This is a genomic window from Blastococcus sp. CT_GayMR19 (assembly GCF_004570385.1).
Lineage (GTDB): Bacteria > Actinomycetota > Actinomycetes > Mycobacteriales > Geodermatophilaceae > Blastococcus_B.
This window is the reverse complement of sequence record NZ_SPQL01000004.1, coordinates 227,370-281,960: the sequence shown is the minus strand read 5'-3', so window position 1 is coordinate 281,960 and position 54,591 is coordinate 227,370. Positions and strand designations below refer to the sequence as shown.

The following is a 54,591-nucleotide window of genomic DNA, read 5'->3' as shown; positions in this document are numbered from 1 at the left end:
TCAGCTCGCCCCAGGCGCCGGTGATGAGCAGCAGCCCGACGAGGATCAGCACGGCCCCGCCGACCCGGGTGACGGTGCCGGCGTGGCGGCGCAGGAAGCCGGTGGCGCCCATCGCCCATCGGGCTCCGAGCGCGACCAGCACGAACGGGATCCCCAGCCCGAGGCAGTAGGCGATGCCGAGCACCGCTCCGCGGGTGGCCGTGGCCTCGGTGAGGGCGAGTGAGTAGACCGCGGCGAGGGTGGGGCCCAGGCACGGCGTCCAGCCCAGCCCGAACACGATGCCGAGCAGCGGCGCCCCGGCCAGCCCGGCGGCGGGCCGGAAGGAGAGCTTCCTGGTGCGCTGCAGCAGCGGGATCCGGCCGAGGAACGCCAGCCCGACCAGCACGGTCACCAGGCCGAAGACGACGTCGACGACCCGCGCGTACTGGAGGACCAACCGGCCGAGGCCGCCGAACGCCGTCGCGAAGGCGACGAACACCACGCTGAAGCCGAGGACGAACAGCAGGGCGCCGAGCACCATGCGCGTCCGCGGGGAGCGTTCGTCGGTGCGCACCGCCGTCGCCGTCCCGCCCGTCCCCGAGGGGATCGGGGCGGCCGCGGGAACCCCCGTGCCGACCAGCCCGGCGACGTAGGAGAGGTAGCCGGGCACCAGCGGCAGCACGCAGGGCGAGGCGAAGCTGATCAGCCCGACCAGCGCCGCGACGGCAGCAGCGACGAGCAGCGGGCCGTCGGCGACCAGGCCGGCGAAGGTCTCCCCCACGTCAGGCCTCCTCGAGCAGCCGCTCGAGGACCCGGCGCAGGTCCTCCTGGGCGACCTCGCCGGTGTACACGGCGGCCACCCGCCCCTCGGGGTCGAGCATGATCGTGGACGGGACGGCGTTCGCCGGGTAGTCGCGGAACGCCAGGGCGATCTCGCCGCGCGGGTCGTACAGCGACGGGAAGGAGATCCCGAAGCGGTCGATGAAGGCCAGCGCGAACTGCTCGCTCGGCTCCTTCACGTTGACGCCGACGAACTGCACGCCGTCGTCGGCGAGGTCGGCGGCCACCTCGCTGAACTCCGGCGTCTCCACCCGGCAGGGCGCACACCAGGAGCCCCAGAAGTTGAGCACGCCGACCTGGCCCACGAGCAGGGACGAGTCCCATTCCCGCCCGGTCTCCAACAGGGTGCCCGAGAACGCCGGGGCCGACGCGCGCTCGTCCTCCGGGATGACCTCCCCGGACGGCGTGCCCTGCACGAAGCGGAACTCGCCGCCGTTGTTGACGTCCACCGCGTCGTCGCCGGTCGTGCAGCCGGCGACCAGGACCGTGCCCAGGAGTGCGGCAGCCAGCTTCCTCATGCGCCGGGCACCGCGTCGGGGTCGGTGGCACCGGCCGGCTCGGCGTACTCCACCCGCACGAAGCGGTCACCGTCGTAGGTCACCGACGTCACGCTGGCCAGGCCGCACTGCCGCCGGCGCGGGTCGTGCGCGTACCGGCGTCCCTCGACGTGCAGGCGCAGCGTCCAGATCGGCAGCTGGTGGCTGACCAGCACGGCCTCGTGCCCCCGCGCGGCGTCGCGGGCGGCCTCGACCGCGGCGAGCATGCGCGCGGCGATCTCGACGTAGGGCTCACCCCAGGAGGGCTGGAACGGGTTCCGCAGCTTCCACCAGTTGCGGGGAGCGCCGAACACACCGGCGCCGCCGCCGACCACCATCCCCTGGAACGCGTTGCCGGCCTCGATCAGCCGGTCGTCCAGGGCGACCGGCAGGCCGAGGGCGTCGGCCAGCGGCCGGGCCGTCTGCTGGGCGCGCTCCAGCGGGCTGGACACCAGGTGGGTGATGTCGCCGCCGGCGAACCAGGCGGCGGCCTTCTCGGCCATCGCCTCGCCGTCGGCCGAGAGGCGGAAGCCGGGCAGCCGGCCGTAGAGGACCTTGGTGGGGTTGTGCACCTCCCCGTGCCGCAGCAGGTGCACGACCGTCCGGGTCACGCGCCCACCTCGGCGGCGGCGCGAGCCGCGGCGGGCAGCGCGGCGAGCACCTGGTCCAGCGCCTCGCCGGAGAGCGCGGCGCTGACGAACCAGGCCTCGAAGGCCGACGGCGGCAGGTAGACCCCGCGGGCCAGCAGCGCGTGGAAGAAGGCCGTGTAGCGGGCGGCGTCCTGGGTGCGGGCGTCGTCGTAGTTCCGCACCTGGCGCTCGTCGGGGACGAAGAAGATCGAGAACATCGAGCCGGCCTGCTGCACACGGTGCGGGACACCCGCGGCGAAGAGCGCCGCGCTGGCGGCGCCACGGAGGAGGGCGGAGACCTCGTCGCAGTGGCTGTAGACCTCGTCCGTGCAGTTGCGCAGCGTGGCCAGCCCGGCGGCCACCGCGACGGGGTTCCCCGACAGCGTGCCCGCCTGGTAGACGGGCCCGGTCGGGGCCAGTTGCTCCATCAGGTCGGCCCGGCCGCCGAAGGCCGCGGCGGGCAGCCCGCCGCCCATGACCTTGCCGAAGGTGAACAGGTCGGCCTCGACGGGATCGAGCCCGTACCAGCCCGAGCGCGAGACCCGGAAGCCGGTCATCACCTCGTCCATGATCAGCAGCGCGCCGTGCTCCGCGGTGATCCGGCGCAGGGCGGCATTGAACCCGGGCTCCGGCGGGACGACACCCATGTTGCCGGGCGCGGCCTCGGTGATGAGGCAGGCGATCTGGCTGCCGCGCTCGGCGAAGACCGCCTCGACCGCCGCGACGTCGTTGTAGGGCAGCACGACGGTGTCGGCGGCCGCGCCGGTGGTGACGCCGGGGGTGTCCGGCAGGCCGAGGGTGGCGACCCCGGAGCCGGCCGAGGCCAGCAGCGCGTCGACGTGGCCGTGGTAGCAGCCGGCGAACTTCACGACGAGGGGGCGGCCGGTGGCGCCGCGGGCCAGCCGCACGGCGGAGAGCACGGCCTCGGTGCCGGAGTTGACCAGGCGCACCCGCTCGACCGGCGTCCGGTCGCGGATCTCCTCGGCCAGGTCGAGCTCGCCCTCGGTCGGGGCGCCGAAGGACAGCCCGCGGCGGGCGGCGGCGGTGACGGCCTCGACCACGGCGGGGTGCGCGTGGCCGAGGATCATCGGCCCCCACGAGCTGACCAGGTCGACGTAGCGCCGTCCGTCGGCGTCGGTGAGCCAAGGCCCCGAGCCCTGCGCCATGAACCGCGGCGTGCCCCCGACGGCGCGGAAGGCACGGACGGGGCTGTTGACCCCGCCGGGCGTCAGCTTCTGGCCGCGGGCGAAGAGGTCGGCCGAGAGGGGCGCCTCGTAGGGGTACGGCGAAGGGTCCGGCGAGGTCACGGGTCCAGTGTCCCTCGCGGGACCGACAGCGCGGCGAGGAGGGCGGACCGCAGGCCGACCGGGTCGCGGGTCGGCACGAGGACCGACCGGCCACCGGCGAGCCGCAGCGGCAGGCCGGTGCGCCCCCGAGGCAGGGACCAGCCCCCGCCGAGCACCTGGGCGCCGGCGTCGGCGCCCGACTCGACCGCCCGGAGGCGCTCGACGTCGACGTCGGACAGCGGCACCCGCTCGAGGCCGACCGAGAGCGCGTGGTCGTCCACACGGACGGTCCACATCCGGCGCGCGGAGCGGCAGCCCGCGGCGACGATGCCGAGCACCGTCATCGGTGCGATCGCCCACATCAGCGGCGGCAGGTCGCCCCCGGGCAGCACCAGGTCGAGCGCCAGGAACGCCCCCATGGCGGCGGCGACGACCCAGAACGGCCGCCAGGACCCGCCGGGCTCGACGTACCGCTCCACCGCTGTCAGCGGGTGAGCAGCCGGGCGGCCTCGACGGCCCAGTACGTGAGGACCGTGCCCGCACCGGCCCGCCGGATCGCGGTGAGCGTCTCGAGGATCGCCCGGTCCCGGTCGATCCAGCCGTTGGCCGCGGCCGCCTCGACCATCGCGTACTCGCCGCTGACCTGGTAGGCGGCAACCGGCACCTGCACGGCGTCGGCCACGCGGGCCACGATGTCGAGGTAGGGCAGGGCCGGCTTCACCATGACGGCGTCGGCGCCCTCGGCGAGGTCCTGGGCGACCTCGCGCAGCGCCTCGTCGGCGTTGGGCGGGTCCATCTGGTACGTCGAGCGGTCGCCGAACTGCGGTGCCCCCTCGGCCGCCTCGCGGAACGGTCCGTAGAAGCCCGAGGCGTACTTGGCCGCGTAGGCCAGGATCGGCAGCTCGGCGAAGCCCGCACCGTCCAGCGCCGTGCGGATGGCCCCGACCTGGCCGTCCATCATCCCGCTGGGCGCGATCAGGTGGGCGCCGGCCTGCGCCTGCGCGATCGCGACGGCCGCGTAGCGGTCCAGCGTCGGGTCGTTGTCCACGACCCCGGCCGGGGTGACCACGCCGCAGTGCCCGTGGTCGGTGTACTCGCACAGGCAGAGGTCGGCCATGAGCACGAGGTCGTTCCCGAGGTCGGCCCGCAGCTGCTGCAGCGCGACGTTGACGATCCCGTCGGCGGCGTCGGCCTGCGAGCCGACCGGGTCCTTCGAACCCGGGATGCCGAAGAGCATCAGCCCGCCGATGCCGGCCTCGGCCGCCTCGTGCGCGGCCTTCCGGAGCGAGTCCAGGGTGTGCTGGACGACGCCGGGCATCGAGCCGATCGCGACCGGCGCGTCGATCCCCTGCTTGACGAACATCGGCAGCACGAAGTCGGCCGGCGACAGCCGCGTCTGCGCGGTGAGCCGGCGCAGCGCGGGCGTCGACCGGAGCCGACGCCCCCGTGCGAACGGAAGAGTCACTGCCCCTCGCCTTCCTCCTCGGCGCGACGGGCCGCGGCGAACTCCGCGAGGGCGTCGACCAGCGGGCCGACGGCGGCCGTCTCGGGCTGCACGTCGACCCGGAGGCCGAACTCGGTGGCGCTGCCGGCGGTGGCGGGGCCGATGACGGCGACGACGGTCTTCGCGTGCGGCTTGCCGGCGATGCCGACGAGGTTGCGCACCGTGCTCGACGAGGTGAAGCACACCGCGTCGAACCCGCCGCCCTTGATCGCCTCGCGCACGGAGGCGGCCGGCGGGGCGGCGCGCACGGTCCGGTAGGCGGTGACGTCGTCGATCTCCCAGCCGCGCTCCTTGAGCCCGGCGGCCAGCGTCTCGGTGGCGATGTCGGCGCGGGGCAGCAGTACCCGGTCGATCGGGTCGAAGACGTCGTCGTACGGCGGGAAGTCGGCCAGCAGGCCCTCGCTCGACTGCTGCCCCGAGGGCACCAGCTCGGGCACGATGCCGAAGGCGCGGATGGCGTCGGCGGTCTGCTCGCCGACGCAGGCGACCTTGACCCCGGCGAAGGCGCGGGCGTCGAGACCCAGCTCGGTGAACTTCTCGCGCACGGCCTTCACCGCGTTGACCGAGGTGAACACGATCCAGCCGTACCGGCCGGTCACCAGGCCCTTGATCGCGCGGTCCATCTGCGCGGGGCTGCGGGGCGGCTCGACGGCGATGGTCGGCACCTCGACCGGCACGGCGCCATAGGCCCGCAGCCGCTCGCTCATCTCGCCGGCCTGGTCCTTGGTGCGCGGCACCAGGACCCGCCAGCCGAAGAGCGGCCGGCTCTCCCACCAGGACAGCCGGGCGCGCTTGTCGACGGCGGTCCCGACCGTGGCGACGACCGGACCGGTGAACGAGTCCAGGCCCGCCGTCTTCTCGGCGACGGCGGCCAGCTTGGCGACGACGCTCTTCTGCGCCGTGCCCGAGCCGCCGGTGGTGACGACGACCGGGGTGCTGCCGGACAGGCCGCCCTCGACCAGCCGGGCGGCCGCGTCGGGGAGCTCCTCGGCGGTGCCCTGCAGGACCAGGGTGCCGCCCGCCGAGGCGGCGGCGCCGGCGAGCGCGGTCAGGTCGACGCCGCTGCGGAGGTCGGCGGTCACCGCGGTGCTGCCCAGCGCCACGCCCGCGTAGGCCGGGACGGCGGTCGCGGTGGCGACGCCCGGGACGACGTCGAACGCCACGGACGTGCGGCCGACGGCCAGCACCTCCTTCACCACGGAGTCGGCGGTGTAGGGGTCGCCGGCGACGAGCCGCACCACGACCGCACCGTTCTTGGCGGCGGCCACGGCGGCCTTGGCCACCTCGGCGGGGTCACCCTCGACCGGGCTCAGCTCGGTGCCGGGGTGCGCGTCGCGGACGGCGTCCTGGACGGCGGGTGAGACGTCGGGGTCGACCAGCACGACGCCGGCCTCGGCCAGCGCCGCGGAGGCGCGGGCGGTGAGCATGCCCGGGTCACCGGGCCCTGCGCCGACGAAGACGATCCTGCCGGCCGTGCCGGAGGTCTTGCGGAAGCGCGTCATCGCGTGCTCCTGATCCTGGCCCGGAGGGCCGTTGTTACGGGGGTCTGGGTGGTCATGCGCGGACCGCCATCAGGGCGGCCGCGCCGCGGTCGAGCAGCTCGGCGGCGAGTTCGCGGCCGAGCGCGACGGCGCCGCTGAGCGGCCCCGTCGCGGAGCCACGGACGGCGTCGCTGCCGTCGATCGAGGTCACGGAGGCGCGGAGGAACAGCTCGGGGCCGTCGTCGCCCTCGGCGACCTCCGCGTAGGCGGCGACCGGCGCACTGCAACCGGCCTCGAGCGCGGCGAGGGTGCTCCGCTCGGCGGCGACGCAGGCGCGGGCCGCGGGGTCCTCGAGCCGGCCGAGCAGCTCGCGGGTGCGGGCGTCGCTGGTCCGGCACTCCAGGGCGAGCGCCCCCTGCGCGGGGGCGGGGAGCACCTGGAGCGGGTCGAGGGTCTCGGTGATCGCGTCGAGCCGGCCGAGCCGGGCCAGCCCGGCCCGCGCCAGGACGACGGCGTCGAGGTCGGCGCCGTCCGTCCCCAGCACCCGCGCCACGCGGGAGTCCACGTTGCCGCGGATGGGGACGACGTCCAGGCCGAGCCCGAGGGCGCGCAGCTGGGCGACCCGGCGGGGCGCGCCGGTGCCGATCCGGGATCCGGGAGGCAGCTCGCCGAGGGTGAGCCCGTCGCGGGCGACGAGCGCATCGCGCGGGTCCTCCCGACCGGGGACGGCGGCCAGGATCAGCCCCGGCTCGGCCGCGGTGGGAAGGTCCTTGTAGCTGTGCACCGCGAGGTCGATGCTGCCCTGCAGCAGGGCGCGGCGGATGGCGGTGACGAAGACGCCGGTGCCGCCGAGCTGCGCGATCGCGGCGGAGGACCGGTCGCCCTCGGTGACGATGTGCACCAGCTCCACCGGGATCCCGGTGACCGCGGTGAGGGCGTCGGCGACGGTCTGGCTCTGGGCGCGCGCGAGCGCGCTCGCCCGGGTGCCCAGCCGGAGCGTGCCCGTCGTGGTGCCCGAAGCTGTCGCGGTCACGAGGCCTCCCCCGTCCGCAGCTCGGGGTCGGCGGTGACCGCCTCGGCGAGCGACCCGGCCACGGCCTCCACCTGCGCGTCGATGCCCAGCCCGAAGAGGGCCCGGAGCGCGCCGGCGTAGTCGGTCTCCCCCTGCGCCGCGGCCAGCTCCTTCACGCGGACGGTCGGCTCGTGCAGCAGCTTGTCGACGACGCGGCGCACGGTTCGCGCGATCTCGGCCCGGGCGCGCGCATCGAGGTCCGGGAGCCGGGTGGACAGCCGCAGGAGCTCGGCGTCGACGACGCCCGCGGCCTGGCTGCGCAGCGCCGAGACCGTGGGGGCCACCTCGGCCGCCTGCCGCTCGGCCCGGAGGAGGGCGGTCTCGGCCTCGATGAGGGTGTGCGCGGCGGTGATGTCGTCTGCCGCGACCGGCCCGGCGGTGGGGCGGCCGGGGGTCGAGGCGCGCTCGCCCTGCAGGAGTGCCAGGTCGACGACGTGCACGCCGGGCAGGCCCGCGACGCCGGGGTCGACGTCCCGCGGCAGCGCCAGGTCGACGACGACCAGCGGCCGGCCGGAGCGGCCGGCCATCGCCGCGGCGACGACGTCGGTGTGGACGACGAGCCCGGTGGCGCCCGTGCAGGTGACCACGACGTCGGCGGCGGCGAGTTCGTCGGCCAGCGCGGACATCCCGGCGGCGCGACCGCCCACTGCCGTGGCCAGCCGTGCCGCGTGCGCCGTCGTCCGGCTGCTCACGACGACGTCCGCGCCGCGCCGCGCCACCGTCGTGGCCGACAGGGCGCCCATGGATCCCGCGCCGACGACGAGCACGCGGTGCCCCTCGAGGCTGCCGATGCGGTCCTCGGCCCGGTCGAGGGCGACAGACACGAGCGAAGCCCCGGCGCGATCGATGCCGGTCTCGGTGTGCACCCGCTTGCCGACGCGCAGGGCGCGCTGGGCCACCGGGTGCAGCGCCCGGCCCACGGTGCCCTCGTCGCGGGCCAGGGCATAGGCGGCGCGCAGCTGGCCGAGCACCTGGGTCTCGCCGACGACCATCGAGTCCAGGCCGGCGGCCACGGTGAACAGGTGGCTGACGGCCTGGTCCTCGTAGTGGACGGTGACGTACGGGGAGAGCTCCTCGACGGTCGCACCCGCCTGGCGGGCCAGGACCCGGCTGACGTCGGTGACGCCGCCGTGGAAGCGCTCGACCTCGGCGAAGACCTCGATCCGGTTGCACGTGGCGAGCACCAGCGCCTCGCTGACGTGATCGCTCCCGACGAGCGCGTGCAGGGTCTTGACCCGGTCTTCGACGCCCATCGCGAACTGCTCCAGCAGCGCCACGGGTGCGGTCTTGTGGCTCACGCCCACCGCCAAGAGGCTCACGCCGGCTCACCCACCAGCCGCTGCTGGCCCAGGAACGCGAGCACCTGCAGCTCCACGGAGAGGTCGACCTTGCGGACGTCGACGCCCGCGGGGGCGGTGAGCGTCACCGGCGCGAAGTTCAGGATGCTGCGGACGCCGGCAGCCGCCATCCGGTCGCACACCGACTGCGCCACGTCGGCCGGTGTCGTGATGACGCCGATGGTCGCGCCCGCAGCGCCGACGACCTGCTCGAGCTCGTCCAGCGGGTGCACCGTGTGGCCGCCGATGCGCTGGCCGATCCGGGCGACGGCGACGTCGAACAGGCCGACGAACTCGAAGCCGCGGGAGCCGAACCCGGCGTAGTCGGCCAGGGCCGACCCCAGGTTGCCGATGCCCACGAGCACGCAGGCCCGGGACCGCTCGACCCCGAGGACGCCGGCGATCCGGTCCCGCAGGGTGCCCACCTCGTAGCCCACGCCGCGCACCCCGCACGGGCCGAGGTGCGAGAGGTCCTTGCGCAGGCCGGCCGGGTTGACCCCGGCGGCCGCGGCGAGCTCGCCGGAGGACACGGTGCCCCGGCCGCCGTCGGCCAGGGAGCTGAGCACCCGGAGGTACACAGCCAGGCGAGCGACGGTGGCCTCCGGGATGGTCCGGGGCCGCGGCTGGATCACATGCTCTCCACAGCGGTCGCGCGCCACAGGCGGGGCGCGGGACAAGGGACTAGGACGCGGGCGGAACTCGCTCGCGTCGGCCACGGTAACCGCTTGTGAACGCAGGAACAAAGTCGCTGGGCACGGCGCAACGCGCTGAGCGGCCCGAACGGGGCCCGCTGTGGTGGACGCCACCCTAGCGACGCCCCGGAGACCCCCCGACGAGGGGGTCCGGGTCAGCGCAGACCGAGATCGGCGCGCAGCCGGCCGACGTCCACCGTGAAGTAGGAGTGCTCACGGCCGTCGAGCAGCACGACCGGGACGCGGTCGCCGTACTCGGCCCGCAGTTCGGGGTCGGTGTCCACGTCGACCTCCTGCGGCACGAGGCCGGCCTCCGCCCCGATCCGCGCCAGCGTCTCCGCGGCCGTGACGCAGAGGTGGCAGCCGGCGCGGGTGAGCAGCTGCAGCCGCGCCTCAGGCACCGATGCCCTCGATCGGCTCGGCGGCCTCCTCCTGCCCGGGAAGGCCGAGCTCGCGCAGCCGCGCACGGCTGACCTTGCCGGTCAGGGAGTGCGGAAGCGCGGGCAGGAAGTGCACCGACGTCGGCACCTTGTACCGGGCGAGCGACCCGGCCGCGTGCGCCTGCAGCTCCTCGAAGGTCAGCGTCTGCCCCGGCACCAGGACCACGACCGCCCGGACGGCGGACCCGGTCCGTGGATCGGGGGCGGCGATGACGGCGCTCTCCGCGACTGCGGGATGGGCGTCCAGCACCCGCTCCACCTCGGCCGGGTAGACGTTGAAGCCGCTGACCAGGATCAGGTCGCTCCGCCGGTCGACGAGGTGCAGGTCGCCGTCGGCGTCGCGGTAGGCGAGGTCGCCGGTGCGCAGCCAGCCGTTGGCGTCCGGGCCGTCCGCGCCGTCGGGCCAGTAGCCGGCGAAGAGGTTGGCGCCGCGCACCCAGATCTCCCCCGGCCCTTCCTCCACCTCGTCGGCGGGGTGGTCGTCGTGCCCGGCGGCTGGCGTCTCGTCGTCCTCGGGCCGGGGCTCGGTGGCGGCGGTGTCCCGCAGCGCGAGCTCGACACCCGGAACCGGGCCGCCGATGCAGTGCGGCTTGGCCCGCCCGGTGGCCAGGGTGCTCGCCACGACCGGCGCGGCCTCGGTGAGGCCGTAGCCCTCCCACACGGTGACGGCGGCGCGGTCGCGCATCGCCGTCCAGACGTCCTCGGGCAGCGGGGCGGCGCCGCAGGAGGCGATGCGCAGCGCCGCGAAGCCGCGGCGCAGCTCGGCGTCGCTGCCCGCGGCGTCCGCGGCGGCGAGCCAGGCCTGGTACATCGGCGGGGCGCCGGGCACCGCGGTCACGTGCTCCTCGGCCATGAGCCGGAGCGAGGCCACCGGGTCGAACGTCTCCTCGAGGACGGCGCAGGCCCCGGTGGCCGCGACGAGCCCGAACCCGGCGTTGAGGCCGTAGACGTGGAACAGCGGGAGGACGAGGAGCACGCGGTCGTCGGCCCGCACCGGTGGCGGCCGCATGGCCAGGCACTGCTCCTGGTTGGCGCGCAGGGCCACCGAGGTCAGGATCGCGCCGCGGGGCCGGCCGGTCGTGCCGCTGGTGTAGCAGAGGAACGCGGGTGCGTCGGGGTCCTCGTCGACGTCGGGGAGCGGCCCGTCGGCCTCCGGCGGGCCGGCGCACACCCGGACACCCGCCACGGGCTCCCGGTCCGCGGGCACGACCAGCAGGGACGAACCCGAGTCCGTCAGCACGTAGTCGAGCTCGGGATCGGTGTAGGCGGTGTTCACCGGGACGACGACGAGACCGGCACGGAGCGCGCCGACGGCCGCCCGCAGCCAGTCCAGCCCGTTGGGCAACTGGACCGCGACGCGATCCCCGGGGGCGAGGCCGTGCGCTGCGAAGCCCGCGGCGGCACGGTCCACCTCGGCGTCCAGCTCCGCCCACGTCAGGCGCTGCTGCCGTTCGACGACGGCCGGGGCGTCCGGCCGCGCACGGGCCGCCGCCCGGACGAGCGACGACAGCGACGAACCTGCCTCGGTCACGAGGATCTCCTCCGGTGGAACTGCTCCACCCCCCTCGGGGAGTGACGGGTGGTGCGTGGGGGCACGCTGACGTGGACGGGCTGGGGCGATGTTGTCACCATGGAGCGTGCCCCGCAGCACACGCGGCCGCCGCCCGGCGGTCGCACCGGGCACGGGACGGTCCAGGTTGGCGGGCCGACGAGGAGGTCGTACGCCCGCATGCAGCACCCCCTGGACGCCGAACGGTCGGCCACCGGGCCACCGCCGCCGCCAGGACCTGCTGCTGACGCCGTTCCCGCCGGGAAGCCGGCGCCCGCCGCCCGGATCCGCCCCACGCCCGCGCCGAGGGCGAGCACGGAGGCCATGCCGGCGGGGCCGGCGGCCGACGAGCTCTCCGACGCCGGCGTCGCCCCGCCCGCAGAGCCCGGCGCCGTCGACGTGTGGGCGCTCGTCCACCGGGCCCAGGCCGGGGACGCGGAGGCGTTCGGGCAGCTCTACGACCACTACGTGACGATGGTCCACCGGTACGTCTACCACCGGGTCGGTGACCGGGCGACGGCCGAGGACGTCACCAGCGAGACGTTCGTCCGCGCGCTGCGCCGGATCGACTCGCTGTCCTTCCAGGGCCGCGACGTCGGGGCCTGGCTGGTCACGATCGCCCGCAACATCGTCCTCGACCACGTGAAGAGCAGCCGTTACCGGCTCGAGGTCAGCACCGCCGACATGCGCGACGCCGACCAGGCCACCGAGGGCCCCGAGGACGCGGTGGTCGCGCACCTGGCGAACCGGGAGCTGCTGGCCTGCGTGCAGCAGCTGGGCAGCGAGCAGCAGGAGTGCATCGTGCTGCGGTTCATCCACGGCCTGTCGGTGTCGGAGACCGCCGAGATCATGGGCAAGAAGGACGGCGCCATCAAGGCGCTGCAGCACCGGGCGGTGCGGCGGCTCGCCGGCCTGCTTCCCGAGGGCCTGCGATGACGCGCGCCAGGATCGGAGCCGTAACCGAACCCGGTGCGTCGTCGTTGGATCAGGGAAAGCGGAGTGCGCCGGCGACCGGCATCTCCGCACCGAGGACGTCCGGGGGGTGGAGATGAGCGTGCGCGAGCGCGAGGACGCCGTCATCGCCCACCTGCAGGCACTCGCCCCGCACCTGGACGGCGAGCCGGACCCGGCTTTCCGGGCCGCCACCCGCGCGCGCCTCGTCGCGATGGCCGCCGTCCGTACGCCTACCGCCCCGCCCGTCTCCCCGCTGCGCCGCCTCTTCGCCGAGGGGATGCCGGCACCGGCGCGCTGGCGGACCCGGCTGACCGCGGGGCTCGCCGGAGCCGCGCTCAGCGTCACCGCCACGGCGGCGCTGGTCGCCGTCGCCTCCGAGGCGGGTCCCGGCGACGTCCTCTACGGCGTCAAGCGGGGCACCGAGCAGACCCAGCTCGCGCTCGCCGGGAGCGCCCGCGGGGAGAAGCTGCTGGGTCTCGCCAGCACCCGCCTCGACGAGGTGCGCACGCTCGTCGAGACCGGCCCGGTCGCCCTGCCTGCCGCCGGCGGGTCCGGGTCCGGGTCCGACGACGCGGCCGACGACGTGGTGCTGGCCGCCGGCGCCGACGAGGCGCTGGTCGTGGAGACCCTCGAGGCCATGGACGCCCAGACCGCCGAGGGCGCCGCCCTGCTGACCGACCGCGCCGTCCGCACCGAGGACGCCGGCCCGCTCGAGGTGCTGGCGGCGTGGACGGCCACGCAGTCCGAGGGGCTGGCGGAGCTCCGGGACGACGTCCCGGTGGCGGCGGCGGACGAGGTCGCAGACTCCCTCCTGCTCCTGGCGGACCTCTCCACCCGGGTGACCGCCCTGGACTCCTCGCTGGACTGCGGGGCCGGCCCGGCCGTCGCCGGCGTCGACGAGCTGGGTCCGATCCCGGCGACGTGCCTGACCGACGGGTCGACCACCACGGCCCCCGGCGGGGACGGATCGACCGCGGGCCCCGAGGTGCCGGGCTCCACCTCCGCCCCCCTTCCGACACCGCTGCCCGGCTCCTCGGCGCCGTCGGCCGGCGGCGGCGTGCCCGGGGTCCCCGGGGTCCCCGGCGTTCCAGGGGTCCCCGTCCCCGGGCTCCCGGGCGGATCGGCGGGCGGCGGGATCCTGCCGACGCCGGCCGTGCCGTCGCTGCCGACCGACGTCCTCCCGAGCCCGAAGCTGCCCTTGCCCTCCGTGTCGGTGCCGCGACTGCCGGGCACGACGGGCATCCCGGTCCCGTCCGCGGTCCCGCTGGACACCCCGGAAGCGTGTCTGGGACCGGTCGCGATCGGCGACTGCTGAGCGGTCCGGACCGGACCGGGAACAGGTCTCGTCCTCCCCGCTAGGGTCGAGGACGCCGGCTCCCCGAACGGGGAGCGCTCCGACGGCAGGGGAGGTCTCGTGCCGCGACTGCTGTCGCGCATGCGCCGGTCCGCGCGCCCCGGGGTGGTCGATCAGACGACGCGGGCCCACGTCGCCGGTGCCGCCTCCGCCGCAGCCGCCGACGTCGCGCCACCGCCGTCGGTCACCCCGGACCCCACGGCGGCCGCGTTCTTCGACGTGGACAACACGATGATGATGGGCGCCTCGCTGTTCTGGTTCGCCCGCGGCCTGGCCTCCCGCAAGTACTTCACGACCCGGGACATGGCCGGGTTCGTCTGGCAGCAGGCCAAGTTCCGCATCGCCGGGAGCGAGGGCACCCCCGAGGACGTGCACGCCATCCGGGAGAACGCCCTGGCGTTCGTCGCCGGGCGGTCGGTCGACGAGATCGTGCAGGCCAGCGGGGAGATCTACGACGAGCTGATGGCCGCCCGCATCTGGTCGGGCACGCGGGCGCTCGCCCAGCAGCACCTGGACGCCGGGCAGCGCGTCTGGCTGGTGACGGCGACCCCGATCGAGCTGGCGTCGATCATCGCCCACCGGCTCGGGCTGACCGGCGCGCTGGGCACGGTCTCGGAGATCGTCGACGGCAAGTACACGGGCCGGCTGGTCGGCGAGATGATGCACGGCGAGGCGAAGGCCGAGGCGGTGCTGGCCCTGGCCGAGCGCGAGGGCCTCGACCTTGCCCGGTGCACCGCCTACAGCGACTCCTCCAACGACCTGCCGATGCTGTCGCTGACCGGGACGGCGGTCGCGGTCAACCCCGACACCGAGCTGCGTTCCGTGGCCCGGGCGCGCGGGTGGGCCGTCCGTGACTTCCGGACCGGCCGCAAGGCCGCGAAGATCGGCGTCCCGACAGTGGCCGTGGCGGCGCTGTCGGGCGGCGTGGTCGGCGGCGCACTCGCCCTCAGGCGCCGCAACAAGTTCCCCTGGTAGCGGGGTGGCCCTGTCGCGCCGAGTGGCGCCCGCAGGGTCCCGCGCAGGCACGGCGCAGCGGCTCAGCGCAACAGGGGGACGGCAATTGGCCGCGGTGTCGTGCCGAGTGGGGCCCGCAGGGTCCCGCGCAGGCACGGCGCAGCGGCTCAGCGCAACAGGGGGACGGCAATTGGCCGCGGTGTCGTCCGGAGGACGACGGTGTTACGAGAACACGCTCGTGCGCTGCAGCAGCAGCTGGTAGAGGGAGTGCTGGATCGTCTCCCGGACCTGGTCGGTCAGGTTGAAGACGAGCATCGGGTCCTCGGCGGCGGCCGGACCGTAGGACGCCGTCTCGATGGGCTCCCCGAACGCGATCAGCCACTTGGAGGGCAGCGGGAGCAGGCCCAGCGGCCCGAGGAGCGGAAAGGTCGGCGTGATCGGGAGGTACGGCAGCCCCAGGAGCCGCGCGACGGTCTTCGCGTTGCCGATCATCGGGTAGATCTCCTCGGCGCCCACGATCGCGCACGGGATGATCGGCTTCCCGGTGCGCAGAGCCGCTGTGACGAAACCGCCGCGACCAAACCGCTGCAGCGTGTACCGCTCGCGGAACGGCTTCCCGATGCCCTTGAACCCCTCCGGGAAGACGCCCACCAGTTCGCCCTGCGTGAGCAGCCGCTCGGCGTCCTCGTTGCAGGCCAGCGTGGAGCCGAACTTGCGGGCCATGGCGCCGATCACCGGCATGTCGAAGACCAGGTCGGCACCCAGCAGTCGGAAGCGCCGCTGCGCCGGGTGGTCGTCGTGCAGGGCGACCGTGGTCATCAGCGCGTCGATCGGGATGGCCCCGGAGTGGTTCGCGACGACGAGCGCTCCCCCGACGTCGGGGACGTTCTTCAGTCCCTGGCTCTCCACCCGGAACCAGCGCTGGAAGAGCGGCCGCAGGATCGGCAGGAACGCGTGATCGGTCAGGTCGGGGTCGAAGCCGAACTCGTCGGTCTCGTAGTCCCCCGTCGTGCGCCGGCGAAGGAACTCCACGGCGTCGGCCAGCTGCTCCTCCCAGCCCGGCGGGGAGGGGGTGGGGATGAAGGCCTCGTCATCGTCGGGCCGGAGCGGGATCACCCGGGCCTCAGGCATCGCGGACCGCCCGGAGCCCGGGAGCCGGCGGAGCGGGGTGGAGCCGGTCGCCGACCGCAGTGGCCGCAACGGCGACCTGCTCGAGCACGCTCCGGACCCGGGAGGTCGTCGCCTCGACGATCCGTGGCGAGATCACGGGCGGCACCGTACGCGCGTAATCGTTCAGCGCCGTTTCCGTGGTGTAACGCGGCGTGTAACCGAACTCCGTGCGCAGGACCGTCGTGTCGACGACGCGCCCGAAGTTGAGGAACCGCATCTGCTCCGGCGAGTAGTCCACGAAACCGAATCGGCGCGAGAGCCGTCCGACTGAACCCAGCGCGGGCGTCGGGATGGGGATCTCGACGCGGCCCAACCGGCGGATCGCCTGGGACAGCAGCAGCGTCCCCTGTCCGCCGACGTTGACCGTGCCGACGAACGGGCCCGTCGTGGCGCGGGTCAGGACGGCGAGGGCGTCGTCCTCGTGCAGGAGTTGCACGCGCGCGTCGTAGCCCAGCGCCGTGGGGACGACCGGCATGCGGAAGAAGCCGGTGAGCAGGGAGTCGATCCGCGGACCGATGAAGTTGGTGAACCGCAGGGCCGCGACCTCGACGTCGGGACGCCGGCGGGCGAAGGCGCGCACGTAGCCCTCGATGTCGAGACTGTCCTTGGCGAAACCGCCGGAGGGCACTCGCCGGGCCTGCATGGCCTCGGTGAACACCGCGGGGTCACGGGAGGACGCGCCGTAGACGGCACTGGTCGACTTCAGCACGAACCGGCGCACCGACGGCGACCGCTGGCAGGCCGCCAGCAGCTGCATCGTGCCGATGACGTTGAGTTCCTTCATCGGCACGCGCCCGCCGGAGCCGGCAGGGGTCGAGCTGATGTTCATGTGCACGACGGTGTCGACCGACGCAGCCGCGATGACCTTGCCGATCAGCGGATTGCGGATGTCGGCCCGCACGAACTCGGTGCGCCCGAGCCGCCGGAGCATGTCCGGGGACGGGGGGACGGTGTCCACGCCGATCACGCGATCGATCGCCGGGTCCGCCGCGAGCTCAGCCGCCAACGCGCCGCCCAGCCACCGGCTCACGCCGGTGACGAGCACGACCGCGGGCGGCACGAGCGTCAGCTCACTTCTTGTTGCGTCGCTGGACGCGGGTCTTCTTCAGCAGCTTGCGGTGCTTCTTCTTCGCCATCCGCTTGCGCCGCTTCTTGATGACCGAACCCACGTGGTGCTCCCGACGTCGTGATGATGATGATCAGCTCGAGCAAGACTCGCGGGCCGCAGGCCCGGCGTCACCCGGCGACCGAGCGTACCGGCCGCCCCGCGGCGATCACACCGTCGCCCTCCGGGCGACACCGCAACCACGTGCCGACCGATGTCGGGAGGAGCCGCTTCGCCGTTCTCGCTGTCCTTCTCGCAGACGACGCCGTTGTCGCCTTGCCCTCTCTCAGGCGATGTCGGTGTACGCGTCGCGCAGGTAGTCCTGCACGGCCCGCTCCGGGACGCGGAACGAACGGCCGACGCGGACGGCGGAGAGCTCACCGGCGTGGACGAGGCGGTACACGGTCATCTTGGAGACCCGCATCATCGAGGCGACCTCGGCGACGGTCAGGAAGGTCACGGCCTGGCGCTGGACCGGGACGCTCGGGCGGCCGACCGGCATGGCGGCGGGGTGCTGGGCGCCGATGGGGCGGCCCATCGTGGCGGCCATGGGGCGCCCGATCGGACGGGGGCCGGGCACGCCCGGACGGGTCATGGTGGGAGCGATCGAGCGCTGGGGCATGGTCATGATTTCGTCTCCGGGCCTAGCTCATGTCGTGGCGCCGGCTTCCCCACCGGCAACTGAACACGCATGCGCTGGTACAGACAGTAAGGGGACAGGCGTGACTGGTGCGATGGATGAATCGAACAGGCGGACCGGTCCGTCCTAGGCAGAACTACACGTATGTAACGCCTGAGAACTGTTGTGCGGCGTGTTTCGCGACGCGGTGATGATTCGATGACAGACAGTGCTGGCGTCGTGTCGACATGTGGGTTACGGTGCCCGGCTCGCCGTCGCACCGGACGCTCTCGTCCCATGGCTCCCTCGCGTCAGGAACTGTCCCGCCCCAGCTCCTCGGACCGGGCGTGCGCCGCCTCGATCGCGGCCATGAGAGCCGCGCGGACCCCGTGCCGCTCCAGCTCCCGGATGGCGGCGACGGTCGTGCCCCCGGGACTGGAGACGGCCTCGCGCAGCTGCACCGGGTGCTCCCCCGAGTCCCGCATCATCACCGCGGCTCCCAGCGCGGTCTGGACGACGAGGTCGGCCGCCAGCGTCCGCGGCAGGCCCAGCAGGATGCCGGCGTCGATCATCGCCTCGACCAGGTAGAAGAAGTACGCCGGACCGCTGCCGGACAGCGCCGTGACGGCGTCCTGCTGGCTCTCCGGGACCCGGCGCACCCGGCCCACCGCCGCCAGCAGCGCCTCGGCCTCGTCCAGGTGCGGCTCGCCCGCGTTCGAACCCGCGGAGAGCACGCTCATCCCCTCGTCCACCAGGGCCGGGGTGTTGGGCATGACCCGCACGACCGGGGTCCCCGGCGGCAGCGCGGCCTCGATCCGCGTCGTCGGGACGCCGGCGGCCACGGACACCACCAGGTGCCCCTCGTCGACGACGCCGGCCAGCCGGGCGAGCAGGACGTCGATGTCCTGCGGCTTCACGGCGAGCAGCAGCACCCGGGCCCGCGCGGCGGCGTCGGCGAGCTCGACGGCGGGCACCCCGTAGCGCTCGGCGAGCTGGGCGGCCCGCTCGGGACTGCGTTCGCACACCAGGATCCCGTCGGGGCCGCCCCGGCGGATGAGGCCCGAGAGCAGCGCCTCGCCGATCTTGCCGCCGCCGATGATCGCCAGGCCGCGGCGCCCGGTTCCGGTCACGGCCGGACCCCCCGGGAGCCGACGGCGACGCGGACCCGGTATCCGGCCGCCAGCAGGCGCCGGCGGTCGTAGCGGCGGACTCGATAGGGCATGACGTGCTCCCAGCTGTCGGGGGTGCGGTCGTTCCAGGCGGCCCGCTCACCGGTGATGGCGACCAGACGGGGATCGGCGGTCGCGACGGCGGGGTGCCCGCCGCCGGCCATGAGGACGTTGAGACAGCGCACGAAGGCGAGGTCGGCCCGGGCGCCGCGGCCCGCCCTCAGCCGCACCCGGCCGCCGGCCAGGTCCCGGCACCACGACTCCGCCCCGGGTCCGGCCGCGGGCACGACGATCCGGGCGGCCGGCAGCCGGGGGCCGAGCGCAGCCACGGCCGGGGGCGAACCGGAGAGGGCGAGCGCCGGGCCGACGTCCGCGAGCGCCACCGCGGTGTCCTCCCCCAGCCGATCCACCGGCACGGTCACCTCGACGTGTGCGCTCAGGCCGGCGTCGGCGACGCGACCGCAGAGGTCGGCCAGCTCCGCCGCGGCGTCGTCCCCGGGCGGGTGCTCGAGCGCGACGAGGTAGCCACCGTCGACGAGCTCCGCCGCCAGGCGCAGGGCGTCCCCGGTCCGGGGGCGGGTACGGGCGAGCACGCCCGGAACCGTAGTGCGCCCCGAGCAGGCGGCGCTCGGGGTGTGCCCTGCTCCGGGCCCGGGTAGCCGCGCCTGCATGGCTGGAGAACTGGACGGGATGAAGGTGGCGGTGCTCGCCACCGATGGCGTGGAGCAGGTCGAGCTCGACCGGCCGTGGCAGGTCCTCGAGGAGGCCGGTGCCGAGCCGGAGCTGGTCTCGCTCGACGGGGGCGAGATCACGGCCTGGAACCACCTGGACAAGGGGGACTCGCGGAAGGTCGACGCCGTCGTCAGCTCGGCGGACCCGGACGCCTACGCGGCCCTGGTGCTGCCCGGCGGTGTGGTCAACGGCGACTTCATCCGGGCCGACGCCGACGCGGTGGCGTTCGTCTCGTCCTTCTTCGACGCCAGCAAGCCGGTGGCGGCCATCTGCCACGGTCCGTGGGTCCTCATCGAGGCCGGGGCGGTGAAGGGCCGCCGGATGACGTCGTGGCCGTCGCTGCAGACCGACCTGCGCAACGCCGGCGCCGACTGGGTGGACGAGGAGGTCGTCGTCGACGGCAACCTGGTGACCAGTCGCAATCCCGACGACCTCGATGCGTTCGGCGCGGCGATCGTCGAGCGGTTCGCCGCCGAGGAGGAGGTACCGGGCGAGGCCTCCGACTGAGCCGGTGGGATCAGGAGCCGCGGGAGAGCAGCTCCGCCGCGGGGAAGATGGTCAGCAGGGTCCCGGCGAACACGAGGGTCGCGAGCAGCCGGGGGCCGACGGGCTCCCGGCCCTGCTTGTGCCGCCACACGCCGACGCCGCCGACGAGCCCCGTGACGGCGAGCGGCGCCAGCAGGGCCGCGACGTACGGGATCGTCTCCCACAGGACGGTCGCCGCGAAGTAGACGCCCACACCCGCGGCCAGCGCGATGACCAGCTCGCCGGCGAACCGGAGCCAGGCGAGCGCGCTCTCCCGCGGTGTCGCGTCGAGGTCGCCTGCGTCGTCGATGTCCGGTTCGTCGAACCGGCCGGGGCGCACCACCGGGATCGGACCGGTGCTGGGATGGTCCGCCACCCGCACGGGCCGCTCGCTGCGCCGGTCGGCGCCGCGCTGTGCGACCTTCTGCGAGGCCGCGCGCTGGGGAGCGGAGTGCGCGGGCGCCCGGCGCTCACGGGCCGGTGCGACCGGCGCCGAGGTCGCGGTCTCCGCCGACGTCGTCGTCGGGACGCCGGGCTTCCGGTCGGGGCGCAGGCCCGGGATGGCCGCGGTGTGCGGCTCGGGGGCGGGACGGGAGAAGTCGGGCCGGTCGCGCGGCGGGGGCGCGTCGTCCAGGTCGCTCTTGCGCCGGCCGAAGCCGGCGGCTCGGTCGGCGGCGGCCGCCTCCGCCCGGCGCTGCCGGATGCCGGTCTCCTCCGGGTCGTCCCAGGAGCGGCGACGGGCGGCGCGGGTGGCCGACTCGATGTTGGCCTCCCGCAGGATCTCGGCGAGCGAGCGGCCAGCCGTGTCGGGATTCCAGTCCGGTTCGGCCATCACGATCCTCCCAGCGAGTCCAGCCTGCGCAGGATGACACCCTCCCGCAGCGCCCACGGGCAGATCCTGACGCACGGTACGTCGAGCGCACTCATAGTTGCGGCAGCCACCACGGCGCCCGCTGGAACCTGATGGGCGCGGTCGGGCGACACGCCGCGCAGCTCGGCCAGCGCCGCGGACTCGATCCGGGACACGAAGCCGACCAGCTGCCCCAGCGCGTCGGCGTTCAGCTCCCGGGGGACCTGCAGTCCGGCGGAGTAGGGGGCGGCGCCGGTCAGCCGGGCCAGTGTCCGGAACGTCTTGCTGGTGGCCGCCACGAGATCCGGCTTGCCCGCCGCCCGCAGCTTCTTCGCAGCGGGTGCGAGCAGGTCGGCGGCATGGGAGTCGAGCTTCGACAGGGCGGCGAGATCGGGCCGCCCGCCCACCTGCGCCTCCGGCAGGAACCGCCGCGTCATCCGCCCCGCGCCGAGCGGGAGGGAGAGCGCGACGTCGGGGTCCTCGTCGACGCCGCTGGCCAGCTCGAGGGACCCGCCACCGATGTCGAGGATGAGCAGCCGGCCCGCGCTCCAGCCGAACCACCGGCGGACGGCGAGGAAGGTCAGGCGGGCCTCCTCCTCCCCGGTGAGCACCTGCAGGTCGACACCGGTGCGCTCGCGGATCCGGTCCAGGACCTCCAGGCCGTTCACCGCCTCCCGGATCGCGGACGTGACCATCGCCAGGAACTCGTCGCAGCGCTGCTTCTCGGCCTGGGCGCACGCCTCCTGCACCGCCCGGAGCAGCGCCTTCTCCCCCGCCTTCGACAACACGTCGTCGGGGCCCACGTGCTCGGAGAGCCGCAGCACCGACCGGTCGTCGTGCATCGGTGTGGGATGCGCACCGCGGTGGGCGTCGACCACCAGGAGGTGCACCGTGTTCGAACCGACGTCAAGAACCCCGAGGCGCATGAGCCTCAGTCTGCCGGGTTCAGCAGATCGGCCCGCGCGTGGCCGCCGTCGTCTCGAGGATCGACCGCACCACCGTCTCCGGCGGCGGCGGGGTCGGGAGTGGCCATGGGCAGAGGCTGCCACGGCCTACGCTGGCCGCGTGCCCGACGCCCCTCCGCCCGAGGTGCCCCCCGACTTCGCACGAGAGTGGATCGAGTTCCCCGACCCGGCCGACCCGGAGCACGTGGTCCGCGCGGATCTGACCTGGCTGACCTCGGCCTGGACCTGCATCTTCGGCCGCGGCTGCGCCGGTGTCGTCGAGGGGCGGCCGGACGACGGCTGCTGCAGCCACGGGGCGTTCTTCACCGACGGTGACGACCTGGCCCGGGTCACCGCCGCCGTCGCGGACCTCGAGGACGAGGACTGGCAGCTCGCCCCGGTGGGCCGGGGTGCCTGGACCGAGGAGGACTCCGCGGACGACGAGCCGGCCGGGGACGGGGCCCCGGAGCGCTCGCTGCGCACCCGGGTGGTGGACGGCGCCTGCGTCTTCCTCAACCGGCCGGGGTTCGCGGGCGGGAGCGGCTGCGCACTGCACCGGATGGCCGTGCGGACCGGGCTGCATCCCCTTACCACCAAGCCCGACGTCTGCTGGCAGCTGCCGGTGCGCCGCGCGCAGGAGCACGTCGACCGGCCCGACGGCACGCGGGTCCTGGTGACGACCGTCGGCGAGTTCGACCGCCGCGGCTGGGGACCGGGCGGGCACGACCTGCACTGGTGGTGCACCGGGTCACCGGCCGCCCACGTCGCACACGAGCCGCTGGTGGACACCTACGCCGCCGAGCTGACCGCCCTGCTGGGCGGGCCGGCGTACGCAGAGCTACGCCGGCTGACCGAACTCCGCCTGGATCAGGGACTGATCGCGCCCCACCCGGCCAGCCCGGTGCCCGTCGAGCTGCACCGGCGGCGCCCCGGCGCCTGATCCGGCGCGGAACGTCTGCCGGTAGGCGCGGGGCGAGACCCCGCGGCGGCGGGCGAACTGCTCGCGCAGGCCGGCCGCGGTACCGAAGCCGACCAGCCGGGCGATCTCCTCGACCGGGGCGTCGCTCTCCTCCAGCAGCGCCTCCGCGGCGGCGAGCCGTCGGCCGAGCAGCCAGGCGTGCGGCGTCGTCCCCGTCGTCGCCTTGAAGCGACGGGCGAAGCTGCGCGGGCTCATCAGCGACCGGCGGGCCAGGATGTCGACGCTGATGTCCTCCGCCAGGTGGCTGCCGGCCCAGTCCAGGACGGCGCCCAGCAGGTCGTCCTCGCAGGCCGGCACGGGGGCGTCGATGAACTGGGCCTGCCCCCCGTCACGGTGCGGCGGGACGACCATCTCGCGGGCCAGGGCGTTCGCCGCGGCGGCGCCCCACTCCCGGCGCACCAGGTGCAGGAGGGTGTCGACGCCGGCCGCCGTCCCGGCGCCGGTGAGGACCTGCCCGTTGTCCACGTAGAGGACCGACGGATCGACGTGCACGGCCGGGAAGCGGGCGGCGAGCTCACCGGCCCACTTCCAGTGGGTGGTGACCCGCTTGCCGTCCAGCAGGCCGGCGGCGGCCAGCACGAAGGCACCCGTGCAGTGACTGACGATCGTCGCCCCGCGGGCGTGCGCCTCGCGGAAGGCCTCGAGCAGCGCCGGCGAGGGAACCCGGTCGAAGAGCTCCCATGCGGTGATCGAGATGATGTCGGACCGGGACAGGCGCTCCAGGCCGTGCTCCACCGTGATCGGGATGCCGGTGTCGGTGCGCATGACCCCCGGCGCCTCGCCGACCAGGGCGAAGTCGAACCGCGGCAGCCCCATGTGCCGGCGGTCGTAGCCGAACACCTCGGCGCAGACCCCGAGCCCGAAGCTGCCGACGAGACCGTCGGCAACGACGACGCTGACCACCAGGGGACGGTCCTTCTCTGCCATGCGGACACTATGGCAGAAAAACTGCGGTAGCGGTCATTTCTGCCACTCGTCTCCGGAAGGGACCCGGGCCAGCCTGTAGTCATGTTCCTCATCACGTGCCCCGTCACCCGCAGCGACCACCTGGTCTCCCTCACCAGCATCCGGTCGGTGATCAACCACCCGACGCACATCGCCGTGCACGTCGAGTGCCCCGACTGTGGCGCCCTCCACGAGCACCGGACCGGCCGGAAGTACCTCGCCGCACGCCGCGCGGAGGAGCTCGTCGCGGCCTAGGCTCGAACACATGAGCGAATCGAACGAGAACGTCCGGCCCGCCGCGTCACCCGAGAAGGATCCGTCCGACTGGGTGACCGGCGACGAACCGGCCACCGGTGCGCAGAAGAGCTACCTCGAGACCCTCACGCGGCAGACCGACGAGGAGGTCTCCGAGGACCTCACGAAGGCCGACGCGTCGAAGAAGATCGACGAGCTGAAGCAGAGCTAGACGGTCCGGCACTAGGCCTCGAGCTTGTAGCCCAGCCCCCGGACGGTCAGGAGATACGTCGGGTTCGCGGGGTCGGGCTCGAGCTTGGCCCGCAGCCGCTTGACGTGGACGTCGAGGGTCTTGGTGTCGCCCACGTAGTCGGCGCCCCAGACGCGGTCGATCAGCTGACCGCGGGTGAGCACCCGGCCGGCGTTGCGCAGCAGGTACTCCAGGAGGTCGAACTCCTTCAGCGGCAGTGGGACCGGGTCGCCGTCCACGGCGACGACGTGCCGCTCGACGTCCATCCGCACCCGGCCGGCCTCGAGCACGCCGTCCCCGGAAGGCGCCTCGACGGCGTCCACCCGCCGGCGCAGGACCGCCCGGATGCGGGCGACGAGCTCCCTGGCCGAGTACGGCTTGGTGACGTAGTCGTCGGCCCCCAGCTCGAGACCGACGACCTTGTCGATCTCGCTGTCCTTGGCGGTCAGCATGATGATCGGCACGTTGCTCCGCGTCCGCAGCGCCCGGCACACCTCGGTCCCCGGCAGGCCGGGGAGCATGAGGTCGAGCAGCACGATGTCCGCGCCCGAGCGGTCGAACTCGGCCAGCGCGTCCGGGCCGGTGCCCGCGACGACCGCGTCGAACCCCTCCCGCCGCAGCATGTAGGACAGCGCGTCGGAGAAGGACTCCTCGTCCTCCACCACCAGGACACGGGTCATGAGGGGTGCTTCTCCAGACTCTGGACGGGTGCGGGTGCCGGCTGGGCCAGCGGGATCCGCAGGGTGAAGGTCGAGCCGAGGCCTTCCTCGCTCCAGACACTGACCGAACCGCCGTGGTTGCTGGCCACGTGCTTGACGATCGCGAGCCCGAGGCCGGTGCCTCCGGTGCTGGTGGCCCGCGACTGGTCCACCCGGTAGAAGCGCTCGAAGACCCGCGTGCGGTCCTTGCGCGGGATGCCGATCCCGCTGTCGGTGACGGCGATCTCGGCGAACCCCGACCGGGCCCGGGCGGCCACGGCGATCCGGTCCGAGCCCTCGCTGTAGGCGACGGCGTTGGCCAGCAGGTTGGTGACGGCGGTGGCCAGCTGGCTCTCCACACCCCGCACGACGAGCCCCGTCTGCCCGCCGACGACGATCTCCAGGTTCTTGGCCCGTGCCGCCGTCCGGGTCCGGTCGGCTGCCTCGGCCAGCACCGTGTCGATGTCCACGGGCACGAGCTCGGGCAGCGGTTCGCCGCCCTGGATGCGGGACAGATCGATCAGCTCCCGCACGAGGCGAGCGAGCCGGTCGGCCTCATGAGTGATGCGGCCCGCGAACCGCTGCACCGCCTCCGGGTCGTCGGCGGCCCCCTCGATCGCCTCGGCCAGCAGTGCGAGCGCGCCGACCGGGGTCTTGAGCTCGTGCCCCACGTTGGCCACGAAGTCGCGGCGGACCGCCTCGACCCGCCGGGCCTCGGTGACGTCCTGCAGCACCAGGGCCACCGGCGCGGGTGGTGGGTGCGCGCCGCTGTGCAGCCGGACGCCGTGCACGCCGACCAGGCGGGGGCCGGTACCGGCCAGGTCGCCGGGCAGGCGGACGTCCGCGCGCCGGTTGCCGCCGGCACGTACGTCGTGGACCAGGCCGAGCAGCTCGGGCACCATCAGCCGCCGGCCCCGCACGATGCCCAGCGCGCGGGCGGCGGGGTTGGCCAGCAGCACGGCGTCGTCGATGTCCACCAGGACCACGGGCGGGTCCATGAGGTCCAGGAGCCGGCGGGCCAACGCCGCCTCGGGCAGCAGCGGCACGTCAGCGGCCGCACCGGGACCGTCGGGATCCAGGCGGGAGCGGAGAATGACCGTGGTGGCCGCCACCCCACCGAGGATGAGGCCGACCACCAGCGCGACCAGCGGACTCACGCCTCGATGCTAGGTCGGAAATGCCCCGGAACAGCCGCCGTGGCCCGAGGGACCGCTCGCAGGGGTCAGGTGTTCATCTCCGCGTGTGCACCCGTTCACCGCGAGGCGATGGCAGCCGCCCTCCGGCGTCCTAGGCTCGGGAGCAGACGGAACGGCAATCGGATCGGCGAGGGCCGCCCGACGAGGAGGAACGACCGTGCGGGACAGCTATCGCGAAGAACTGGACGACATCAACAACTGCCTGGTGGAGATGGCCAACTCGGTCGGCTCGGCCGTGAGCACGGCGACGACGGCACTGCTCGACGCCGACGTCGCCCTGGCCGACCTCGTCATCGCCGGCGACAAGGACATCGACGCCACCCGGGAGAGCATCGAGCAGCGCTGCTTCACCCTCCTGGCCCGTCAGCAGCCGGTGGCCGGTGACCTGCGCACCATCACCACGGCGATGCGGATCGTCAGCGACCTCGAGCGCATGGGCGACCTCGCCGAGCACATCGCGAAGATCGCCCGGATGCGCTTCCCCGACCACGCCGTTCCGCAGGAGGTGCGGCCGGCGTTCCTCGAGGCCGGCCACGTCGCCGAGATGCTGGTCGCCAAGACCGGCCAGGTGATCGCCAAGCGGGACGTCGAGGCCGCGCGCGAGCTCGAGACCGACGACGACGCGATGGACCGGATCCACCGCGGGCTGTTCCGCGAGCTGCTCTCCGACAACTGGCCCTACGGCGTCGAGACGGCGATCGACATCACGCTGCTCGGCCGGTACTACGAGCGCTTCGCCGACCACGCCGTCAGCGTCGCCCGCCGCGTGGTCTACCTGGTCACCGGCGAGAAGGACATGCCTGCATGATCTCTGCCATCACCCTGTCCTCCTCCGGAGGACAGGGTGATGACACCGTCGTCCTCCGGACGACACGCGATGACTCTGTCCTCCTCCGGACGACACCGCGGCCATGAGCCGTCCCCAGCGCCGCTGAGCCGTTGCGTCGCGCCTGCGCGGGACCCTCCGGGCCCCACTCGGCGCGACAGGGTCCGCGCAGCTACTCCTGCCCTGGTTCTTTACTTCTTGCCCTGGTTCTTGACGGCCTCGATGGCGGCGGCGGCGGCCTCGGGGTCGAGGTACTGCCCGCCCGGCGTGACGGGCTTCAGGTCGTCGTCGAGGTCGTAGCGCAGCGGTACGCCGGTGGGGATGTTCAGCCCGACGACCTCGTCGTCCCCCATGCCGTCGAGGTGCTTGACCAGCGCGCGGAGGCTGTTGCCGTGGGCGGCGACCAGGACCGTCGCGCCGCTGCGCAGGTCCGGGACGATCGCGTCGTACCAGTAGGGCAGCATCCGGACGACGACGTCCTTGAGGCACTCGGTCGTCGGGCGGGCCTCCGACGGCAGGAAGGCGTAGCGGTCGTCGCCGTCCTGGGCGAACTCGCTGCCGGGCTCTATCGGCGGCGGCGGGGTGTCGTAGGAACGGCGCCAGAGCATGAACTGCTCCTCGCCGTACTCGGCGAGGGTGGCGGCCTTGTCCTTGCCCTGCAGCGCGCCGTAGTGCCGCTCGTTGAGCCGCCACGACCGCCGGACCGGGATCCACTGCCGGTCGGCCTCGGCCAGGGCCAGGTCGGCCGTCGCGATGGCCCGCCGGAGCACCGAGGTGTGCAGGACGTCGGGGAGCAGGCCGTTCTCGGCCAGCAGCTGGCCGCTGCGGGCCGCCTCGACCCGCCCCTTCTCCGACAGCGGGACGTCCACCCAGCCGGTGAACAGGTTGGCCTTGTTCCAGTCGCTCTCGCCGTGGCGGAGCAGCACCAGGGTTCCCGGGGAGGTCGTCACGCCGCCATCCTGCCGGACGGCGCTCATCCGGGGAGCAGCGGCCAGACCAGCCACAGCTCGTAGAGCGCGGGCGGGGCCAGTCCGAGCAGCAGCCAGGGACTGCGGACCCGCCGCGCGGCACCCCAGCGCACCGCGGCCACCACCGCGACGCTGCACAGCACGGCGAGCCCCAGCCAGAGCGTGATCGCGGCCAGGTCGACGACGAACAGCTGGGCGAACCCCAGCTGCACGGCGCACACGAGGAGCGGATAGACCAGGGCCGAGGCGGCGACGACCCCCATGAGCGCCCGGGCGCGGCGCGCGTGCGCGGGCGGGCTGTCGGGCATCGCCAGAACGCTAACCCGGCAGCGCTCAGGCCACGGCTCGGGCGGGGGCGTCCTCGAACGCGGCGCGCACCGCGGCCGCCACGACACCGGCGGCCGTGCGCAGCTGCTCCTCGGTGTGGGTGGCCATGACCGACAGCCGGAGGACACCCTGCCCCCGGGGGACCGCCGGATAGGCCACGGCGTTGACGTACACCCCGCCGTCGAAGGCGGCCCGCCAGGCGGCCGCCGTCACGTGCTCCTCGCCGGTCGGGACGGCGAGAACCGCACCCCGGCCCGGCAGCGGCGCAGCCCCCGCGGCGGCCAGCGACCGGCGGAGCAGCTCCCCGTTCTCGCGGGTGCGCGCCATGCGTTCCGGCTCGCTGCGCAGGATCCGCAGCGAGGTGAGCGCCGCGCCGACCGACGCGGGGTCGTTGGCGGCGCTGAACACGTACGGCAGCGCGGCGGCGCGGATGCCTTCGGCGGCGGCCCGCGAGGTCATGACCGCTCCCCCGACGCTGGCCAGCGACTTGCTGAAGGCGATCGTCACGGCGTCCACGCGCTCGAGCACCCCGGCCTGCTCCGCGGCTCCGCGGCCCTCGGCACCGAGCACGCCGAGGCCGTGGGCCTCGTCGACCACGAGCCGGGCCGAGAACCGGTCGCAGAGCGCGGCGATGTCGGCCAGCGGGGCGAGCTCGCCGGTCATGGAGTAGACGCCGTCGACGACGACCACGGCGCCGGCCCGCTCCTCCAGCCGTTGCAGCCGGGAGGTGAGGGAGTCCAGGTCGTTGTGGCGGAACCGGCTCACGGTTCCCCGGCTGGCCGCGGCGCCGGCGTGCACGCTGGCGTGCGCGTGCGCGTCGACGAGCAGCACGTCGCCCGGGCCGCCGATCGTGGACAGCAGGGCGACGTTGGCGTTGATCCCGGACGACGTGAGCACGGCCGCCTCGGCGCCGTAGTGGTCGGCCAGCTCGTCCTCCAGCTGGAGGTGCAGCCGCGTCGTCCCGTTGAGCACGCGGCTACCGGAGGTGCTGGAGCCGTACTTCCGGACGGCCGCGACGGCAGCCTCGATCACGCGGGGGTCGCCGGCGAGCCCGAGGTAGTTGTTGCTGCCCAGGTTGATCCGCTCGCGGCCGTCGTCGTAGCGGGTCAGCGGCTGCGGTGCCCCGCCGGTGGGGACGGCGTGCGTCGCGGCGCCGTCCCGTGAGTGCTGCCGGAAGAGCGCCGCGAGGCTGTTCTCCAGCAGCGGTGCGAAGGGATCCCGGCGGAGCACGAGGCCCAGCCTCTGCGGCACCCCGTCCACGGTCAACCGTGCGTTGCCCGAACGGGTCAGTGCGTGACCGGCTCCCCGCGCTGTCGCCGTCCGGGGAGCCAGACGAGCACCACGACCGCGGCGATCAGGCTCGCGCCGGCGGTGCCGACGGCGGTCGCGTGCATGGCGGCCACGAAGGCCTCGCGAGCGGGCTCCACGACGGTTGCGGCCTCCCGGGCGGCGTCGGCGTCGCCGCCCGCCTCGACGAGTCGCACCGCCTCGAGGGTGGCGACGATCGACTGGCGGGCCTCGGACCGGGCGTCGGCCGGCAGGACGTCCACGGCGCGGCCGAGGTGCGCCGAGTAGGTCGCGGCGAGCACCGAGCCGAGGATGGCCACCCCGAGCGCGCCGCCGATCTGGCGCACCGAGTTGTTGACCGCCGCCCCGGCACCGGCCTTCTCGCGGGGCACGACCGACATGATCGACTCGGTCGCCGGCGCCATGACCGAGCCCATGCCGAGCCCCTGCACCGACAGGATGACGATGAGCAGCCACAGCGGCGAGGTCTGGTCGAGGAGCTGGAACCCGGCGAACGACAGGGTGATCAGCAGGAACCCGGCCGCGCAGACGGCCTTCGCGCCGTACCGCTCGGCCAGCCGAGAGCTCCGCGCCGCCATGAGGGCCATGGCGATCGCGACGGGGATGAGCGCGGCCCCGCTCTGGAGGGGGCTGTACCCGCGCAGGCCCTGCAGGAAGTAGACGAGGTAGAAGGTCGCGCCCATCAGGGCGAAGAAGTTCAGGCCCAGCGCCGCGGCCGCGGCGGAGAAGGCGGGATTGCGGAACAGGCTGACGTCGAGGGCCGGGTGGGTCGACCGGCGCTGCAGCCAGACGAAGAGGCCGAGCAGCACCAGGCCGCCGAGCAGCGGCACGAGCACGCCGGGCGAGGCCCACGACTCGCCGGAGCCGCCCCGGATGATCCCGTAGACGAGGCCGGCCAGGGCCACGATCGACAGCAGCACCCCGGGGACGTCGAGCCGGCCCGGGTCGGGGTCCCGGGACTCGGGGACGACGGCCAGCGTGCCGCCGAGTCCGAGGACGGCGACCGGGACGCCGATGAGGAAGACCGCTCCCCACCAGAAGTGCTCGAGGACGGCGCCGCCGGCCAGCGGGCCGCCCGCGACGGCGAGGCCGGCGGTCGCGGCCCAGATGCCGATCGCCCGGCCGCGTTCGGCGGGCGGGAAGACGTTGCTGATCACGGCCAGGGTCGTCGGCTGGACCGCCGCGCCGCCGACGCCCATGACCGCCCGCCAGAGGATCAGCTCGAGCGGGCTGCTGCTGGAGGCAGCGAGCACCGAGCCGACCGCGAAGACCGTCAGGCCGATGAGCAGCACCCGGCGCCGGCCGATGCGGTCGCCGATCACGCCCCACGAGAAGAGGAGCCCGGCGAACACGAGGATGTAGGCGTCGACCGCCCACTGGAGCTCGCCATGGCTGGCGCCGAGCTCGCGCTGGACGGAGGGCAGGGCGACGTTGAGGATCGTGTTGCCCATGATCACCACGAGCAGGCAGACGGTCATGGTGGCCAGCACCCACCAGCGCCGGGCATAGCCGGGCGGCTCGGCGGGAGCCTCGGCCCGGACGGTCGGATCGGCCGTCGTCACGCCCCGTCGTCCGCGGGCCGCCGCGAGGGATCGGCGAAGGCGGCGAAGGCCTCGAGGTTGGCGAGCGACTCCCCGCGCTTGACCCGCCAGTCCCACTCGCGGCGGATCGACGTCCCGAAGCCGATCTCGAGCATCGCGTTGAAGTGGTCGTCGGCGTAGCTGAGCACCGCGCCGAGGATGCGGTCGAGCTCCTCGGGGGTGACGGCGGCGTGCGGCAGCCGCCCGGTCAGGTAGACGTCGCCGACGCCGTCGATCGAGTAGCTGACGCCGTACATGCGCGCGTTGTGCTGGAGCAGGAAGGTCCAGAGCTGCTCGCGGTTCTCGTCGGGCTGCCGGCAGACGAACGCCTCGACCCGGAGGGCGTGCTCGCCCACGATCAGGCCGCAGACGGTCTTCAGCTTCTTGGTGCCGGGGAGGTCGACCAGCCACCTGCCCGGCTCGGGGTGCTCGTGGGTGAGGTCGCCGTCCCGCAGCGTCGCCTCGATGACGGCGTCGAGCTCGGCGACCGTGCTCATCGCGCCACCCGGACGCCGGGCAGGGCTCGCAGCGGGCCACTCATCCGCCGCATGGGTTGCGCCGCCCGCGCCATCTCCGCGGCGGCGGAGACGTAGGCCTCGACGAGCGCGTCGGCGGTCCGGTCCCAGGAGAACTGCGCCGCGTGCCGCCGCGCGCCGGCCGAGAGGAGCTCCCGCCGGGCGAGCACCGCCCGGACCGCGGTGGCGTAGTTCCGGGGGTCGTGGCCGTCGACCAGCACACCCGAGATGCCGTCGCGCACCGCCGTCGGCAGTCCGCCGACGGCCGCCGCGACCACGGGGGTGCCGCAGGCCTGCGCCTCGAGGGCCACCAGCCCGAAGGACTCGTTGTGGCTGGGGACGACGGTGACGTCGGCGGCGCGGTAGAGGTCGGCCAGGCGATCGGGCGGCTGCGGCGGGAAGAAGTGGACGACGTCGGCGATGCCGAGGTCGGCGGCCAGCTTCTGCAGCTGCTCGGGCGCGTCCAGGCCCGATCCGCTGGGGGCGCCGACGACGTGCACGCGGAGACGGGCGCGGAGCGCCGGGTCGTCGGCGACCAGCTCCGCCGCGGCGTGCAGGACGACGTCCGGCGCCTTGAGCGGCTGGATCCGGCCGACGAAGAGCAGGACGACGGCGTCCTCGGGTGCGCCCACGGCGCGGCGGGCGGCCCGGTTGCCGGGGGCGAAGCGGTCGAGGTCGACGCCGGGCGGGACGACGAGCGTGCGGGCCGGGTCGGCCCCGTAGAGGCGGATGAGCTGGCGGGCCTCCTCCTCGGTGTTGGCGATGAGGCGGTCGGCCTCGTTCACCACCTGCTCCTCGCCGATGACCCGGGCCCGCGGCTCGGGGCGGTCGCCGTCGGCCAGCGCCTCGTTCTTGACCTTCGCGAGGGTGTGCGCGGTGTGCACGAGCGGAACGCTCCACCGGTCGCGGGCCAGCCAGCCCACCTGACCCGAGAGCCAGTAGTGCGAGTGGACGACGTCGTAGTAGCCCGGCTCGTGCTGGGCCTCCTCGCGGAGCACCGCGGCGGTGAAGGCGCAGAGCTGGGCGGGCAACTCCTCCTTGCCCAGGCCCTCGAAGGGTCCGGCGCTGACGTGCCGCACGGTCACCCCGGGCGCCATCTCGACCACCGGCGGGAGGTCGCTGGAGGTGGCGCGGGTGAAGATGTCGACGGCGATGCCACGGGCGGCCAGGCGCTTCGAGGCCTCGACGATGTAGACGTTCATGCCCCCCGCGTCGCCGGCGCCCGGCTGGTCGAGCGGGCTGGTGTGCACGGAGAGGGTCGCCACCCGCCGGGGCATCCCGGAGCGGGGAAATCGGCGTACGTGCACGTGCGGCGACCTCCGGCTCGGTCGTTCCGGGTTCGGGCTGCTGGGCCCCTGGCGGTTCTTCAATCCTGCAACAGCGTCAGGATGTGGTTCATGCCCGGTACCGAGTCCGCCCACGCCCCTGGTTCTCCCGCGCTGCCCGGAGCCGGCCGCACGGCCGTCGTCACCGGTGCCTCCAGCGGGATCGGGGCGGCCGCCGCCACACGTCTGGCCGCCGACGGCTTCGACGTCGTGGTGGGGGCGCGGCGGCAGGACCGGCTGGCGGCACTGGCGGAATCGATCGGGGCGCGGGCGCTGCCGCTGGACATCACCGACCAGGCGTCGGTGGACGCGTTCGCCGCGGCCCTGGACCGGGTCGACGTGCTGGTGAACAACGCCGGGGGCTCCTTCGACATGGCGCCCGTCGCCGAGGCGGACCTGGATTCGTGGGCCCGCACCTACGACGTCAACGTGCTGGGCACGGTGCGGCTGACCAAGGCACTGCTGCCGGCACTGCGCGCCTCGGGAGCAGGGGACGTGCTCTTCGTGGGCTCGACGGCGGGGCTGATCTCCTACGAGGGCGGGGCGTCCTACACCGCGGCCAAGCACGGCGTGCACACCCTGGCGGAGACGCTGCGGCTGGAGCTCAACGGCGAGCCGGTGCGGGTCATCGAGATCGCCCCGGGGATGGTGCGGACGGATGAGTTCTCGCGCAACCGGCTGGGGTCGGCGGAGGCTGCGGAGGCGATCTACCGGGGAGTGCGCGAGCCCCTGGTCGCCGAGGACATCGCCGACTGCATCGGCTGGGCCGTCACCCGGCCGCACCACGTGAACATCGACCTGATGGTGGTGCGCCCCCTCGCCCAGGCCGCCCAGCACAAGGTTCATCGGGAGCAATGACGCTGTCGATGACGCTGTCGTCCTCCGGACGACACCGCGACCACGTGCCGTTCCCCGGTCGCGTCGAGCCGCTGCGTCGTGCCTGCGCGGGACCCTTCGGGCCCCACTCGGCCCGACAGGCCTACGGCCTCACCGTCGTAGGTTCCGGGACCAGGGTTACGCCGAACTGCTCGCGGACGGCCCCTACGATGCGGTCGGCGAACTGCAGCAGCTCGGCTGCGGTGGCACCGGGCTCCGTCGTCAGCGCGAGGCTGTGACGGGACGACGTCCCGACGTTGCCCTGCCGGGTGCCGCGGCCGAAGCCGGCGGCCTGGACCAGCCAGGCGGCGCTGAGCTTGACGTGGCCGTCGCCGGCCGGCCAGCTCGGGCAGCCGTCGACGGCCCGTGCCGCGGGCACGATCGGGTTGGTGAAGAAGGAGCCGGCGCTGCGGCTGTCGGGGTCGGCGGGGTCCAGCACCATGCCCTTGCCGCGGCGCAGCCCGAGGACGGCGGCGCGGACGTCGGCCAGCGGAGCGGTCTCCCCCACCTCGACACCCAGCGTCCGGGCGAGCTCCGCGTAGCCGACCGGGCGCGAGTCGGCGCTCGCGTCCAGCGCGAACGTGACGTCGAGGACCACGAACCGGCCGGGCTCCCGCTTGAGCCGGCTGTCGCGGTAGGCGAACCCGCACTCGGCCGGCGCGAGCGTGCGCTCCGACTTCTCCGCGCGGTCGTAGACCCGGACCCCGGTGATCGTCTGCGCGACCTCCTGGCCGTAGGCGCCCACGTTCTGGATCGGCGTCGCCCCGGTCGAGCCGGGGATGCCGGAGAGCGCCTCCATGCCGGCCAGGTCGTTCTCCACCGTGTAGGCGACGAGCGCGTCCCAGTCGTGCCCCGCAGCGACCACCAGGGCGTCCCCGTCGCGCTGGATCCCGCGGCTGCGGACGAGGACGACGTCCCCGGGCCAGCCCTCGTCCGGCGCCACCACGTTGGAGCCGCCGCCCAGGAGGAGCAGCGGACGCCCCGCTTCGTCGGCCTCGCGGACCGCTGCGACCAGTTCGGCGGCCTCGGAGACCTCGACGAGCCGGTCGATCGAGCCACCCACGGCGAGGGTGGTGAGGTCCGCCAGCCGGACGTCGCGTCGAACCTGCACGTCCCCACGCTAGCCGGGACTACCCTGCGGACCGGTCAGCGCCGCAGGCCCGTGTTCCCCACCGGAGGTGTGTCGGTGAGCGAGGCGGACGGCGACCACAAGCGGCGGGCATCGCTGTCCCCGCAGCGGCGACCCCCGCGCCTGGCGGCCGGACGGGCCCGGGCCCTCGGACTGCCCACGCGGGGCACCACGAACGCCAACCGGCTGCGCCGCGTCGACCGCTGGTTGCTGGCGACCCAGGTGCCCCGGCTGCGGGACTCGGCCCGTCCCCTCGTCGTCGATCTCGGCTACGGCTCGTCGGCGGTGACCACGCTGGAGCTCGCCGCCCGGCTGGGCGCCGAGGTGGCCGGCCTGGAGGTCGTGGGCCTGGAGATCGATCCGGCGCGGGTGGCCGCGGTCGCCGCGGACCGGGACCCGCCGCGGGTCGATTTCCGCGTGGGCGGCTTCGAGCTCGCCGGGCTGCAGCCGGTGCTCGTCCGTGCCTTCAACGTGCTGCGGCAGTACGACGAGGAGTCCGCGGGCCGGGCGTGGGACACCATGCGCGCGGCGCTGGGTCCGGGGGGTCTCGTCGTCGAGGGCACCTGCGACGAGTGGGGACGACGGTCGGCGTGGGTGGCCCTGGACGCGGACGGGCCGCTCACCCTCACCCTGTCCACCCGGGTCGCCGACATCTCCACGCCGTCCGACCTCGCCGAGCGACTGCCGAAGGCACTGATCCACCACAACGTGCCGGGACAGCCCGTGCACGAGTTCCTCCGGGCGTTCGACGCCGGCTGGGCGGCTGCAGCGGGTCTCACGACGTTCGGCCCGCGCCAGCGCTGGGTGGCCGCCGTGGAGTCGCTCGCTGCCCAGGGCTGGCCCCTGGTCGGGTCGACCCGCCGCTGGCGGCACGGCGAGGTGACGGTGCGCTGGCCGGCCGTCGCGCCGGTCTGAGCTGTCGCCTTCGGCGGCGGATACGGCGGTCAGGCCTGCGGCGTGCCCTCCGCCGGCAGCTCCGCGACGAACTCGCGCAGGAAGGCGCGGAGCGGCGGCCCGAGGTCGTCGCGCTCGCTGGCCAGCCGGACGACGGCCTTGAGGTAGTCCAGCCGGTCGCCGGTGTCGTACCGACGGCCGCTGAAGACGACGCCGTGCATGGGTTCGCCGCGCTCGACCAGGGTGGCCAGCGCGTCGGTCAGCTGGATCTCACCGCCGCGGCCGGGGGCGGTCGTGCGCAGCACCTCGAACACCTCGGGGGCCAGCACGTAACGGCCGATGATGGCCAGGCTGCTGGGCGCCTCGTCGATCGGCGGCTTCTCCACCAGGCCGGTGATGGTGACGACCTCGTCGCCGTCGAGCACCGGGTGGGTGCCCGGCTCGATCGCGACGGCGCCGTACTTGTCGATGTTCTCAGCCCCGACGTCGAGCAGGGCGATCACCGAACCGCCGTGCTCGGCCTGGACGGCGAGCATGTGCTCGAGCAGGTGGTCACGCTCGTCGATCAGGTCGTCGCCGAGCAGGACCGCGAACGGTTCGTCGCCGACGAACGCGGCCGCCTGCAGCACGGCGTGCCCCAGGCCCCGGGCCTCGCCCTGCCGCACGAAGTGGACCTGCGCCACGTCGGTGGAGGCGTGCACCGCGGCGAGCCGGTCGGCGTCCCCCTTCTTCTCCAGCGCCGTCTCGAGCTCCGGGTGCCGGTCGAAGAAGTCCTCGATGGCGGCCTTGTTGCGGCCGGTCACCATCAGCACCTCGGGCAGCCCGGCCCGCGCTGCCTCCTCGACGATGTACTGCAGGGCCGGGCGGTCGACCACCGGCAGCAGCTCCTTCGGCACCGCCTTCGTCGCGGGCAGGAAGCGGGTTCCCATCCCGGCGACGGGAATGACGGCCTTCCGGGCGGCACGGGGCTGTTCAGTCCGATCGGGCATGCGCGGGAGCCTAATCATCACGCCCGCGCGAGGACGACAGGCCGGAGAGACGTTTCACCACTCGGGGCAGGATGGACTCCGTGGGTCGGTCCGGGGTGGAGGATGCGGAACAGCCGGAGGGGCCGCCCGGCGTGGAGCTGCTCGCCGACGCCGACCGGGACGGTTCCTGGATGCTCCTGGTCGACGCCACCCCTCAGTCGCACGTCGACCTCGCCGACCCGAGACACCTCGAGTTCGAGTACGTCCGCCGGATGGGTCACGTCCTCGACCTGGCGGCGGAACCGGGCGCGCCGCTCGACGTCGTCCATCTCGGCGGCGGCGCGCTCACGCTCCCCCGCTACGTGTCGGTGACCCGGCCCGGCTCCCGGCAGCGCGTGGTGGAGATCGACCAGCGGCTCACCGACCTCGTGCGCGAGCGGCTGCCCCTGCCGCGCGGCGCGCGGATCCGGGTCCGGGCGGAGGACGCCCGCGTGGGCCTCGCCGCACTCCGCGACCGCAGCGCGGACGTGGTCGTGACCGACGTCTTCAGCGGGGCACGCATCCCCGCGCACCTGACCAGCACGGAGTTCGTGGCCGAGGCACGCCGGGTTCTCCGGCCGGGCGGCCTCTACGCCGGGAACGTGGCGGACGGTCCCCCGCTCCGGTTCGCCCGCGCCCAGGTCGCCACGCTCCGCGCCGTCTTCCCTCACGTCTGCCTGCTGGCCGAGCCCGGCACACTGCGGGGACGGCGCTTCGGCAACCTGGTCGCCGTGGCCTCCGACGCGGAACTCCCGATCGACGGGTTCGTCCGCCGGTGCGCCGGCGATCCCATGCCCGCCCGGGTCGTCCACGGCGGCGACCTCAGCAGGTTCGCGGGCACCAGCCGGCCCGTCCACGACGCGGACGCCGTCGACTCACCGGTTCCACCGGACGGCGTCTTCAGCCGCTGAGGGCGGCCTCGAACGCCGCCAGCGCGCGGTCGTCGAAGAGCACGAACCGCACCTCCTGCACGTGCTGGACGGCCGCCGCCCGCACCCCGGCCACCGCCTGCCGGGCGGCATGGTCGATCGGCCAGCCGTAGACCCCCGCCGAGATGGCCGGGAAGGCGACGCTGTGCGCACCGAGGTCGTCGGCCACCCGCAGGCTCTCGGTGTAGCAGGAACGGAGGACGGCGGAGCGGTCCTCCGTCGCCGCCCAGATCGGGCCGGCCGTGTGGACCACCCAGCGAGCCGGCAGCCGTCCCGCCGTGGTCGCCACGGCCCGGCCGCGTGCCAGCCGCCGTTCGGGCAGCCCGGCCGCGATCGCCCGGCACTCCTCGAGGATGGCCGGCCCGCCGGCCCGGTGGATCGCACCGTCCACGCCGCCCCCGCCGAGCAGCCCGGGGTTCGCCGCGTTGACGATCACGTCCACGTCGACCGTGGTGATGTTCCCGCGCTCGGCACGCAGATCCATGTCGCGACCGTAGGGTCTGGGGCATGACCGTGCCCGCTCCCTACCGGCTGAGCCGAGACACCTCCAACAAGATGATCGGCGGCGTCTGCGCCGGCATCGCCCGCCGCTACGGGATCTCCCGATCCGGCCTGCGCCTGGCGTTCGTCATCTCGTGCGTCCTGCCGGGCCCGCAGTTCATCGCCTACCTGCTGCTGTGGGTCCTGCTCCCGGCGGACGACCGCTACTGATCAGGCCGCGGGGACGTCGGGCCGCGGAACGACGATCGTCCGGCGGCTCGGGGAGCTCACCAGCTGTTGCCGCGCCGCAGTCCCTTGACGGCCGGACGGACGTCCACCAGGTAGACGACCGCGGCGATCACGGCCGGGAGACCGAGAAAGCTCATCGGCCCCTGCCAGAAGATGATCAGTGCCGCGAGCCCGGTGATGGCGGCCCAGCCGGGCTTGGTGAGCTTGCCGGCGGCCACGAATCCGCTGGCCGGTCGGATCAGGGCGTCGATGAAGGCCCAGGCGGTCAGTGCCAGAACGCCCCAGTAGAGGACGAGGAACACCAGATCCTGGAACCCGTTCATGGCGCGAGCCTACCCGCCGGACCCTCCGGATCCGGCGGATCTGCGGGCGCGGATGAGCGCGGCACCCCCGAACGGAGGGGATGCGCGCTCGCGGACCGCCTCCGGACGCGACAGAGCCCCGGAGCGCTGGCCGCAGCTCCGGGGCTCTGGTCGAGGACCGGTGTCGTCAGTTGCCGGTGGTCTTCTTCGCGGGCACGGCCGTCGGGTTCGCGCGGCGAGCCGTGCGGGCGCGGGTCACCGTGCTGGTGGTGGCCTTGGCCGGCGACTTCTTGGCGGCGGGGCTGCTCTTCTTGGCCGGCGCCGTCGTGGCGGTGGTCGCGGCCGGCTTGGGAGCAGCCGGCTTGGGTGCCGTGGTCGTCGCGGCGGCGGGCGTCTCGACGGCGCTCTCGACGGTCGCCTTGGTCGACTCGGCGGCGTCCTCGACCTTCTCCTCGGCCTTGGCCGCAGCCTTGCTCGCCTTGGCGGCGGTCTTCTGGGCCACCGAGGTCACCTCGTTGGAGGTGGCGACGACGGCCTCGGCGAGGCCCGGCTTGGCGGCGGCCTTGGTCGCCTTGCTGGCGGTCTTCTGGGCCACCGAGGTGACCTCGTTCGACGCCTCGACGACGGCCTCGGCGGTCTCCTCGAGCACGTCCTCGAGGGTGTCCTCGACGGCGTCCACGGCCCGCTCGGCGCGACGCACGACCCGGCGGAAGGCGGGCTGGGTGCGCAGCTCCTCGACGACCCCGGCACCGCGCTCGGCCAGTGCCTCGAGGGTGGCCTGGGCCTGGGTGCGGGCGGTCTCGACGAGGCCGGCGACCGTGCTCTTCAGCACCTCGGGGCGGACGGCGGTGGCGATCTGCTGGGCGGCGCTGCGCGCCTGACCGGCAACCTCGGTCGCGCGGGTCCGCGCCTCCTTGGCGGCCAGGTCGGCCTGGACCTGGGCCTCGCCCGGCAGGGCCTCGGCCTTGGTGACGAGCTGCGAGACGGCGGTCCGCGCACGCTCGACGGCCAGGTCACCGGCGCCGATCGCGGCGAGGTTCAGGGTCTTGTAGGCGGACACGGCGGTCTCGCCGTAGTGCTTCACGGTCTGGGTGGTGGTCATGCCGACTCCTTCGTAGAGCGGGTCGTGGGCGTGGGAGAAGCTGTGGACTGGGAGGTGATGGGGGGAACAGCGAGCTGGGACTCGCGCACGTAGGTCTCGTAGAGCTCGAGCAGAACGGCCTTGTGCCGCTCCGAGAGGGCACTGTCCGAGCGGATCGCCGCGACCGTCTCCGCGTTCCCGGAGCGCCGGTCGAGGATGCCCGCCTGCTCGTAGAGCGTCTCGGCGCTGATCTTCAGCCCGCGGGCGATCGACGCGAGGATCTCCGCGGACGGCTTCCGGAGGCCGCGCTCCACCTGGGACAGGTAGGGGTTGCTGACCCCGGCGGTGCGGGCCAGCTCACGCAGCGAGACCCGGGCCGCACTGCGCTGCTCGCGGATGAAGTCACCGACCTGCGAACTGACGGCCGCGACGCTGGGCGCCTCCGCGACCGTCTCCGCGACACTGCCGGCGACCCGGTCCACCTTCTCGCGGACCGTCGTCACCTGCTCCCGGACGAACTCGCTGGGTGTCTGCACGACGCCAACTCTAGGCGGGGGTGCTAACTATTGCAAGCGGCGCTGCTAGCAGATCGCCGTGAGGACGGTCACATGCGAAGCAGCAGGTCAGAGCAGGAGCAGGGGCGCCGCCCGGACCTCTCCCACCACACTGTCCCCACCGGAGAGGGGCGTCACCGCCCACCTTGCAAGCACCTCGTCCGGAACTCTCAGCCGGCGCAGCCCGGCAGCCAGCGCCGGCGTCCGCCCGCGGTCACCGCCGTCGTCGAGTTTCAGCGCCACGGCACCCCTGCCCGGCAGCGCCGCCACGTGCACGCCGTCGGCCCCGCCCTTGACCAGCAGGCCGGGGATCGCCGTCATCAGGTCGGTGTCCTCCCGGCCGGTACCGGCCACCAGCCAGGGATGGGCCCGCATGGCGTCGGCGACGGACCGGTCCCGACTGCCCTCGGGCGCCTGGACCAGCGCCAGGACCCCGCGCGCCAGCCCGGTCACCGACAGGGCGTGCTGCGGTGCACCGCACCCGTCCACGACCACCGCGGTCACCGGCTCCGCCGCCGCCTCGGCCAGCCGGGACTCGATCACCTGCTGCAGCGGGTGGTCGCGGTCCAGGTAGCCCGCCGTGGGCCAGCCGGCGGCGACGCAGGCGCTGAGCATCGCCGCGTGCTTGCCCGAGCAGTTCATCGCCAGCCGGTCGGGCTGCCGGCCCTCGACGAGCCACGCGGCCCTCGTCGCCTCGTGCTGCGGCAGCGCCGGCGGGCAGCCCAGGTCGTCCGGCCCCAGCCCGGCCGCGGCGAGCATGGCCGCGGCGAGCTCCCGGTGGCCGTCCTCGCCGTTGTGCGAGCCCGCACCGATGGCCAGTTCCTCCGGGGACCGCGGCCGCCAGCCGGCCGCCAGCAGCGCCGTCGCCTGCACGGGCTTGTTCGACGAGCGCGGGAGAACGGGCCGGTCGACCGCACCCGCGGCGAAGGTCACCGATCCGGTGGCGTCCAGGACGACGAGCGACCCGCGGTGCGCCGACTCGAGGAACCCGGACCGCCGGACCTCGACGAGGACCGGGTTGTCGGGCCAGTCCGCCGGACCCTGCGGAGCGCTCAGTGCCGTCCCTCGTCGGCGAGCAGCTGGGCGACGTCGGCCTCGCCGTCGCGGTAGCGGCGGCCGAGCTCGGCGGCCAGGCCGTCCATCGCGTGCTGCACGCCACGACGCCGCTCGGAGAGCCCGCTCTCCGCCGTGGCCAGCGCGCGGGCGGCCTTCTCCAGCTTGGCGTCGGGAAGCGCGGAGATCGACGAGAGGTCGGCGCCGGGGGTCAGCGCGTTGACCCAGGACTCGTACTCCTCGGGGGCCTGCGGCTGGACCGTCTGGTGCCGGCCCAGGCCGTGCGCCGGACCGCGCCCCTTCTCCGCGAGGATCTCGGGGAGCAGGTCGACGAGCGAGCGTCCGTCGTCCTCCGCCCGCCGCTGCATCTCGCGGCGGACGATGTCCAGCCGCCCCTGGAGCAGGCGCCGGGTGTAGGAGAGGTTGACCTCCTGCTGCTCGGCCTCCCGGCGCAGCCGGCGGACCTCGGCCATCGGCTGGGTGGTCACGTTCTCGAGGAAGGCGGGGTCGAGGAGCGCGTCGACCTCGGCGCCCCCGGCCGGACCAGGCTTCGGACTCACGTGTTCTCCTCGCTGGCGCTCGTCAACGGCGTTCGCCGGACTGCTGTGTTCTCCGGTGAGCTCACCGCAGGCTCGCTCACTGGACGGTCTCCATCGGCGTGATGCCCAGGAAGCCTCGGGCATCGGCGGTACTCATCGGCGGGCGTTGGGCGATCCGGGCGAGACCGGCCGCGCGGGCCACCAGCTGAGAATTGTCCCGGACCGGCTCACCCGGAGCGTAGGTGAGCGTGTCCTCCATGCCCACGCGCAGGTGTCCGCCCGCCGACAGCGCGGCGAGCATCACCGGCAGCGACGTGCGGCCGATCCCGGTCGCGGCGAACGAGGCACCGGGCGGCAGGAACGGCAGGCACGCGGTCAGCGCCTGGGTCGTGCCCGGCATCCCGCCGGGCACGCCCATGACGAGGTCGACGTGCACGTGCCCGCCGTGCGGCGGGCCGTGGCGGTCCAGCAGCCGCTGGAGAGTGGCCAGCTGACCCAGGTCGAAGACCTCGTACTCCGGCACGATCCCCCGCTGCTGCATCTGGGTGTGCAGCTCGACGATGAGGTCCCACGGGTTGGCGAACACGTCGCGACCGAAGTTGACCGTGCCCAGCGTCAGCGAGGCCGCGTCCGGCTGGGCGTCGAGGACGGCGAGGCGCGCGTCGAACGGGTCGGTGACCGCCCCGCCGGAGGACAGCTGGACGACGAGGTCGGAGGACTCGCGCACGGCGGCCACCACCTCGCGCACGTACCCGAGGTCGAGGGTGGGACGCGTCTCGGCGTCCCGGATGTGCAGGTGGACCACCGAGGCGCCGACCGCCTGGCAGTCCCGCGCCGCCGCCGCGATCTCCGCCACGGTCACCGGCAGGGCCGGGACGTCGGCCTTCGCCGTCTCCGCCCCCGTGGGCGCCACGGTGATCAACGTGCCGGAACTCACCGCCCGATCGTCGCAGACCGGACGGCCCGCACACGCTCCCGAGCCGCCGCGCGCGCCTCGTCGGTGTCCTGCGGGGCGTCGTCGGGGTCGATCGAGGCGGCCGATCCGGCGACGGTGAGCGCCGCGTCCAGCGCGACCGACTGCTTCACCAGGGCGAGGGCGATGACGCCCAGCTCGTAGTGCCGCACCACGCTGCCGACCCGCCCGACCTCGCGAGCGCCGGCCATCACCGGCGTCCCCGGTTCGGCCAGCACCTCGCTGACGCCGTCGAGATGGAGCAGGACCAGGCGCCGCGGCGGGCGGCCGAGGTTGTGCACGCGCGCGACGGTCTCCTGGCCGCGGTAGCAGCCCTTGTCCAGATGGACGGCGGTGGTCAGCCAGCTCAGCTCGTTGGGGATCGTGCGGTGGTCGCTGTCCACGCCGCAGCGCGGACGGCGGGCCTCGACCCGCAGCGCCTCGTAGGCCTGGCGCCCCGCCGGCGCGGCCCCCGCGGCCAGCAGACGCTCGGCGACCACCCCCAGGTCCGTCCGGGGGACGATCAGGTCGACCACGGGAGCGCCGTCGCCGATCGGGGGCATCCGGCGGACGAAGCCCGCGTCGAGGGCGCGTACCTCGTAGGCCGCCGCGGGGACCGGCAGACCGGCCCGCTCCAGCACGTCGTCCCCATCAGGGCCCACCAGGCTCAGCACGGCCCACTGGCCGGTCACCAGGGCGGGCTCGACGCGGAGCAGGAAACGCATCCGGTCGAGGAAGGTGTGCAGGGCTCCGCCCGTGCCGGGTTCGACGTCGGCCCACGTGGTGCCGTCGAGGTCGGCGAGCACGAGGTGGTGCTCGACGTGGCCCTGCGGGGAGAGGACCAGCGCCTCGGTGCCGGTTGCGTCGGCCAGGCGGTCCAGGTGCTGGCTGGTGAGGCTGTGCAGCCACGACAGCCGGTCCGCGCCGGGAACGACGAGGACGTCGCGGTCGCCGCGGTCCACCAGCCCGGCACCCTCGGCGAGCAGCCGCTGCTCCCGCAGGGGATCCCCGTAGTGGGCGGCGACTGCACCGCCCTCCTCCTGCACCGCGCCGGGCAGGGCGAGGAGCGGCGAGCTGGTCATGAGGACTCCGATCGTTGCCGGCACGCTCGGCACGCCCCGGTGAGCGCGACGTGTCCGACGTCCACGGTGAAACCGTGTTCGGCCGCCAGACGTTCCGCGGCGCCGTCCAGGATGCCCGGGTCCACCGACGACACGTCGCCGCAGGAGGAGCACACGACGTGCAGGTGCGGGTGCTCGGCCACGTGGTAGACCGGCGCCCCCTTGCCGAGGTGGGTGTGCCAGACCAGGCCCAGCCGCTCGAGCAGCTCGAGGTTGCGGTACACGGTGGAGGTGTCCGGCGCCGGGCCGTCGGGGCCGGCCTCCTCGCGCAGCCGGGCGCCGATCGAGTCCGGCGTCGCGTGCTCGAGCGCGGTCACCGCCGCGAGCACCCGCCGCCGCTGCGCGGTCAGGCGCAGGCCGCGGGCCCGGAGCCGCTCGGCGAGCGGTTCCTCCGGCGTTGCCACGTGGTCGTGCCCCATGCGCGGAGCCTATGCCGCCGGTGCGGCAGGCTGGGGCCGTGGACGATCTGCGTGCGGTGGCGGTCTGGCGGGGCGGCGCGGCGGTGGCGGTGCCCGCGGACGAGCCGGTGGTGTCGGCCTTCGATCAGGGGCTGGGCCGCGGGGACGGCGTCTTCGAGTCGGTCGCCGTCGTCCGCGCGCGCACGCCGCACCTGGCCGCGCACCTGGCCCGGCTCCGCTCGTCGGCCGCGCTCCTGGAGCTGCCCCACCCGGGCGACGACGCCTGGCACGCCCTCCTGGACGCCGTCCTCGGCGGCTGGCCGGCCGACGTGGAGGGCGTCTGCCGCCTCTTCCTCACGCGCGGTCTCGGCGAGGGGATGCCGTCCACCGCCCTCGCGCTGGTGTCCCCCGTGCCGGCCGAGACGCTGCGACAGCGCGGCGAAGGCATCTCCGTGGTCAGCCTCGGGCTCGGCGTCCCGGCGGCCTTCCGCGCGGAGGCACCGTGGCTGCTCGGGGGCGCGAAGACGCTCTCCTACGCGGTCAACATGGCGGCGCAGCGGCACGCCCACGCGCTCGGCGCCGACGACGTCGTCTTCACCTCCGTCGAGGGGCACCTGCTCGAGGGTCCGACGTCCACCGTCGTCTGGGCCGCCGGCGGAACGCTGCACACGCCGCCCCTGGACACCGGCATCCTGGCCGGCACCACGATGACGCGGCTGTTCGCCCGGGCCGAGGGCGACGGATGGCCGACCTCGGTCACCGTGGGGACCGTGGCCGACCTGCACGCCGCCGACGCGGTCTGGCTGCTCTCCGGGGTCCGCGGCGCGGCCACGGTCCACACGCTGGACGGCGAGCCGCGGGGTGACGGCGGGCTGTCGGAACGCGTCCGCGCCCTGCTCGCCGGGTAACGTCGCACCCGGTGCGCCGGGAAGTCTGGTCGGCAACGTCCTCGCCGACCCCTTCCCCCGGAGCCGCCCCGTGACCGGATCGCCCGTTCGCCTCCTCGGCCGGGGCTCCTATCCCGAGGCCCAGCGCATCGCCGCGGTCCTCCGCAAGGAGACCGTGGGCGGCGCGCTGCTCCTGGTGGCCGCCGCGATCGCGCTGATCTGGGCGAACTCCCCCTGGGCGGGCGCCTACCAGACCGTGCGGGACCTGCGGGTCGGGCCGGCGTCCCTGCACCTGGACCTGACGCTCGGCACCTGGGCCGCGGACGGCCTGCTGGCGATCTTCTTCTTCGTCGCCGGCCTCGAGCTCAAGCGGGAGTTCGTCGCGGGCGACCTCCGCGAGCCCCGCCGCGCGGCGCTCCCGGTGGCCGCGGCGGTCGGCGGCATGGTCGTCCCGGCGGTCTTCTTCGTGCTGTTCAACCTGGACGGCCCCGAGGGTGCGCTGCGCGGCTGGGCGATCCCGTCGGCGACCGACATCGCCTTCGCCCTCGCCGTCCTCGCGGTGATCAGCACCCACCTGCCCAGTGCGCTGCGCACGTTCCTGCTGACCCTGGCCGTCGTCGACGACCTGTTGGCCATCGTGGTCATCGCGATCTTCTACACCGACGAGCTGAACGTGCCCGCGCTGCTGCTCTCGCTGCTGCCGCTCGCGATGTTCGCGGTGCTCGTGCAGCGCGGGGTCCGAACGGCCTGGCTGCTGCTCCCCCTGGGGGCGGTCACCTGGGTGCTCATGCACGAGTCGGGAGTGCACGCGACCGTCGCCGGCGTCCTGCTGGCCTTCACGGTGCCGGTGGTGCGCAGCGAGGCTGCGGGCGGGCCGGAGGCCGGGCCCGGACTCGCCGAGCACTTCGAGCACCGCATCCGGCCGCTGTCGACGGGCGTGGCGGTGCCGGTCTTCGCGTTCTTCTCGGCGGGCGTGACGGTCGGCGGGTTCTCCGGGCTCGGCGCCTCGCTCGGGAGCAGCATCGCGATCGGCATCGCGGTCGGCCTCGTGGCCGGAAAGGCGATCGGCATCAGCGCGGCCACCTGGCTGGTGTCCCGCTTCACCCGGGCGCAGCTGGACGAGAACCTCGGCTGGCCCGACGTGCTCGGCCTGTCCCTGCTGGGCGGGATGGGCTTCACCGTCTCGCTGCTCGTCACCGAGCTCGCGTACGGGACGGAGAGCGAGAGCTACGACCACGCGAAGGTGGGGATCCTCGGCGGGACCTTGCTGGCGGCCGTCCTCGCCGCCGTGCTCCTGCGGCTGCGCAACCGCCGGTACAAGCGGATCGAGGCCGACGAGCGGCGCGACTCCGACGCCGACGGCATCCCGGACGCCTGGGATCCGGTCGACGACCGCAGCTCGCCGCCGTTCGCCGACGGCTGACAATTCCGGTTGCCGGGCCGCTTTCGGCCGTCGTACCGTCGTCGTACACGAGAGAGGAGGTGGTCCGTAACTTGCTGAGCTACAGGACTCGTGAGGTGGCTGTCCGCTAGCCGCCGTCCAGATGGGCCGCCCGTTCAGACTCGCGTCTGAGCGACGGCAGTTTCGCCCGTCCGTCGTACGGCGGCGAGCGAGAACCGGACAGTCACCCGACCCCCGGGCCGCCGACATTTGTCCAGTCGGCCCGCGTGCAGCTGCCTCCGCGGAGGACGGCGCCGCGGAGCAGCCCGGGGGTTGTCCGTCCCTCCGGGAGGGTTCGTGCAGCTCGGCGGCCTCCCGGTCGAGACCGACGTCTCCACCGGCATCTGGCTCTCCTCCGGTCGCCGGCGCGCCGATCCCGGGACGGTGGGCAGCCTGGTGCCGCCGGTGTTCGAGGCCTACGCCCGCGTCTTCCACCCCGCCGTCCGCTACGTCGGGGACGACGACGTCGAGGTGTCCTGGGCCGAGGTGGCCGCGCACAACGGCACGGTCGCGCACCCGTTGATGCAGTGGACGGCCGTGACGCACGGCCCCGTCGACAGCCAGCCGCCGGTCTGGGACGACGGCCCCAGCGAAGGTCACCTCCCCGTCGCCGTCGCCGACCGCCTGAGCGACCTGCTCGGGCGGCACACCCGGACACCCGGCGAGTGCCTCTTCGGCCGCTGGGACGGGTTCGGCTACGACCTGGCCGATCCGGAGGTCCCGCCGCGGCTGCTGCTGCGCGGGGGGCACGACGTCGTCCTCGTGCGGGGCGAGGTCGCGGACGCGCGCCGCAACCTCGCGCCGGAGCCGAACGAGCAGAGCGCCAACCTCTGGTGGCCGGCCGACCGGGCCTGGTGCGTGGTGAGCGACATCGACCTGCGGTGCACCTATGTCGGCGGCAGCGCCGCCTGCATCGGCGAGCTGCTCGCCGCACCGGGCCTGGAGACCGCACCCTCCGACGCCGCCGACCGGATCGCCATCGACCCGGTGAACCCCGTTCCCCGCGGTTAGAGCGCCGCGAGCTCCGCGGCGAGGTCGTCGAGACCGAGCGACCCCTGCGACAGGGCCGCCATGTGCCAGGCCTTGAGGTCGAAGTCCGCGCCACGCGCCTGCTGCGCCGCCGCCCGGCCCTCGAGCCACGCCCGCTCCCCCAGCTTGTAGCTGATCGCCTGCCCGGGGATGCCGAGGTAGCGCACCAGCTCGCTGTCGAGGAACCCGGGATCGGCGCCCGAGTTCGCGCCGAGGAAGGCGCGCGCCAGCTCCGGCGTCCACGGCTGCCCACGGTGGTCGGCGAGGACGCCGTCGGCATCGTCCGGCACCGGGAGCCGCAGGTGCATCCCGATGTCGATGACCACCCGCACGGCCCGGAGCTGCTGCGCGTCCAGGTACCCCAGCCGCTCGGCCGGGTCGGCGAGATAGCCGAGCTCGTCCATCAGCCGTTCCGCGTACAGGGCCCAGCCCTCGACGTTGGCGCCGACGGACCCCAGCGACGTCTGGTACGTCGACAGCGATCCCGAGACGTAGGCCCACTGCGCCAGCTGGAGATGGTGGCCGGGAACGCCCTCGTGGTACCAGATCGAGACGAGGTCCCAGAGCGGGAAGCGGGTGCGGCCGAACGTGGGCAGCCAGGTGCAGCCCGGTCGGGAGAAGTCCTGCGCCGGCCGCGTGTAGTACGGCGCCGCGGCACTGCCCGGGGGCGCGATCATCGCCTCCACCCGGCGGACCGGCTCGGCGAGATCGAAGTGCGTGCCGTCCAGCGCGGCGATCGCGCCGTCCATCATCGCCTGCAGCCGCTCGCGGATGGCCTCCACGCCCTCGACGGCCGGCCCGTGCTCGTCGGCCCAGCGCATGGCCACCATCGGTGTGGCGCCCGGGAGCAGGCGCTCGGCCTCGAGCCGCTGCTCGGCCAGGATCCGCCGGTGCTCGGCCCAGCCCCACTCGTAGGCCTCCTCGAGGCCACCCCGTCCGGCCGCGGCATCCGCGCCGAGGTCGGAGCCGGTCCATCGGCGGACGGCGACGGCGTAGCGCTCCCGGCCGACGTCGTCGGGCGTCCCCTCGGCCCGGGACGCGTACTCGTCGCGCAGGAAGTCCCGGATGCCGGCCACCGCCTCGTCCGCGGCCTGGGCGGCCGCGTCCAGCTCGGCGCGCAGCGCGTCGGGGCCGGCCGCGGCGAACGTGCCGAAGTACGGCCCGGCGGCCCATTCGTCGAGCTGGGCCACGACGGTGGTGACCTGACGGGGGGCGGCGAACAGGCCGCGGCGGGTGCCCTCCTCGAGGGTCGCGCGGAACCCCCGGTACGCCTCCGGCACCCGCGCCATCCGGCGGGCGATCACGGACCAGTCATGCTCGGTCGCCGCCGGCATCATCACGAAGACCTGGCGCACGACGTGGAGCGGGCTGAACAGGTTGTTCAGCATCCGGTAGCCCTCGCCCGCCTCGTGCCCGGCGAGCTCGGCACCGAGCCGCTCGCGGAGCAGCCGCGCGCAGCGCCGCTCCACGGCGTCGTCGGCCAGGGACGCGTCGGCGGCCAGCACCCGGTCCAGCTCGCCGAGGGTGGCCCGGACCAGGGCCTCGTCCGCCGCCAGCCCGGCCGGGCTCAGGTCGGGCAGCCCGTCGTCGCCGGGGCGGGTGCCGAGCGAGGTGGCCACGATCGGGTCGAGGTCGCAGACGGCGTCGACGTACCGGTCGGCGACCTGCCGCGGGGTGGCGGGACGCCCGTCGGACGGCGGAACGGTCATCGGAGCCGCTCGAGCCGGGCCGACATCCACGGGCGGGGCAGCTCGTCGGGCCCCGCCCGGTCGATGGCGTACATCAGGGCGCCCTCCACGATCCCGTACAGCCGCACCGCCCGCGTGACGTCGGGTGCGTCGGGGGTCCGCGCCAGGACGTCGGTGGTGAGCTCCCAGCTGGTCGTGGTCCGGGCGGTGCCGACGTACAGCTCGACGATGCCCTCGGCCCCGGCGACGACCAGCTCGACGTCGTCCTGCCCCCGGGGACGCCAGAAGCCGGACTCGCGGACCCCGGGGCCGACGACCGCGCCGTCGTCCGTGAGCGGCCAGCTGCGCGACTCGTAGGCCAGGAACCCCCGGCCGTCGTGGCTGAACCGGATCCACTGGCCGAACCGGTGGTCACCCGCGGCTCCGGCCGCCTGCCCCTCGCCGTGCCACTCCCCGAGCAGGGGCAGCAGGGCGAGCAGGTCCTGGGAGACCTCGGGCCCGGACCGGACGTCGACGGTGTCGGGGACCGGCAGCGCGGTGGCGTCGGTCATCGCCGGGCGCCCTTCGGCCGGCGCGAGAGCCGGAAGGCGCCGTACGCGCATCCGACGGCACCCAGCGACGTCATGACGATCAGCGCCCAGGCAGAGACCATGCGCCCCACGGTAATGAGGCCGGGACCGCTGCCCACGAGCGGTCCCGGCGCGGCCTCAGACGGTCACCGGCACCCCCGCCACCGTCGCGCGCACGACCTCGTCCCATGCGGTGGCGGTCAGCCCGAACGTCTCCGTCGTGGCCGTCGCGTCGATCACGTACTCCTGGTCGAACTGGTGCCGGACGTCGACGACCTCCCGCATCAAGGGGACGGCGAGGCCCACCGCGCGCAGCACCGGCCACGGGATCCCGGTCACCGCCACCGGCCCGACCTTCATGGCCGCGGCCAGGTCCGTGATCGCCTGCCGCTGGGAGCGGGTGGCGCTGGGTACGTGCCACGCCCGGCCCAGCGCCCGCTGGTCCGTGCCCAGGGTGGCCAGGGTCGCGGCCACGTCGGGCAGGTAGGACCAGCTGCGGAGGGCGTCCGGGTCGCCGATCACCCAGGCCCGCCGGCTGCGGCGCAGGGCCGGGAGCTGCCGGGTCAGGTGCGAGTGGTCGCCGGGGACCTGCGGGCCGACGAAGTCGGCCGCCCGCGCCTCGGTCATCCGCACCCGGCCGGCCTCGTGCGCCGCCAGCGCCTCCGTCCACATCCGGGCACGGACGAGGCCCTTGGCGTCGGATGCCGCCAGGGGGCTCTCCGGTGTCATCGGGCCGCCGGGACGCCCGTAGCCGTACAGGTTCGACATCGTCACCAGGACGGCGCCGGTCCGCTCCGCGGCGGCGAGCAGTGCGGCGGCGACCGGCGGCCAGTCGGTGGGCCACCGGTGGTAGGCCGGGTTCACCGCGTTGTACAGCGCTGCGGCGCCTCGTGCGGCGGACGCGACGGCGTCGACGTCGGCCGCGTCGACCCGGCGGTGCTCGACGGCGTCCGTCGAGCGGCCACCGCTGCGGGACAGGACCCGTACGGAGTGGCCGCGGGCGACCAGCTCCTCCGCCGTGGTGGTCCCGACCGGGCCCTTGCCGACGATGACGTGCAGTTCCATGGAGAGCTCCTCAGACCTTCGACGAGAGCGGTGCTCTCGTTCGAGATCGATGCTCGACCCAAGAGCTGCCTACTGTCAAGAGCGGCGCTCTCACTTGCGAGCACCGCTCACATGGCGGCATCATCACGGCATGACCTCCGCCCGGGAGCGCGTCCGCAGCGAGCTGACCGCGGAGATCACCGCCGCCGCCCGCCGTCAGCTCGCCGACGTCGGCGCGGCCGGCCTGTCGCTGCGAGCCGTCGCCCGCGAGGTGGGCATGGTCTCCTCCGCGGTCTACCGCTACTTCCCGAGCCGGGACGACCTCCTGACCCGGCTGATCATCGACGGCTACGACGACCTGGGGGCGGCCGCCGAGGCGGCCGACGACCCCGCCGAGGCCCCCGCCGGGCGCTGGTCGGCGGTCTGCCGGGCGGTGCGCGCCTGGGCGCTGGAGCATCCCCACGAGTACGCCCTGCTCTACGGCTCACCGGTGCCCGGCTACCGGGCGCCGCAGGACACCGTGCCGGCGGCCTCGCGGGTCGGCGGCGTCCTGGGCCGGATCCTGGGGGACGCCGCCCGCGGCGGCGCGCTGCCGGAGGCGGCAGGGACACGTGATCCGTCACTGATCAGCGACGCGGCGGTCGAGGTCCTCGGCGGCGACCACCCCTCGCTGGACGAGACCGTGCGCGTCCGCGCCCTGCTCGCGTGGAGCTCCCTCTACGGCACGATCAGCTTCGAGTTGTTCGGCCACTTCGTCGGCTCCGTCGAGGACGGCGATCGCTACTTCGACCTGGCGATGGACGACCTCGCGCGCCTGATCGGCCTCTGAGGCCGTTCCCGCGGCCGGCAGGCGGCCCGCCGCTCATCGCGATCCGGCGCCGACACCCTGCCCGAACAGGTACTTCGCGTCCTATTTTCTGCGAATGCGTCGGATCTCGCTGCCCGTCCACACCCTCGACGCCTACAGCAGCACGGGGGTCGCCATCACCCGGTTCGGTCGCGTGGAGCAGCCGATCGAAGGGTTCGGCGTCGACGTCGCGACGTTCGCCGCTCGTTCCCGGATCGGCCGGCACCCCGCCCAGCTGTGGCAGCTGCTGGCGGTGGTGAGCGGTGAGGGCTGGGCCGCCGGCCCGGACGGGCACGCCGTCCCGCTCGTCTCCGGCGACGCCGTCCTGTGGGAGCCGGGCGAGGAGCACGCCAGCGGCTCGTCCACGGGGATGGTCGCCGTCCTGGTGCAGAGCCCGGTGCCGCCCGTTCGGCAGCCCGACGACTCCGCCCCGCCCGTCGAGTGATCCGACGCAACACGGGCGCAGGCTCGAAGGTGGGCGACACCGAAGAAGGGCAGGGCACAATTCAGCCCGGCTCGGAGCGGACGCTCTCGCACGAACCATGCCGGGCAGGCCGTCACGGCCGGGAGAGGGGCGTCGGTGCAATCGGCGGAGGACCAGCTCTCGCGCGCGCTCGCGCGGTACGAGTGGGTCCTGGCGCACGTCGCCAACGGCATCTACGGGCTCGACGCCGACGGGCGGGTGGAGTTCGTCAACCCGGCCGCGGTCCGCATCACCGGCTACTCCGAGGCCGATCAGCTGGGCGCCGACCAGCACCTGCTGCTGCACAGCACCCGGTCCGACGGCACCCCGTACCCCAGGCACGAGTGCCCGGTGTGGCAGGCCCTCAGGACCGGGCGCACCGTGGTCGCCGAGGACGAGCTGTTCTGGCGCAGCGACGGCGTCGGTGTGCCGATCGATCTCGTCGCCGTCCCGACGGTCGAGAACGGCCGGGTGACCGGCGTCATCGTCTCCTTCCGCGACCTCACCGAGCGGCGGGCGGTCGAGCAGCAGGCGGCAGAGCTCGCCCGGGTGTCCCGCGCGGCGGCCGCGCAGCGCGAACTCTCCGACCGGCTGCAGCAGGCCCTGCTCACCCCGCCACCCGAGCCCGACCATCTGCACGTCGCGGTGCGCTACCAGCCCGCCCAGCACGAGGCGCAGGTGGGCGGCGACTGGTACGACGCGTTCCTGCAGCCGGACGGCGCGACGATGCTCGTCATCGGCGACGTCGTGGGGCACGGCAGCGCTGCCGCCGCCGCGATGGGGCAACTGCGCGGCCTGCTCCGCGCCCTGGCCTACGACAACGACGAGCCGCCCGCGGCCACGCTGATCCGCGCCGAACGTGCCGCCCGGGGGCTGGCCGTCTCCAGCCTGGCGACCGCGATCCTGGCCCGCGTGGAGCGGCATCCCGAGGTGACCGGTCGCCGGCTCCTCCGGTGGAGCAACGCCGGCCACATCCCGCCGGTGCTGCTCGCCGCGGACGGCAGCACCACGCTGCTCGAGGCGCGTCCCGACCTGATGCTCGGCGTGGAAACCGACGCCCGGCGGGCCGACCACACCGCCGACCTGCCCGACGGCTCGACGCTGCTCCTCGTCACCGACGGGCTGGTGGAGCGGCGCGGCTCCGACCTCGACGAGGGGCTCGATCGCCTCCGGGAGGCGCTCAGCGACCTGGCGGAGCGGCCGTTGGAGGAACTCCTCGACACGGTGCTGGCCCGCCTCGTGCCCCGAGCCGGCGAGGACGACGTCGCGATCGTCGCCGTCCGCGTCTACCGGGAGGACCGTCCCCGGCCCGCCGAGGCCGGCCCCAACCGGCTGCCGCCCGGCATCGACTGACCCGGAACCCACGGCGCCCGCCCCGGCATGCAGCCGGGGCGGGCGCCGTCGTCGTCGTGCGTGGGGTCAGGCGACCGCGACGGTGGTCTCGTTCAGGCCGACCTCGGCGGCGAGGGTGCGCTCACCCTTGCCCACCGGTGCGAGGGCGCGCACCTTCCAGGCACCAGGGGCGGCGAAGAACCGGAACTCACCCTCCGGGCTCGCCACCACCTCGGCGGTGAACTCGTCGGTCGAGTCCAGCAGCCGGACGAAGGCACCGGCCACCGGGGCGCCGTCGTGCCAGACCGACCCCTGGATCACCGTCTGCGTCGTGAGGTCGATTCCCGCGAGAGAACCGCCCTGCTTCGGGGCTCCGCACATGTCAGCTCACTTCTCGATCGGGACGCCGACGAGCGAGCCGTACTCGACCCAGCTGCCGTCGTAGTTCTTGACGTCGGACTTGCCCAGCAGCTCGCGGAGCACGAACCACGTGTGGCTCGACCGCTCGCCGATGCGGCAGTAGGCGATGGTCGCCTTGCTCTCGTCGTAGCCCTGCTCGGCGTACAGCTCGGCGAGCTGCTCGTCGGTCTTGAACGTGCCGTCCTCGTTGGCCGCCTTGCTCCACGGGATGTTCTTGGCGGTCGGGACGTGCCCGCCCTTCTGCGCCATCTCCTGCGGCAGGTGCGCCGGGGCGAGGATCTTGCCCGAGAACTCGTCGGGCGAGCGCACGTCGATGAGGTTCTTCGAGCCGATCGAGGCGACGACCTCGTCGCGGAAGGCGCGGATCGAGAGGTCGGGGTCGCTGGCCTTGTACTGGGTGGCCGGGCGCTCGACCGCGTCCTTCGACAGCGCGCG

The 54,591-nt window shown here is 74.4% G+C and carries 63 protein-coding genes (2 of these 63 running past the window's edge); 18 read left to right on the top strand and 45 right to left on the bottom strand.

Annotated elements, in window-relative coordinates; translation table 11 throughout:
• The 12 genes from E4P39_RS08285 to E4P39_RS08230 form a co-directional block, all read right to left on the bottom strand.
• Positions 1-760, bottom strand: partial view of a cytochrome c biogenesis protein CcdA gene (locus E4P39_RS08285; RefSeq protein WP_135135914.1) — the 5' portion only. The gene continues 56 nt to the left of window position 1, outside the view; only the first 760 of its 816 coding nucleotides appear in the window; it begins with the start codon at positions 758-760; its stop codon lies beyond the left edge, outside the window.
• Between the two features lies 1 nt (position 761).
• A complete protein-coding gene (locus tag E4P39_RS08280; protein WP_135135913.1) occupies positions 762-1,337 on the bottom strand; it encodes a TlpA disulfide reductase family protein in 576 nt (191 codons plus the stop codon).
• Positions 1,334-1,966 carry a histidine phosphatase family protein gene (locus E4P39_RS08275; RefSeq protein WP_135135912.1) on the bottom strand — a complete coding sequence of 211 codons (633 nt, stop codon included), beginning with the start codon at positions 1,964-1,966 and terminating at the stop codon, positions 1,334-1,336. Before E4P39_RS08275 ends, E4P39_RS08280 begins: the two co-directional genes overlap by 4 nt.
• On the bottom strand, positions 1,963-3,291 hold the full coding sequence (gene hemL / locus E4P39_RS08270; protein ID WP_135135911.1) for a glutamate-1-semialdehyde 2,1-aminomutase: 1,329 nt from the start codon (positions 3,289-3,291) through the stop codon (positions 1,963-1,965). The genes E4P39_RS08275 and hemL overlap by 4 nt, the downstream gene beginning before the upstream one ends.
• Positions 3,288-3,749 (bottom strand): hypothetical protein, encoded by a 462-nt coding sequence (locus E4P39_RS08265; protein WP_135135910.1) that lies wholly within the window; start codon positions 3,747-3,749, stop codon positions 3,288-3,290. The genes hemL and E4P39_RS08265 overlap by 4 nt, the downstream gene beginning before the upstream one ends.
• A 5-nt stretch (positions 3,750-3,754) precedes the next feature.
• On the bottom strand, positions 3,755-4,735 hold the full coding sequence (gene hemB, locus E4P39_RS08260; RefSeq protein WP_135135909.1) for a porphobilinogen synthase: 981 nt from the start codon (positions 4,733-4,735) through the stop codon (positions 3,755-3,757).
• The gene (locus E4P39_RS08255; protein WP_135135908.1) at positions 4,732-6,276 is read right to left on the bottom strand and encodes a uroporphyrinogen-III synthase; all 1,545 of its coding nucleotides are present in this window, start codon (positions 6,274-6,276) and stop codon (positions 4,732-4,734) included. Before E4P39_RS08255 ends, hemB begins: the two co-directional genes overlap by 4 nt.
• 52 nt (positions 6,277-6,328) lie before the next feature.
• Positions 6,329-7,288, bottom strand: a complete 960-nt coding sequence (gene hemC / locus E4P39_RS08250; RefSeq protein WP_135135907.1) for a hydroxymethylbilane synthase — start codon at positions 7,286-7,288, stop codon at positions 6,329-6,331.
• Positions 7,285-8,646 carry a glutamyl-tRNA reductase gene (locus E4P39_RS08245; RefSeq protein WP_135135906.1) on the bottom strand — a complete coding sequence of 454 codons (1,362 nt, stop codon included), beginning with the start codon at positions 8,644-8,646 and terminating at the stop codon, positions 7,285-7,287. The genes hemC and E4P39_RS08245 overlap by 4 nt, the downstream gene beginning before the upstream one ends.
• Positions 8,643-9,296: a redox-sensing transcriptional repressor Rex gene (locus E4P39_RS08240; RefSeq protein WP_135135905.1), complete on the bottom strand. Its 654-nt coding sequence runs from the start codon at positions 9,294-9,296 to the stop codon at positions 8,643-8,645. The genes E4P39_RS08245 and E4P39_RS08240 overlap by 4 nt, the downstream gene beginning before the upstream one ends.
• A 215-nt stretch (positions 9,297-9,511) precedes the next feature.
• Complete coding sequence (locus tag E4P39_RS08235) at positions 9,512-9,757, bottom strand: glutaredoxin family protein (protein WP_135135904.1); 246 nt, start codon at positions 9,755-9,757, stop codon at positions 9,512-9,514.
• Complete coding sequence (locus tag E4P39_RS08230) at positions 9,750-11,327, bottom strand: AMP-binding protein (RefSeq protein WP_135135903.1); 1,578 nt, start codon at positions 11,325-11,327, stop codon at positions 9,750-9,752. The genes E4P39_RS08235 and E4P39_RS08230 overlap by 8 nt, the downstream gene beginning before the upstream one ends.
• 198 nt (positions 11,328-11,525) lie before the next feature.
• Between E4P39_RS08230 and E4P39_RS08225 the strand changes: the two genes are divergently transcribed.
• The 3 genes from E4P39_RS08225 (at position 11,526) to E4P39_RS08215 (ending at position 14,628) form a co-directional block, all read left to right on the top strand.
• Positions 11,526-12,281, top strand: a complete 756-nt coding sequence (locus E4P39_RS08225) for a sigma-70 family RNA polymerase sigma factor (RefSeq protein ID WP_245159712.1) — start codon at positions 11,526-11,528, stop codon at positions 12,279-12,281.
• Between the two features lie 118 nt (positions 12,282-12,399).
• Positions 12,400-13,614, top strand: coding sequence for a DUF5667 domain-containing protein (locus E4P39_RS08220; protein WP_135135901.1), 1,215 nt, complete (start codon positions 12,400-12,402; stop codon positions 13,612-13,614).
• 99 nt (positions 13,615-13,713) lie between these two features.
• A complete protein-coding gene (locus tag E4P39_RS08215; protein WP_245159711.1) occupies positions 13,714-14,628 on the top strand; it encodes an HAD-IB family hydrolase in 915 nt (304 codons plus the stop codon).
• A 201-nt stretch (positions 14,629-14,829) separates the two neighbouring features.
• Here the strand turns inward: E4P39_RS08215 and E4P39_RS08210 are convergent, their stop codons facing one another.
• From E4P39_RS08210 to E4P39_RS08185, 6 genes are all read right to left on the bottom strand, one after another.
• Positions 14,830-15,738 (bottom strand): lysophospholipid acyltransferase family protein, encoded by a 909-nt coding sequence (locus E4P39_RS08210; protein WP_135135900.1) that lies wholly within the window; start codon positions 15,736-15,738, stop codon positions 14,830-14,832.
• Positions 15,731-16,837, bottom strand: coding sequence for an NAD-dependent epimerase/dehydratase family protein (locus E4P39_RS08205; protein WP_135135899.1), 1,107 nt, complete (start codon positions 16,835-16,837; stop codon positions 15,731-15,733). Before E4P39_RS08205 ends, E4P39_RS08210 begins: the two co-directional genes overlap by 8 nt.
• Positions 16,838-16,847: 10 nt before the next feature.
• Entirely contained in the window at positions 16,848-16,946 is a 99-nt protein-coding gene (locus E4P39_RS08200) for an AURKAIP1/COX24 domain-containing protein (RefSeq protein ID WP_012854759.1), read from the bottom strand.
• A gap of 222 nt (positions 16,947-17,168) precedes the next feature.
• The gene (locus E4P39_RS22620; protein ID WP_245159710.1) at positions 17,169-17,510 is read right to left on the bottom strand and encodes a helix-turn-helix domain-containing protein; all 342 of its coding nucleotides are present in this window, start codon (positions 17,508-17,510) and stop codon (positions 17,169-17,171) included.
• A gap of 302 nt (positions 17,511-17,812) precedes the next feature.
• Positions 17,813-18,631, bottom strand: a complete 819-nt coding sequence (proC, locus tag E4P39_RS08190) for a pyrroline-5-carboxylate reductase (RefSeq protein WP_135135898.1) — start codon at positions 18,629-18,631, stop codon at positions 17,813-17,815.
• On the bottom strand, positions 18,628-19,263 hold the full coding sequence (locus tag E4P39_RS08185) for a hypothetical protein (protein ID WP_135135897.1): 636 nt from the start codon (positions 19,261-19,263) through the stop codon (positions 18,628-18,630). The genes proC and E4P39_RS08185 overlap by 4 nt, the downstream gene beginning before the upstream one ends.
• A gap of 76 nt (positions 19,264-19,339) precedes the next feature.
• Between E4P39_RS08185 and E4P39_RS08180 the strand changes: the two genes are divergently transcribed.
• Positions 19,340-19,909 carry a type 1 glutamine amidotransferase domain-containing protein gene (locus E4P39_RS08180; RefSeq protein WP_135135896.1) on the top strand — a complete coding sequence of 190 codons (570 nt, stop codon included), beginning with the start codon at positions 19,340-19,342 and terminating at the stop codon, positions 19,907-19,909.
• A gap of 10 nt (positions 19,910-19,919) precedes the next feature.
• Here the strand turns inward: E4P39_RS08180 and E4P39_RS08175 are convergent, their stop codons facing one another.
• Both E4P39_RS08175 and E4P39_RS08170 read right to left on the bottom strand, forming a co-directional pair.
• Positions 19,920-20,759, bottom strand: a complete 840-nt coding sequence (locus E4P39_RS08175) for a hypothetical protein (RefSeq protein ID WP_135135895.1) — start codon at positions 20,757-20,759, stop codon at positions 19,920-19,922.
• Positions 20,759-21,703, bottom strand: a complete 945-nt coding sequence (locus E4P39_RS08170; protein WP_135135894.1) for a hypothetical protein — start codon at positions 21,701-21,703, stop codon at positions 20,759-20,761. The genes E4P39_RS08175 and E4P39_RS08170 overlap by 1 nt, the downstream gene beginning before the upstream one ends.
• A gap of 139 nt (positions 21,704-21,842) precedes the next feature.
• Here E4P39_RS08170 and E4P39_RS08165 point away from each other — a divergent pair, with 139 nt between their 5' ends.
• Positions 21,843-22,661 (top strand): hypothetical protein, encoded by an 819-nt coding sequence (locus tag E4P39_RS08165; RefSeq protein ID WP_135135893.1) that lies wholly within the window; start codon positions 21,843-21,845, stop codon positions 22,659-22,661.
• Here the strand turns inward: E4P39_RS08165 and E4P39_RS08160 are convergent.
• On the bottom strand, positions 22,560-23,627 hold the full coding sequence (locus E4P39_RS08160; protein WP_135135892.1) for a helix-turn-helix domain-containing protein: 1,068 nt from the start codon (positions 23,625-23,627) through the stop codon (positions 22,560-22,562). The genes E4P39_RS08165 and E4P39_RS08160 overlap by 102 nt on opposite strands.
• An 81-nt stretch (positions 23,628-23,708) precedes the next feature.
• On the opposite strand from E4P39_RS08160, the gene E4P39_RS08155 reads away from it, so the two are divergent.
• Together E4P39_RS08155 and E4P39_RS08150 are read left to right on the top strand one after the other, a co-directional pair.
• Entirely contained in the window at positions 23,709-23,900 is a 192-nt protein-coding gene (locus E4P39_RS08155; protein WP_135135891.1) for a hypothetical protein, read from the top strand.
• 10 nt (positions 23,901-23,910) lie between these two features.
• Positions 23,911-24,111, top strand: coding sequence for a DUF3072 domain-containing protein (locus tag E4P39_RS08150; protein ID WP_135135890.1), 201 nt, complete (start codon positions 23,911-23,913; stop codon positions 24,109-24,111).
• 11 nt (positions 24,112-24,122) lie between these two features.
• On the opposite strand, the gene E4P39_RS08145 is transcribed toward E4P39_RS08150, so the two are convergent.
• Positions 24,123-24,809 carry a response regulator transcription factor gene (locus E4P39_RS08145; protein WP_135135889.1) on the bottom strand — a complete coding sequence of 229 codons (687 nt, stop codon included), beginning with the start codon at positions 24,807-24,809 and terminating at the stop codon, positions 24,123-24,125.
• Positions 24,806-25,984, bottom strand: a complete 1,179-nt coding sequence (locus tag E4P39_RS08140; protein ID WP_135135888.1) for an ATP-binding protein — start codon at positions 25,982-25,984, stop codon at positions 24,806-24,808. The genes E4P39_RS08145 and E4P39_RS08140 overlap by 4 nt, the downstream gene beginning before the upstream one ends.
• 196 nt (positions 25,985-26,180) lie before the next feature.
• Here E4P39_RS08140 and phoU point away from each other — a divergent pair, with 196 nt between their 5' ends.
• Positions 26,181-26,831 (top strand): phosphate signaling complex protein PhoU, encoded by a 651-nt coding sequence (gene phoU, locus E4P39_RS08135; protein ID WP_135135887.1) that lies wholly within the window; start codon positions 26,181-26,183, stop codon positions 26,829-26,831.
• Between the two features lie 209 nt (positions 26,832-27,040).
• On the opposite strand, the gene E4P39_RS08130 is transcribed toward phoU, so the two are convergent.
• The 6 genes from E4P39_RS08130 to mshA are packed head-to-tail and all read right to left on the bottom strand — an operon-like array spanning position 27,041 to position 32,812.
• The gene (locus E4P39_RS08130) at positions 27,041-27,826 is read right to left on the bottom strand and encodes a phosphoglyceromutase (protein ID WP_245159709.1); all 786 of its coding nucleotides are present in this window, start codon (positions 27,824-27,826) and stop codon (positions 27,041-27,043) included.
• Positions 27,823-28,125 (bottom strand): hypothetical protein, encoded by a 303-nt coding sequence (locus E4P39_RS08125; protein ID WP_135135885.1) that lies wholly within the window; start codon positions 28,123-28,125, stop codon positions 27,823-27,825. The genes E4P39_RS08130 and E4P39_RS08125 overlap by 4 nt, the downstream gene beginning before the upstream one ends.
• A 25-nt stretch (positions 28,126-28,150) precedes the next feature.
• Positions 28,151-29,395, bottom strand: a complete 1,245-nt coding sequence (locus E4P39_RS08120) for a pyridoxal phosphate-dependent aminotransferase family protein (protein ID WP_167761689.1) — start codon at positions 29,393-29,395, stop codon at positions 28,151-28,153.
• Positions 29,396-29,430: 35 nt separating this feature from the next.
• On the bottom strand, positions 29,431-31,014 hold the full coding sequence (locus E4P39_RS08115) for an MFS transporter (protein ID WP_245159708.1): 1,584 nt from the start codon (positions 31,012-31,014) through the stop codon (positions 29,431-29,433).
• Positions 31,011-31,529 (bottom strand): YbjN domain-containing protein, encoded by a 519-nt coding sequence (locus E4P39_RS08110; RefSeq protein WP_135135883.1) that lies wholly within the window; start codon positions 31,527-31,529, stop codon positions 31,011-31,013. Before E4P39_RS08110 ends, E4P39_RS08115 begins: the two co-directional genes overlap by 4 nt.
• Entirely contained in the window at positions 31,526-32,812 is a 1,287-nt protein-coding gene (mshA, locus tag E4P39_RS08105) for a D-inositol-3-phosphate glycosyltransferase (protein ID WP_245159707.1), read from the bottom strand. Before mshA ends, E4P39_RS08110 begins: the two co-directional genes overlap by 4 nt.
• Before the next feature lie 132 nt (positions 32,813-32,944).
• Here mshA and E4P39_RS08100 point away from each other — a divergent pair, with 132 nt between their 5' ends.
• Complete coding sequence (locus tag E4P39_RS08100; protein ID WP_135135881.1) at positions 32,945-33,730, top strand: SDR family oxidoreductase; 786 nt, start codon at positions 32,945-32,947, stop codon at positions 33,728-33,730.
• A 121-nt stretch (positions 33,731-33,851) separates the two neighbouring features.
• On the opposite strand, the gene E4P39_RS08095 is transcribed toward E4P39_RS08100, so the two are convergent.
• Positions 33,852-34,859, bottom strand: a complete 1,008-nt coding sequence (locus E4P39_RS08095; protein ID WP_135135880.1) for a UDP-N-acetylmuramate dehydrogenase — start codon at positions 34,857-34,859, stop codon at positions 33,852-33,854.
• A 75-nt stretch (positions 34,860-34,934) separates the two neighbouring features.
• On the opposite strand from E4P39_RS08095, the gene E4P39_RS08090 reads away from it, so the two are divergent.
• Positions 34,935-35,792 carry a class I SAM-dependent methyltransferase gene (locus E4P39_RS08090; RefSeq protein WP_135135879.1) on the top strand — a complete coding sequence of 286 codons (858 nt, stop codon included), beginning with the start codon at positions 34,935-34,937 and terminating at the stop codon, positions 35,790-35,792.
• A gap of 29 nt (positions 35,793-35,821) precedes the next feature.
• On the opposite strand, the gene E4P39_RS08085 is transcribed toward E4P39_RS08090, so the two are convergent.
• A complete protein-coding gene (locus tag E4P39_RS08085) occupies positions 35,822-36,760 on the bottom strand; it encodes a UTP--glucose-1-phosphate uridylyltransferase (protein ID WP_135135878.1) in 939 nt (312 codons plus the stop codon).
• An 80-nt stretch (positions 36,761-36,840) separates the two neighbouring features.
• Between E4P39_RS08085 and E4P39_RS08080 the strand changes: the two genes are divergently transcribed.
• The gene (locus E4P39_RS08080; RefSeq protein WP_245159706.1) at positions 36,841-37,689 is read left to right on the top strand and encodes a fused MFS/spermidine synthase; all 849 of its coding nucleotides are present in this window, start codon (positions 36,841-36,843) and stop codon (positions 37,687-37,689) included.
• Here the strand turns inward: E4P39_RS08080 and E4P39_RS08075 are convergent.
• A complete protein-coding gene (locus E4P39_RS08075; protein ID WP_135135876.1) occupies positions 37,679-38,191 on the bottom strand; it encodes an O-acetyl-ADP-ribose deacetylase in 513 nt (170 codons plus the stop codon). The genes E4P39_RS08080 and E4P39_RS08075 overlap by 11 nt on opposite strands.
• 23 nt (positions 38,192-38,214) lie before the next feature.
• On the opposite strand from E4P39_RS08075, the gene E4P39_RS08070 reads away from it, so the two are divergent.
• A complete protein-coding gene (locus tag E4P39_RS08070; protein WP_135135875.1) occupies positions 38,215-38,418 on the top strand; it encodes a PspC domain-containing protein in 204 nt (67 codons plus the stop codon).
• 56 nt (positions 38,419-38,474) lie between these two features.
• On the opposite strand, the gene E4P39_RS08065 is transcribed toward E4P39_RS08070, so the two are convergent.
• From E4P39_RS08065 to E4P39_RS08030, 8 genes are all read right to left on the bottom strand, one after another.
• A complete protein-coding gene (locus E4P39_RS08065) occupies positions 38,475-38,759 on the bottom strand; it encodes a DUF2516 family protein (RefSeq protein ID WP_135135874.1) in 285 nt (94 codons plus the stop codon).
• A 166-nt stretch (positions 38,760-38,925) separates the two neighbouring features.
• Complete coding sequence (locus E4P39_RS08060) at positions 38,926-39,840, bottom strand: hypothetical protein (RefSeq protein ID WP_135135873.1); 915 nt, start codon at positions 39,838-39,840, stop codon at positions 38,926-38,928.
• Positions 39,837-40,355, bottom strand: coding sequence for a helix-turn-helix transcriptional regulator (locus E4P39_RS08055; protein WP_135135872.1), 519 nt, complete (start codon positions 40,353-40,355; stop codon positions 39,837-39,839). Before E4P39_RS08055 ends, E4P39_RS08060 begins: the two co-directional genes overlap by 4 nt.
• Positions 40,356-40,442: 87 nt before the next feature.
• Entirely contained in the window at positions 40,443-41,429 is a 987-nt protein-coding gene (locus E4P39_RS08050) for an asparaginase (protein WP_135135871.1), read from the bottom strand.
• The gene (locus E4P39_RS08045; RefSeq protein ID WP_135135870.1) at positions 41,426-41,986 is read right to left on the bottom strand and encodes an aerial mycelium formation protein; all 561 of its coding nucleotides are present in this window, start codon (positions 41,984-41,986) and stop codon (positions 41,426-41,428) included. Before E4P39_RS08045 ends, E4P39_RS08050 begins: the two co-directional genes overlap by 4 nt.
• Before the next feature lie 76 nt (positions 41,987-42,062).
• Complete coding sequence (locus E4P39_RS08040) at positions 42,063-42,902, bottom strand: 3-keto-5-aminohexanoate cleavage protein (protein WP_135135869.1); 840 nt, start codon at positions 42,900-42,902, stop codon at positions 42,063-42,065.
• A complete protein-coding gene (locus tag E4P39_RS08035; protein WP_135135868.1) occupies positions 42,899-43,999 on the bottom strand; it encodes a folate-binding protein YgfZ in 1,101 nt (366 codons plus the stop codon). Before E4P39_RS08035 ends, E4P39_RS08040 begins: the two co-directional genes overlap by 4 nt.
• Complete coding sequence (locus E4P39_RS08030) at positions 43,996-44,457, bottom strand: Fur family transcriptional regulator (RefSeq protein WP_135135867.1); 462 nt, start codon at positions 44,455-44,457, stop codon at positions 43,996-43,998. The genes E4P39_RS08035 and E4P39_RS08030 overlap by 4 nt, the downstream gene beginning before the upstream one ends.
• A gap of 38 nt (positions 44,458-44,495) precedes the next feature.
• On the opposite strand from E4P39_RS08030, the gene E4P39_RS08025 reads away from it, so the two are divergent.
• The 3 genes from E4P39_RS08025 (at position 44,496) to E4P39_RS08015 (ending at position 47,775) form a co-directional block, all read left to right on the top strand.
• Entirely contained in the window at positions 44,496-45,344 is an 849-nt protein-coding gene (locus tag E4P39_RS08025) for an aminotransferase class IV (RefSeq protein ID WP_135135866.1), read from the top strand.
• 70 nt (positions 45,345-45,414) lie between these two features.
• Positions 45,415-46,746, top strand: coding sequence for a Na+/H+ antiporter NhaA (nhaA, locus tag E4P39_RS08020; protein ID WP_135135865.1), 1,332 nt, complete (start codon positions 45,415-45,417; stop codon positions 46,744-46,746).
• 315 nt (positions 46,747-47,061) lie between these two features.
• Positions 47,062-47,775: a hypothetical protein gene (locus tag E4P39_RS08015; RefSeq protein WP_135135864.1), complete on the top strand. Its 714-nt coding sequence runs from the start codon at positions 47,062-47,064 to the stop codon at positions 47,773-47,775.
• Here the strand turns inward: E4P39_RS08015 and E4P39_RS08010 are convergent.
• The 3 genes from E4P39_RS08010 to E4P39_RS08000 all read right to left on the bottom strand — a co-directional run bounded on the left by E4P39_RS08010 (position 47,772) and on the right by E4P39_RS08000 (position 51,115).
• Entirely contained in the window at positions 47,772-49,502 is a 1,731-nt protein-coding gene (locus E4P39_RS08010; RefSeq protein ID WP_135135863.1) for a DUF885 domain-containing protein, read from the bottom strand. The two genes, E4P39_RS08015 and E4P39_RS08010, sit on opposite strands and share 4 nt — an antisense overlap.
• Positions 49,499-50,032: an FABP family protein gene (locus tag E4P39_RS08005; RefSeq protein WP_135135862.1), complete on the bottom strand. Its 534-nt coding sequence runs from the start codon at positions 50,030-50,032 to the stop codon at positions 49,499-49,501. The genes E4P39_RS08010 and E4P39_RS08005 overlap by 4 nt, the downstream gene beginning before the upstream one ends.
• A gap of 156 nt (positions 50,033-50,188) precedes the next feature.
• Positions 50,189-51,115, bottom strand: coding sequence for an NAD-dependent epimerase/dehydratase family protein (locus E4P39_RS08000; protein WP_135135861.1), 927 nt, complete (start codon positions 51,113-51,115; stop codon positions 50,189-50,191).
• 130 nt (positions 51,116-51,245) lie between these two features.
• On the opposite strand from E4P39_RS08000, the gene E4P39_RS07995 reads away from it, so the two are divergent.
• From E4P39_RS07995 to E4P39_RS07985, 3 genes are all read left to right on the top strand, one after another.
• On the top strand, positions 51,246-51,923 hold the full coding sequence (locus E4P39_RS07995) for a TetR/AcrR family transcriptional regulator (RefSeq protein WP_135135860.1): 678 nt from the start codon (positions 51,246-51,248) through the stop codon (positions 51,921-51,923).
• A 94-nt stretch (positions 51,924-52,017) separates the two neighbouring features.
• On the top strand, positions 52,018-52,386 hold the full coding sequence (locus E4P39_RS07990; RefSeq protein WP_209306422.1) for a hypothetical protein: 369 nt from the start codon (positions 52,018-52,020) through the stop codon (positions 52,384-52,386).
• A 135-nt stretch (positions 52,387-52,521) separates the two neighbouring features.
• Positions 52,522-53,757, top strand: a complete 1,236-nt coding sequence (locus E4P39_RS07985) for a SpoIIE family protein phosphatase (protein WP_135135859.1) — start codon at positions 52,522-52,524, stop codon at positions 53,755-53,757.
• Between the two features lie 66 nt (positions 53,758-53,823).
• Here E4P39_RS07985 and E4P39_RS07980 read toward each other — a convergent pair whose 3' ends face one another.
• Together E4P39_RS07980 and E4P39_RS07975 are read right to left on the bottom strand one after the other, a co-directional pair.
• Positions 53,824-54,117, bottom strand: a complete 294-nt coding sequence (locus E4P39_RS07980) for a DUF1416 domain-containing protein (protein WP_135135858.1) — start codon at positions 54,115-54,117, stop codon at positions 53,824-53,826.
• A gap of 6 nt (positions 54,118-54,123) precedes the next feature.
• Positions 54,124-54,591, bottom strand: partial view of a sulfurtransferase gene (locus E4P39_RS07975; RefSeq protein ID WP_135135857.1) — the 3' portion only. The gene runs 360 nt beyond the window's last position; only the last 468 of its 828 coding nucleotides appear in the window; its start codon lies off the right edge, out of view — the gene reads right to left on this strand; its stop codon occupies positions 54,124-54,126.

Coding starts and splice junctions, on each gene's coding strand:
- E4P39_RS08160 (WP_135135892.1), bottom strand. CDS start 23,627: ATGGCAGAGAAGGACCGTCCCCTGGTGGTCAGCGTCGTCGTTGCCGAC.
- E4P39_RS07980 (WP_135135858.1), bottom strand. CDS start 54,117: ATGTGCGGAGCCCCGAAGCAGGGCGGTTCTCTCGCGGGAATCGACCTC.
- E4P39_RS08060 (WP_135135873.1), bottom strand. CDS start 39,840: ATGACCACCACCCAGACCGTGAAGCACTACGGCGAGACCGCCGTGTCC.
- E4P39_RS08175 (WP_135135895.1), bottom strand. CDS start 20,759: ATGGCCGAACCGGACTGGAATCCCGACACGGCTGGCCGCTCGCTCGCC.
- E4P39_RS07995 (WP_135135860.1), top strand. CDS start 51,246: ATGACCTCCGCCCGGGAGCGCGTCCGCAGCGAGCTGACCGCGGAGATC.
- E4P39_RS08075 (WP_135135876.1), bottom strand. CDS start 38,191: ATGGATCTGCGTGCCGAGCGCGGGAACATCACCACGGTCGACGTGGAC.
- E4P39_RS08170 (WP_135135894.1), bottom strand. CDS start 21,703: ATGCGCCTCGGGGTTCTTGACGTCGGTTCGAACACGGTGCACCTCCTG.
- E4P39_RS08110 (WP_135135883.1), bottom strand. CDS start 31,529: ATGAGCACGGTCGCCGAGCTCGACGCCGTCATCGAGGCGACGCTGCGG.
- E4P39_RS08010 (WP_135135863.1), bottom strand. CDS start 49,502: ATGACCGTTCCGCCGTCCGACGGGCGTCCCGCCACCCCGCGGCAGGTC.
- E4P39_RS08100 (WP_135135881.1), top strand. CDS start 32,945: ATGCCCGGTACCGAGTCCGCCCACGCCCCTGGTTCTCCCGCGCTGCCC.
- E4P39_RS08035 (WP_135135868.1), bottom strand. CDS start 43,999: ATGACCAGCTCGCCGCTCCTCGCCCTGCCCGGCGCGGTGCAGGAGGAG.
- E4P39_RS08065 (WP_135135874.1), bottom strand. CDS start 38,759: ATGAACGGGTTCCAGGATCTGGTGTTCCTCGTCCTCTACTGGGGCGTT.
- E4P39_RS08070 (WP_135135875.1), top strand. CDS start 38,215: ATGACCGTGCCCGCTCCCTACCGGCTGAGCCGAGACACCTCCAACAAG.
- E4P39_RS07990 (WP_209306422.1), top strand. CDS start 52,018: ATGCGTCGGATCTCGCTGCCCGTCCACACCCTCGACGCCTACAGCAGC.
- E4P39_RS08030 (WP_135135867.1), bottom strand. CDS start 44,457: ATGGGGCACGACCACGTGGCAACGCCGGAGGAACCGCTCGCCGAGCGG.
- E4P39_RS08155 (WP_135135891.1), top strand. CDS start 23,709: ATGTTCCTCATCACGTGCCCCGTCACCCGCAGCGACCACCTGGTCTCC.
- E4P39_RS08005 (WP_135135862.1), bottom strand. CDS start 50,032: ATGACCGACGCCACCGCGCTGCCGGTCCCCGACACCGTCGACGTCCGG.
- E4P39_RS08000 (WP_135135861.1), bottom strand. CDS start 51,115: ATGGAACTGCACGTCATCGTCGGCAAGGGCCCGGTCGGGACCACCACG.
- E4P39_RS08085 (WP_135135878.1), bottom strand. CDS start 36,760: ATGCCCGATCGGACTGAACAGCCCCGTGCCGCCCGGAAGGCCGTCATT.
- E4P39_RS08280 (WP_135135913.1), bottom strand. CDS start 1,337: ATGAGGAAGCTGGCTGCCGCACTCCTGGGCACGGTCCTGGTCGCCGGC.
- E4P39_RS08210 (WP_135135900.1), bottom strand. CDS start 15,738: ATGCCTGAGGCCCGGGTGATCCCGCTCCGGCCCGACGATGACGAGGCC.
- E4P39_RS22620 (WP_245159710.1), bottom strand. CDS start 17,510: ATGACCATGCCCCAGCGCTCGATCGCTCCCACCATGACCCGTCCGGGC.
- E4P39_RS08125 (WP_135135885.1), bottom strand. CDS start 28,125: ATGCCCGACAGCCCGCCCGCGCACGCGCGCCGCGCCCGGGCGCTCATG.
- E4P39_RS08130 (WP_245159709.1), bottom strand. CDS start 27,826: ATGAGCGCCGTCCGGCAGGATGGCGGCGTGACGACCTCCCCGGGAACC.
- E4P39_RS08150 (WP_135135890.1), top strand. CDS start 23,911: ATGAGCGAATCGAACGAGAACGTCCGGCCCGCCGCGTCACCCGAGAAG.
- E4P39_RS08255 (WP_135135908.1), bottom strand. CDS start 6,276: ATGACGCGCTTCCGCAAGACCTCCGGCACGGCCGGCAGGATCGTCTTC.
- E4P39_RS08145 (WP_135135889.1), bottom strand. CDS start 24,809: ATGACCCGTGTCCTGGTGGTGGAGGACGAGGAGTCCTTCTCCGACGCG.
- E4P39_RS08225 (WP_245159712.1), top strand. CDS start 11,526: ATGCAGCACCCCCTGGACGCCGAACGGTCGGCCACCGGGCCACCGCCG.
- E4P39_RS08180 (WP_135135896.1), top strand. CDS start 19,340: ATGGCTGGAGAACTGGACGGGATGAAGGTGGCGGTGCTCGCCACCGAT.